This is a genomic window from Kitasatospora sp. NPDC054939 (genome assembly GCF_053610105.1).
Window position 1 is genome coordinate 1 of sequence record NZ_JBSGXP010000009.1, and the last position, 57,671, is coordinate 57,671.

General features: G+C 69.8%; 37 protein-coding genes and 3 pseudogenes (1 of these 40 running past the window's edge). 26 read left to right on the forward strand and 14 right to left on the reverse strand.

Annotated elements, in window-relative coordinates:
- From ACWGB8_RS04500 to ACWGB8_RS04530, 7 genes are all read right to left on the reverse strand, one after another.
- Positions 1 to 1,016, reverse strand: a 1,016-nt coding sequence (locus tag ACWGB8_RS04500) for a beta-ketoacyl synthase N-terminal-like domain-containing protein (protein WP_452210174.1), incomplete at its 3' end; no start/stop codon positions are given.
- 32 nt (positions 1,017 to 1,048) lie between these two features.
- On the reverse strand, positions 1,049 to 5,680 hold the full coding sequence (locus ACWGB8_RS04505) for an SDR family NAD(P)-dependent oxidoreductase (protein WP_452210176.1): 4,632 nt from the start codon (positions 5,678 to 5,680) through the stop codon (positions 1,049 to 1,051).
- A complete protein-coding gene (locus tag ACWGB8_RS04510; RefSeq protein ID WP_452210178.1) occupies positions 5,673 to 8,072 on the reverse strand; it encodes a non-ribosomal peptide synthetase in 2,400 nt (799 codons plus the stop codon). Before ACWGB8_RS04510 ends, ACWGB8_RS04505 begins: the two co-directional genes overlap by 8 nt.
- Positions 8,073 to 8,279: 207 nt before the next feature.
- On the reverse strand, positions 8,280 to 8,888 hold the full coding sequence (locus ACWGB8_RS04515; protein WP_452210181.1) for a class I SAM-dependent methyltransferase: 609 nt from the start codon (positions 8,886 to 8,888) through the stop codon (positions 8,280 to 8,282).
- Positions 8,889 to 8,994: 106 nt separating this feature from the next.
- A complete protein-coding gene (locus ACWGB8_RS04520; RefSeq protein WP_452210183.1) occupies positions 8,995 to 9,558 on the reverse strand; it encodes a class I SAM-dependent methyltransferase in 564 nt (187 codons plus the stop codon).
- A 205-nt stretch (positions 9,559 to 9,763) separates the two neighbouring features.
- Entirely contained in the window at positions 9,764 to 11,755 is a 1,992-nt protein-coding gene (locus ACWGB8_RS04525) for a carbamoyltransferase C-terminal domain-containing protein (RefSeq protein ID WP_452210185.1), read from the reverse strand.
- Between the two features lie 330 nt (positions 11,756 to 12,085).
- Positions 12,086 to 12,289, reverse strand: a complete 204-nt coding sequence (locus ACWGB8_RS04530; RefSeq protein WP_452210187.1) for an acyl carrier protein — start codon at positions 12,287 to 12,289, stop codon at positions 12,086 to 12,088.
- 205 nt (positions 12,290 to 12,494) lie between these two features.
- Here ACWGB8_RS04530 and ACWGB8_RS04535 point away from each other — a divergent pair, with 205 nt between their 5' ends.
- The 18 genes and pseudogenes from ACWGB8_RS04535 to ACWGB8_RS04620 form a co-directional block, all read left to right on the forward strand.
- A complete protein-coding gene (locus ACWGB8_RS04535) occupies positions 12,495 to 13,544 on the forward strand; it encodes a TauD/TfdA dioxygenase family protein (RefSeq protein ID WP_452210189.1) in 1,050 nt (349 codons plus the stop codon).
- 356 nt (positions 13,545 to 13,900) lie between these two features.
- On the forward strand, positions 13,901 to 14,974 hold the full coding sequence (locus ACWGB8_RS04540) for a threonine synthase (RefSeq protein ID WP_452210190.1): 1,074 nt from the start codon (positions 13,901 to 13,903) through the stop codon (positions 14,972 to 14,974).
- A gap of 76 nt (positions 14,975 to 15,050) precedes the next feature.
- The gene (locus ACWGB8_RS04545; RefSeq protein ID WP_452210192.1) at positions 15,051 to 16,193 is read left to right on the forward strand and encodes an acyl-CoA dehydrogenase family protein; all 1,143 of its coding nucleotides are present in this window, start codon (positions 15,051 to 15,053) and stop codon (positions 16,191 to 16,193) included.
- Positions 16,190 to 17,479, forward strand: coding sequence for a condensation domain-containing protein (locus ACWGB8_RS04550; RefSeq protein WP_452210194.1), 1,290 nt, complete (start codon positions 16,190 to 16,192; stop codon positions 17,477 to 17,479). The genes ACWGB8_RS04545 and ACWGB8_RS04550 overlap by 4 nt, the downstream gene beginning before the upstream one ends.
- A gap of 201 nt (positions 17,480 to 17,680) precedes the next feature.
- Entirely contained in the window at positions 17,681 to 19,417 is a 1,737-nt protein-coding gene (locus ACWGB8_RS04555) for an ABC transporter transmembrane domain-containing protein (RefSeq protein WP_452210196.1), read from the forward strand.
- Positions 19,414 to 21,171 carry an ABC transporter ATP-binding protein gene (locus ACWGB8_RS04560; protein ID WP_452210197.1) on the forward strand — a complete coding sequence of 586 codons (1,758 nt, stop codon included), beginning with the start codon at positions 19,414 to 19,416 and terminating at the stop codon, positions 21,169 to 21,171. Before ACWGB8_RS04555 ends, ACWGB8_RS04560 begins: the two co-directional genes overlap by 4 nt.
- Before the next feature lie 47 nt (positions 21,172 to 21,218).
- Entirely contained in the window at positions 21,219 to 21,992 is a 774-nt protein-coding gene (locus ACWGB8_RS04565) for a thioesterase II family protein (protein ID WP_452210199.1), read from the forward strand.
- A gap of 32 nt (positions 21,993 to 22,024) precedes the next feature.
- Positions 22,025 to 23,692, forward strand: a complete 1,668-nt coding sequence (locus tag ACWGB8_RS04570) for a non-ribosomal peptide synthetase (protein ID WP_452210201.1) — start codon at positions 22,025 to 22,027, stop codon at positions 23,690 to 23,692.
- The gene (locus ACWGB8_RS04575; RefSeq protein ID WP_452210203.1) at positions 23,689 to 24,384 is read left to right on the forward strand and encodes a thioesterase II family protein; all 696 of its coding nucleotides are present in this window, start codon (positions 23,689 to 23,691) and stop codon (positions 24,382 to 24,384) included. The genes ACWGB8_RS04570 and ACWGB8_RS04575 overlap by 4 nt, the downstream gene beginning before the upstream one ends.
- A complete protein-coding gene (locus ACWGB8_RS04580; RefSeq protein WP_452210205.1) occupies positions 24,378 to 24,641 on the forward strand; it encodes a hypothetical protein in 264 nt (87 codons plus the stop codon). Before ACWGB8_RS04575 ends, ACWGB8_RS04580 begins: the two co-directional genes overlap by 7 nt.
- Positions 24,642 to 24,643: 2 nt before the next feature.
- Entirely contained in the window at positions 24,644 to 25,834 is a 1,191-nt protein-coding gene (locus tag ACWGB8_RS04585; RefSeq protein ID WP_452210207.1) for a cytochrome P450, read from the forward strand.
- Positions 25,835 to 26,050: 216 nt separating this feature from the next.
- The gene (locus tag ACWGB8_RS04590; protein ID WP_452210209.1) at positions 26,051 to 27,757 is read left to right on the forward strand and encodes a non-ribosomal peptide synthetase; all 1,707 of its coding nucleotides are present in this window, start codon (positions 26,051 to 26,053) and stop codon (positions 27,755 to 27,757) included.
- Positions 27,758 to 27,783: 26 nt separating this feature from the next.
- Entirely contained in the window at positions 27,784 to 28,485 is a 702-nt protein-coding gene (locus tag ACWGB8_RS04595) for a hypothetical protein (RefSeq protein ID WP_452210211.1), read from the forward strand.
- Positions 28,486 to 29,117: 632 nt separating this feature from the next.
- Positions 29,118 to 30,506 carry a condensation domain-containing protein gene (locus ACWGB8_RS04600; protein WP_452210213.1) on the forward strand — a complete coding sequence of 463 codons (1,389 nt, stop codon included), beginning with the start codon at positions 29,118 to 29,120 and terminating at the stop codon, positions 30,504 to 30,506.
- Positions 30,507 to 30,542: 36 nt separating this feature from the next.
- Positions 30,543 to 30,758, forward strand: a complete 216-nt coding sequence (locus ACWGB8_RS04605) for an MbtH family protein (protein WP_452210215.1) — start codon at positions 30,543 to 30,545, stop codon at positions 30,756 to 30,758.
- A complete protein-coding gene (locus tag ACWGB8_RS04610) occupies positions 30,755 to 31,507 on the forward strand; it encodes a thioesterase II family protein (protein WP_452210217.1) in 753 nt (250 codons plus the stop codon). The genes ACWGB8_RS04605 and ACWGB8_RS04610 overlap by 4 nt, the downstream gene beginning before the upstream one ends.
- A gap of 55 nt (positions 31,508 to 31,562) precedes the next feature.
- A complete protein-coding gene (locus ACWGB8_RS04615; protein ID WP_452210219.1) occupies positions 31,563 to 35,003 on the forward strand; it encodes a non-ribosomal peptide synthetase in 3,441 nt (1,146 codons plus the stop codon).
- A gap of 633 nt (positions 35,004 to 35,636) precedes the next feature.
- A pseudogene (locus ACWGB8_RS04620) lies at positions 35,637 to 38,297 on the forward strand (amino acid adenylation domain-containing protein); the annotation flags it as partial.
- 696 nt (positions 38,298 to 38,993) lie between these two features.
- Here ACWGB8_RS04620 and ACWGB8_RS04625 read toward each other — a convergent pair.
- The 3 genes from ACWGB8_RS04625 to ACWGB8_RS04635 all read right to left on the reverse strand — a co-directional run bounded on the left by ACWGB8_RS04625 (position 38,994) and on the right by ACWGB8_RS04635 (position 41,959).
- The gene (locus ACWGB8_RS04625; protein WP_452210220.1) at positions 38,994 to 40,298 is read right to left on the reverse strand and encodes a condensation domain-containing protein; all 1,305 of its coding nucleotides are present in this window, start codon (positions 40,296 to 40,298) and stop codon (positions 38,994 to 38,996) included.
- Entirely contained in the window at positions 40,291 to 40,557 is a 267-nt protein-coding gene (locus tag ACWGB8_RS04630) for a hypothetical protein (protein WP_452210222.1), read from the reverse strand. The genes ACWGB8_RS04625 and ACWGB8_RS04630 overlap by 8 nt, the downstream gene beginning before the upstream one ends.
- A 205-nt stretch (positions 40,558 to 40,762) precedes the next feature.
- Complete coding sequence (locus tag ACWGB8_RS04635; RefSeq protein WP_452210224.1) at positions 40,763 to 41,959, reverse strand: MalY/PatB family protein; 1,197 nt, start codon at positions 41,957 to 41,959, stop codon at positions 40,763 to 40,765.
- 570 nt (positions 41,960 to 42,529) lie between these two features.
- On the opposite strand from ACWGB8_RS04635, the gene ACWGB8_RS04640 reads away from it, so the two are divergent.
- From ACWGB8_RS04640 to panD, 4 genes are all read left to right on the forward strand, one after another.
- Entirely contained in the window at positions 42,530 to 44,893 is a 2,364-nt protein-coding gene (locus ACWGB8_RS04640) for a non-ribosomal peptide synthetase (protein ID WP_452210226.1), read from the forward strand.
- 634 nt (positions 44,894 to 45,527) lie between these two features.
- Positions 45,528 to 47,504, forward strand: a complete 1,977-nt coding sequence (locus ACWGB8_RS04645) for a B12-binding domain-containing radical SAM protein (RefSeq protein WP_452210228.1) — start codon at positions 45,528 to 45,530, stop codon at positions 47,502 to 47,504.
- Positions 47,505 to 47,549: 45 nt separating this feature from the next.
- Complete coding sequence (locus tag ACWGB8_RS04650; protein ID WP_452210230.1) at positions 47,550 to 47,747, forward strand: hypothetical protein; 198 nt, start codon at positions 47,550 to 47,552, stop codon at positions 47,745 to 47,747.
- Complete coding sequence (panD, locus tag ACWGB8_RS04655) at positions 47,732 to 48,184, forward strand: aspartate 1-decarboxylase (protein WP_452210232.1); 453 nt, start codon at positions 47,732 to 47,734, stop codon at positions 48,182 to 48,184. Before ACWGB8_RS04650 ends, panD begins: the two co-directional genes overlap by 16 nt.
- A 6-nt stretch (positions 48,185 to 48,190) precedes the next feature.
- Here the strand turns inward: panD and ACWGB8_RS04660 are convergent.
- Positions 48,191 to 48,606: pseudogene (locus tag ACWGB8_RS04660) on the reverse strand (transposase).
- Positions 48,607 to 48,971: 365 nt separating this feature from the next.
- On the opposite strand from ACWGB8_RS04660, the pseudogene ACWGB8_RS04665 reads away from it, so the two are divergent.
- Positions 48,972 to 49,412: pseudogene (locus ACWGB8_RS04665) on the forward strand (flavodoxin family protein); the annotation flags it as partial.
- A 652-nt stretch (positions 49,413 to 50,064) separates the two neighbouring features.
- On the opposite strand, the gene ACWGB8_RS04670 reads toward ACWGB8_RS04665, so the two are convergent.
- Genes ACWGB8_RS04670 through ACWGB8_RS04680 form a run of 3 tightly spaced genes read right to left on the reverse strand, consistent with a single transcriptional unit; the run spans position 50,065 to position 54,345 of the window.
- On the reverse strand, positions 50,065 to 51,129 hold the full coding sequence (locus ACWGB8_RS04670) for an alcohol dehydrogenase catalytic domain-containing protein (RefSeq protein WP_452210234.1): 1,065 nt from the start codon (positions 51,127 to 51,129) through the stop codon (positions 50,065 to 50,067).
- Positions 51,122 to 52,198 (reverse strand): dehydrogenase, encoded by a 1,077-nt coding sequence (locus tag ACWGB8_RS04675; protein ID WP_452210236.1) that lies wholly within the window; start codon positions 52,196 to 52,198, stop codon positions 51,122 to 51,124. The genes ACWGB8_RS04670 and ACWGB8_RS04675 overlap by 8 nt, the downstream gene beginning before the upstream one ends.
- Entirely contained in the window at positions 52,195 to 54,345 is a 2,151-nt protein-coding gene (locus ACWGB8_RS04680; protein WP_452210237.1) for an ROK family protein, read from the reverse strand. The genes ACWGB8_RS04675 and ACWGB8_RS04680 overlap by 4 nt, the downstream gene beginning before the upstream one ends.
- Before the next feature lie 497 nt (positions 54,346 to 54,842).
- On the opposite strand from ACWGB8_RS04680, the gene ACWGB8_RS04685 reads away from it, so the two are divergent.
- The 3 genes from ACWGB8_RS04685 to ACWGB8_RS04695 form a co-directional block, all read left to right on the forward strand.
- Positions 54,843 to 56,423, forward strand: a complete 1,581-nt coding sequence (locus tag ACWGB8_RS04685; protein ID WP_452210239.1) for a class I adenylate-forming enzyme family protein — start codon at positions 54,843 to 54,845, stop codon at positions 56,421 to 56,423.
- Positions 56,407 to 56,919, forward strand: a complete 513-nt coding sequence (locus tag ACWGB8_RS04690; protein WP_452210240.1) for an acyl carrier protein — start codon at positions 56,407 to 56,409, stop codon at positions 56,917 to 56,919. The genes ACWGB8_RS04685 and ACWGB8_RS04690 overlap by 17 nt, the downstream gene beginning before the upstream one ends.
- A gap of 277 nt (positions 56,920 to 57,196) precedes the next feature.
- A protein-coding gene (locus ACWGB8_RS04695; protein WP_452210242.1) for a condensation domain-containing protein crosses the window boundary here: on the forward strand, positions 57,197 to 57,671 show its 5' portion. Its footprint extends 833 nt past the window's final position; the window shows 475 of its 1,308 coding nt (coding positions 1–475); its start codon is at positions 57,197 to 57,199; the stop codon falls past the right edge of the window.

Sequence of the window (57,671 nt, forward strand, 5' to 3'; positions counted from 1 at the left end):
TCGAGGTGGCCGATGTTGCCCTTGAGCGAGCCGATGGTGCAGGAACCGGTGCCGCCGAACGCCCGGGACAGCGCCTGCACCTCGATCGAGTCGCCCAGCGAGGTGCCCGTGCCGTGGGTCTCGACGTAGTCGATGTCCGCGGGGGAGACGCCCGCGTCGGTGTGCGCGGCGGCGATCACGGCGGCCTGGCCGGTCACACTGGGTGCGGTGAAGCCGACCTTCACCGCACCGTCGTTGTTGACGGCCGATCCCCTGATCACGGCGTGGACGGTGTCGCCGTCGGCGAGCGCGTCCTCCAGCCGCTTCAGCACGACCACGCCGACCCCGGTGCCGAAGACGGTTCCCCGGGCGTCCGCGTCGAACGGGCGGACGTGCCCGTCCGGGGAGACGAAGGATCCGTCCTGGTAGAGGTAGCCGGTGCCCGGGTTCGGGTCGACGTGGACGCCGCCCGACAGGGCGAGGTCGCACTCCCCGGCGAGCAGGCTCCGGCAGGCCGTGTGTGCCGCGACCAGCGCGGTCGAGCACGCGGTGCGCATCGAGACGGCGGGGCCGCGCAGGTCGAGCTTGTACGACACCCGGGAGGCCAGGAAGCCGAGTTCGTTGCCGACCAGGATCTGGGTCTGGCCCAGGGTCTCCACGATCTGCTGGTGCGAGTAGACGTGCTGGACGTAGCGGTTGGCGCCCGCGCCGCCGAAGACGCCGATGCCGCCGTCGTACCGGGCGGCGTCGTAGCCGGAGTTCTCCAGCGCGGACCAGGCCGTCTCCAGGAAGAGGCGGTGCTGCGGGTCCATGATCTCGGCCTCGCGGGCGGTGTACCCGAAGAACTCCGCGTCGAACAGGTCGCTCCCGGCGAACCGGGGGGCGGCCTTGACGTAGTTCGGCTGCCCGTGGACCTCGGGGGGCACCCCGGCCTCGGCCAGCTCCTCGTCCGTCAGGGCGACGATCGACTCGACGCCGTCGCGCAGGTTCGACCAGAACTCGGTCAGGTCTCCGGCGCCGGGGAAGCGCCCCGCCATCCCGATGATCGCGACACCACCGCCGGCCGCCTTCACCGGGAGGCCCGCAGGTTGTCGATGAGGACGGCGAGCGTGCGCACGGTGGGGCCCTCGTAGACGATGGTGAGCGGTACGGTCACGGCCAGCTCCTGACGCAGTCGGTGGACGACCCGGAGGCCGAGCAGTGAACTGCCGCCCAGTTCGAAGAAGTTGTCCTGCACGCCGACGCTCTCCACGCCGAGCAGCTCCTGCCAGATCTCCGCGACCCGGTGTTCGGTCTCGCCGTTCGGTGCGACGAAGGGGTTGCGCAGGTTGGGGCGCTCGTGCCGTCGGGCCGGGGCCGGAGTGTCGGCGACCGGGTCGGACCAGAGTTCGTGACGTAGCATCAGATCGCCGGTGGAGATGACGATCTGCGGCTGCGGAGCCGCGTTGAGCAGGCTGTCGACCACCTGTCGCCCTTCGGCCGGCGTGAGGGCCAACTCCCGCACCGCCGCACCGAGTTCCGAATCGGCCCGGTCCTGGTTCGAGAAGTACCAGGCCTCCCAGTTGACGCTGGTCCAGGGCAGGGCGGCGCTGTGGTGCCGCTGGGCGAAGGCGTCGAGCGCGGCGTTCGCGGCGGCGTACGCGCCGAAGCCGAGGCCGCCGAGCAGCGAGGCGATCGAGGAGCAGATGACCGCGAAGTCCAGGCGCTGGTCGGCCAGCGCCTCGTGCAGCACCTGGGTGCCGTAGAGCTTGGGACCGAAGTGCCAGGAGGCCTCCTCCCGCTTCAGCACCGCGACCTCCCGGTGGGCGGCGGTGCCGGTCGTGCCGGCGCAGTGCAGCAGGCCGTCGATCGGGCCGAACTCCCGCAGGACGCGGTCCTTCAGGGCCAGCACGGCCGCCGGGTCGGAGACGTCGGCGGCGGCCACCAGGACCTCGGAGCCGAGCGCCTCGATCTCCCGGACGGCACCGATCACGGCCCGCACCGACTCCGGGTGCTGCGGGTCGGCCCAGCTCTCCCGGGGCGGCAGGCCCGTCCGCCCGATCAGCACCAGGCGCACCTTCGCCCGGTCGACGAGGGCGCGGGCCATCAGCAGGCCGATCTTCCCCAGGCCGCCGGTGACGAGGTACACCCCGCCGTCCCGGACCGGCGCGTCCTCGCGCGCGGGCGGCGTGCAGGTCACGTACGAGGGCGCCCAGCGGTGGCGTCCGCGCAGCGCGATCGTGCGCTCGCCGGGCGGGGCGGCGAGGTCGGCCAGCAGGTCGTCGACCAGCCCGGGCGCGGCCTGCCCGCCGTCGAGGCGCAGGTCGAACTGGACGCAGCTGAGCGAGGGGTACTCCTGCGGCAGCACCTTGCACAGGCCCTGGACGGTGGCCTTGGGCGGGCAGAGCGGCTCGTCCCCGAGGACGGCGTAGACCTCGCTGGACAGCACGTCCCAGCGCTGTTCCCGGGTCGTCAGCTCGTCCTCGGTGGCCTGGACCCAGTGGACCAGGCTGTCGAAGGAACGGTTCAGCAGGGCCCGGACGTCCTCGGGGGCCGCCGCCCGGTCGGCGTCGTCGCCGACGCTCCAGCAGTGCACCACGCGCTCGGGCAACGCTCCCTCGGCGCGCAGTGCCTCGGCGAGCCGGTGGAAGTGGTCCGCTCGGGCGGGGTCGAGGACGTACTCGCGCTCGCCCCCGTGCTGCCATTCGGCGCCCTGGACGACCGTGCGCACGGTGGCGCCGAGGGCTTCGAGCCGGTCGGCGAGGCCGTGGCCGACACCGGCCGCGTCCGCGAAGACGAGCCAGCTCCGGCTGGCCAGCTCCGCCTCGGCGGGCCGGGGTGCGGCGGCGAGCCGCTGCCAGGACGGCGCGTAGAACCACTGCGGCAGGGTGCCGCGCCGCTGCTGGGCCGAGCCCCCGCCGCCGGGCCGGGCGGCGCCGGGTTCGAGCCAGTAGGTGCGCCGCTGGAAGGGGTAGCCGGGCAGTGGCACCCGGCGGGCGCCGACCGGGGCCGGGAAGGGGCGGGCGCGGCCGGCCAGCCAGAGGCGTCCGGCGGCCCGCAGGAGTGCGGTGCGGTCGCTCTGCCCGAGGAAGGCGCCGGGCAGGGAGGGGACGACGACCCGGTCGGTGCCGGCCGCGGCGGGGTGCTGGAGGGCCCCGGGGGTCAGGGTCGGCGCGGGGCCGATCTCGACGATCGCGATGTCCGGGACGGACCACACCGTGGCCAGGCCGTCCGCGAATCGCACGCTCTCCCGGACGTGCCGGGCCCAGTACTCGGGGCTGGTGGCCTCGTCGTCGGTGATCCAGGTGCCGGTCAGGTTGGAGACGAACGGCAGGGCCGGAGCGTTCAGCCGCACCGAGCGGACCAGTTCGGCGTAGCGCTCGACGACGGGGTCCATCATCGGGGAGTGGAAGGCGAAGCGGGTGGTCAGCCGACGGGTGGCGATGTCGGCGGCCAGCAGTTCGCCGGCCACCCGCTCGATGCCCTCGACGGTGCCGGAGAGCACGCAGGTCTGCGGGCCGTTGATCGCGGCGAGGCAGACCTCCGCGTCCGTGTACCGTGCGACGGCCCCCTCGGAGAGCGGTACGGCGAGCATCGCGCCCTCGCCCTGCTCCTCGATCAGCCGCGCGCGCTCCGCGACCAGACGCAGCGCGTCGGGCAGCGAGAAGACCCCGGCCACGCACGCCGCGACGTACTCGCCCAGGCTGTGGCCGATCATCACCTCGGGCTCGACCCCCCAGGCGGCCCAGAGCTTGACCAGGGCGTACTCAAGGGCGAACACCGTGGGGTATCCGAGGCGCGGCTGGTCCAGCGGGTGCTCGCTGCGCTCCGGCTGGAGCAGCAGCTTGCGGAAGTCGAAGGGCTGCCCGGGAGCGGCGGCCGCGAACTCGTCGACGGTGAGGACGAATGCGCGGATGTCCGTGCCGAGCAGGGGCTCCAGCAGCCCGGCGCACTCGTCCAGCGCGTCCCTGAACTCGGCCTCCTGGGCGTAGAGTTCGCGCGCCATGCCGGGGAACTGGGCGCCGAAGCCGGTGAACATGAAGGCTACCGGCCGGTGCGTCGCCTCGGGTGCGGTCGCGGTGAGCAGTCGGCCGTCGTCGCGGGCGTCGAGCGCCTCCAGCGCCTCCTCGGTGCTGCCGGCGACCAGTGTCCGCCGGTACGGGAACGCCCGGCGGCCCCGCTGGAGGGTGAACGCGACATCGTCCAGGGGGAGTTCGCGGTGCGCCCGGAGGTGGTCGTGCAGCTGGTCGGTGGCCGCTTCCAGGGCCTCCGGGCTCTTGGCGGAGAGCACCAGCAACTGCTCGGCGCCGTCCGCCGGCCGGGGCTCGCGCGCCAGCTCCGGGGCCTGCTCGAGGATGACGTGGGCGTTGGTGCCGCCGAGCCCGAAGGAACTGACCCCGGCGCGGCGCGGGCCGTCGCCCTCGGGCCACGGCAGCAGCTCGGTGTTGACGTAGAACGGGCTGGCGGCCAGGTCGATCCGGGGGTTGGGCCGCTCGAAGTGCAGGGTGGGTGGCAGCTGCCCGTGCTCCACGGCCAGTACGGTCTTGATCAGTCCGGCGACCCCGGCGGCCGAGTCGAGGTGGCCGATGTTGGTCTTGGCGGATCCGAGGGCGCAGCTGTGCTCCGGCACGCCGGAGTAGGCCGAGGCGAGCGCGGAGAACTCGATCGGATCACCCAGGATGGTGGCCGTCCCGTGCAACTCGACGTAGCCGATGCTCGCGGCCGGCACGTCCGCGTTCGCCAGCGCGGTGGAGATAGCGGCGGACTGGGTGGCGGCGCTGGGCGCGCTGAAGCCGGCCCGGCGGGAGCCGTCGTTGTTCAGGGCGGAGCCCTTGATGACCGCGTGGATGTGGTCGTTGTCGGTGATCGCGTCCTTGAGGCGCTTGAGCACCACCATCCCGACACCGTCGCCGCCCACGGTCCCCTGGGCGCAGGCGTCGAAGGTGCGGCAGTAGCCGTCCGGCGAGAAGATGCCGTCCGGGCGGTAGACGTACCCCTTGCTCCTGGTCCCGTCGACGGCGACGCCGCCGGCCAGCGCGGTGTCGCACTGGTAGGCCAGCAGCGCCTGGCACGCCTCGACCACGGCGACCAGCGAAGTGGAGCAGGCGGACTGGATGCTGAGGGCGGGGCCCTCCAGCCCGAGCTTGTAGGAGACCCGGCTGGCGAGGAAGTCGGGCCGGTTGCCGATCACCGTCTGCTTGTCGCCGAGGATCTGCGCGGCGCCGGGCTGGGAGGCGATGTTGACGAGCAGGTAGGTGTTGTTGCCCGCACCCGCGTAGACGCCGACCAGGCCGTCCTGGCGATCGCCGTCGTGTCCGGAGCTCTCCAGAGCGGCCCAGGCGCACTCGAGCAGGACCCGGTGCTGGGGGTCCATGAGTTCGGCCTCGCGCGGGGAGTAGCCGAAGAAGGCGGCGTCGAACTTCTCGCTGTCCTCCAGCACGTACCCCGCGCCGACGAAGTTCGGGTCGGCCATGGTGGCGGCGTCCACGCCCCGGGCGGCGAGCTCCTCGTCCTCGAAGCGGGTGACGGAGCAGACGCCGGCTTTGAGGTTGCTCCAGTACTCCTCGACCGTCCGGGCGCCGGGGAAGCGGCCGGCCATGCCGATGACGGCGATGTCCAGACTGTCGTCGAACTCGGAGAACCCGTCGGCCTGTTCGGAGTCACGCTCAGAGTCCGGCTCGGTGTCCACGGTGGGGGCGAGCTCGGGGGAGTACTCACTCATGGTGACCTCGCTTCGCTTGCAACTGCTGCTGGCGGCGCTTCAGTAGGGCGTTCTGCTGGGCCCCCCGGCTGCGGGTGGTGACGGGTGCCGCCCCCTGCTTGTGCTGCGAGAGCAACTCGGCCTGGGCCCGGACGGTGGTGTGCTGGAACAGGTCCAGCAGTTCGATCTCCCGGCCGGTCGCCGCCCGGAGCCGGTGGTGCAGCTCGACCATGAGCAGGGAGTGCCCGCCGAGGTCGAAGAAGTTCTGGTCGGCGCCGACCGCCTCGATGCGGAAGACCTCCTGCCACACCCGCGCCACCAGCCGCTCCAGCTCGTTCCGCGGTGGCAGCGGCGCGGCGGCGGGCTCGGTGGGCCGGGGCAGCTTGCTGCGGTCGACCTTGCCGTGCCCGGAGAGCGGCAGCCGGTCGAGTGTCACCATCGCCTGCGGGACCATGTGCGGGGAGAGTCGCGCCCGCAGGTGGCGCTCCAGCCCGGCGGTGCTGAACCCGGGGCCGTACGGCTCGATGTAGGCGACCACCTGCCGGTTGCCGGGGAGGTCCTCGCGGACGATGGCGATGGCGTGGCGCACCTCGGGGTGGCTCTTCAGGGCGGCCTCGATCTCGCCCAGGGCGACCCGGAAGCCGCGGACCTTGATCTGGTCGTCGCGCCGGCCGAGGAAGGCGATCGTCCCGTCGGCCAGGCGGCGGACGATGTCGCCGGTGCGGTAGAGGCGGGAGCCCGGCCCGCCGCCGAGGGTGTCCGGGACGAAGGCCGCAGCGGTGAGGTCGTCCCGGCGGTGGTAGCCACGGGCGAGGTTGTCGCCGCCGATCAGCAGCTCGCCGGCGACGCCGACGGGCGTGGGCCGGCCTGCGGGGTCCACGACGTGGGCCTGGGTGCCCGGCAGGGGAACACCGATCGGCGCGGTCTCCCATTCGGCGTCCGGGTGGTCGGCCACGGCGAGGGTCAGCACGCCAACGGTGGTCTCGGTCGGGCCGTAGTGGTTGAAGACCCGGCAGTGCGGCACCAGGCGCTGGAGGGCGCGCAGCCAGCGCCAGTCGGAGGCCTCGCCGCCGATGACCAGCAGACGGCGCGGCAGGAGCTCAGCGAAGCGCGGGGAGGACTGGAGGGCCCGGAGGTGGGAGGGCGCGATCTTCAGGCAGTCGACCCCCCAGATCTGCACCCAGTCGGCCAGCCGGTCGGCGTCCAGGGCGCTTTTGCGGGAGATCAGGTGCACCTCGCCGCCCGTGCACAGCGGCGGGGCGAAGGCCGTGACGCTGGAGTCCACCGTCAGCGGCTGCACCATCGCGAAGCTGAGCGGCCCGTCGATGCCGAGCCGCCGGATGACGGCGCGGGTGTAGCCGACGAGCTGGCGGTGTTCGATCACCACGCCCTTGGGCTTGCCGGTGGAGCCGGAGGTGTAGAGCAGGTACGCGGCATCGCCGCAGGCCGAGCGCTCAGGGGGCGGGTTCTCCGTCGGGCGGCCGGCCAGCACGGCCAGCTCGGCGTCGAGTTCGATCACCTGGTGTGCGGTGCCGAGCGGAGCCGTCGCGACCACGGCCCGCACGGCCGCGTCGCGGAGGATGCCGTCCCGCCGCTCGACCGGGTCGTTCGGATCCACCGGTACGTACGCGCCGCCGGCCTTGAGGACGCCGAGCACGGCCACCAGCAGCCGCACGTCGCGGTCGGCGCAGATGCCCACCGTCACCTCGGGGCCGACCCCGATCTCGCGCAGCAGGTCGGCTAACTGGTTGGCCCGGCAGTTGAGTTCGCGGTAGCTGAGGGAGGCGCCCTCCGCCCGGACCGCGATCGCCTCCGGGGTGCGGGCGGCCTGCGCCTCGAAGAGCCGGTGGAAGCTCAGGTCCGTCGGCTCGCCCGCGACGCCGTTCAGCGTGGCGACGGTGTGCTCCTCCTCGGCGGTGAGCAGGGGCAGCTCGGCCACCGGCCGGTCCGGATCGGCCGTCGCGCCTTCGAGGAGCCGGAGCAGGTGCTCCACCGCGCGGCGGGCGGTGGCGGGATCGAGGACATCGGTCGCGAAGACCAGCTGACCGGTCAGTTCGCCCTCGGCGTATGAGAGGTGCAGATCCAGGTCGCAGGATGCGGTCTCCGGGGCGACGCGCGGCGCCGGCCGGCAGGAGAAGCCCGGCCACAGATGTACGGGCGTCGCGGTACGGGCCTGCTCGGCCTCCGCCAGCCGGGCGCCCGCCAGCCGGACCAGCTCCCGGAAGCTCCCGCCGACCTCGGCGCGGACCGGGGTGGTCAGCCCGGCGCCGTTGGACACCCCGACCACGAGCTCGGACTGCCCGCTGTACCGGTGCAGCAGTGCCAGGTAGAGGGCGAAGGCCGCCGCCGGGAGCCCGGCTCCACAGGCTTCACCCAGCTGCCGCAGCGCGGCCGTCGCCGAAGGGGACACCATGAAGGGCACTGAGTCGCCGCGGAGGTCCCGCTGCGCCGGATGGGCCCGGTCCAACGGGAGCTCCGGCGCGACGGGAAGATCGGCGAGGTGCCCGCCGATTTCGGTGCCGGGCACGGGCGTTGCGGAGTGCGGGAGTTTCATGAAGGTTGCCTTGAGGAGTTCGGGGCGAGGACGTACGTCACCCGTCCTGCCGGAGCGGGGCCACGGCTACGCGGGTCGCTTGGTGCAGAGGTAGACCTGGTTCCGACGGTGGTCGGCGGGCACGTCGATGATCTCGACCGATTCCGAGAGCGAGTGCAGCAGTGCCTCGAACGGGCCGGGGGCGTAGCGGTTGAGCCAGATGTAGCCGTTCGCCGTCTCCCGCCGCAGCAGTACCTCGGGCTCCTGCGGTACCTGGAACATGCAGATCGCCACGGTGCGGCGGGCGACCCGGAACAGCTCGCGGACGGCGGTCTCGTAGTACGGCAGGTGCTCCAGCAGGTGGCGGCAGTTGACCACGTCGAACGAGCCGTCGGGGAAGGCGAGGTCGGTGACGCTCATCTGCCGCCACCGCGCCTCGGGGTGGAGCTCGCGGCAGTGGGCGAGGGCGGCCTCGCCGATGTCGATGCCGGTGTAGTCGACCTCCAGGCCGGCCGCCAGCAGGTGGCGGTAGGTGACCCCGGAGAGGATGCCGCAGTCGAGCAGTTCGAACGGCGCCCCGGCCTGGAGGGCCGCGATCCGCTCGGTCACGGCCGAGTGCGACGGATGCGCGGCTCGGACGTCCTCGCCCATGTGGGCCACGTCGGAAGTCCGGGCCCAGAGCGATCCCGTGTCCACTGCGGATTCCGTGACCGGCGTTGCGGAGTGATGGAGTGTCATGAGATTGCCTCGCGACGGTCGGGGGCAGGGGCGCGCGTCGTCCGTCCTGCCGGATGGGCAGCGGCTACGCGGATCGCTTGGTGCAGAAGAAGATCCGGTTTCGACCGTTGTCCGCGGTGACGTCGACGGTCTCGACCGATTCCGAGAGCGAGTGAAGCAGTGCCTCGAACGGGCCGGGGGCGTAGCGGTTGAGCCAGATGTAGCCGTTCGCCGTCTCCCGCCGCAGCAGTACCTCGGGCTCCTGCGGTACCTGGAACATGCAGATCGCCACGGTGCGGCGGGCGACCCGGAACGCCTCGCGGACGGCGGTCTCGTAGTACGGCAGGGTTTCCAGCAGGTGGCGGCAGTTGACCACGTCGAACGAGCCGTCGGGGAAGGCGAGGTCGGTGACGCTCATCTGCCGCCACCGCGCCTCGGGGTGGAGCTCGCGGCAGTGGGCGAGGGCGGCCTCGCTGATGTCGATGCCGGTGTAGTCGACCTCCAGGCCGGCCGCCAGCAGGTGGCGGTAGGTGACCCCGGAGAGGATGCCGCAGTCGAGCAGTTCGAACGGCGCCCCGGCCTGGAGGGCCGCGATCCGCTCGGTCACGGCCGAGTGCGAGGGATGCGCGGCCCGTCCGTCCTCGCCCATGTAAGCGACTTCGGAGGTCTGCGCCCAAAGTGATTCCGTGTTCACTGCTCTGACTCTCCAGACTGCTGAGCGAAGCCGGACATGGCGGCACGATCACCGATCGGACCGTTGCGCGATCGAGACCGGGCGATGGCCTGCTTCGGAACACACCGTCGCGGCGGCCCCAGGGGCTATCCGGTCTGCCGTCAGCGCACCCGCCGATCGGTCAGAAAGCTGCTCCTTCCGCGGATTCGGGATCGTAGACGGCGGCCGGCCCGAACATCCGCGCGTGCTTCGCCGCGGCGAGGGCCAGCGTGCCGCTCGCATCCCGGGCGGCCGCGACCTCGGCCAGTTGGTTGACCATGGCGGGCGTCGCCAGCCCCTGATCGCGCAGCTCGGGGGAGCGGGACATCAGGACCATGGCCGCGGTGGTGTAGCCCGAGTCGACCCAGGACTGCCAGATCGCGTCGCGGTCCTGCTCCTGGCCCGCGAAGAGCTCCTCGCGGCGATCGTGCCGACGCGTGGGGACCGGGCTGTGGCCGCGGGCCTCCGCGCGCAACCGGACCCGCCGGCCCGCGATGTAGGCAACGGCGGCGCCCTTGCGGATGGCGAAGTTCAGGGCCTGTGCCGCCGTGTGCACCACCGGCTCACCCTTGTCGTTCAGGGAGGTGTTGCACACCATCGGCACCCCGGTGGCCCGCCGGAACGCCTCGATCGCCCGGTAGAGCAGGGGGTTGGTCCCGGCGGACAGGGTCTGGCGCCGGGCCGAGTCGTCGAGGTGGAGGATGGCCGGGACGAGCCGGCGCTTGGACTCGGTGACGTACGCCGTCTCGAGCATGTAGGGCGAGGGCCAGGGGTCCTCGAACCACTCGCCGCTGTACTCCTCCAGGACGATCGGGGCGACGGGGCGCCACCACTGCCGGCCCTTCCAGTCGTTCAGCAGGTCCTTCGACCGGGGCGAGCGGGGGTCGGCGAGGATGCTCCGGTGGCCCAGCGCTCGCGGACCGATCTCGGCCGCCCCGTCCGCCCACACCAGCGGTCCGGTGGAGAGGTCCTCGACGAACTGGGCCTCGGTGAAGTCCTGGACGTCATCGATGAAGTCGTCGAACTGCCGCAACGCGCTCTCGACGTCGGTCAGTTCGGAGCCGTAGTAGGCGGACTTGAGCTGGAAGCCGCCGCCCGGGAGCAGGCCCTCGCCGAGGAGGCCGAGGAGGCCGAGCCCTAGGGACTGGCCGGAGTCGTTGGCGCTCGGCGGAGTGAGCAGGCCCTTGAAACCGTAGCGGCGAAGGAGGAAGGAGTTGGTCGGGCAGTTGAGGGCGAAGCCCCCGCTCAGGGAGAGGTACGCCTGGCTCGGTTCCACTCCCGCCGACTCCAGCAGCCGGTCGACGTTGCGCACCATGACGAGTTCGCAGGCCGTCTGGACGATCTTCATGACCGCGGACTGCAGGTGCTCCCGGTCGCTGAAGCGGCTGTCCAACTCCATGGACGGCAGCTGGGATTCGGCTGCACGGATCACGTCCTGGACGAACGGGAGGGTGTCGACCAGCGGTACCCGCCGACCGCCGAACAGCTCCAGCTCCCGCACCGCCGCCTCGGTGTCGAAGGCGATTTCGGTGGGGCAGGCCGACGCCAGGGCCATCAGGGTGCCGGGCTCCTTGTCGAACTCGGCTGACGCGGCGTCATAGATGGGAGCCGGGGACTCGACCGGAGCGAAGTCGACGTCGCCCTTGGTGGACACGCAGCCGGTGTACCAGTACTTCTTGCTCGCCGGGTCGAGGCCGAAGTCGGGCCGGCCGTCCAGGGCGAGTCCGATGATGGTCTCGCTGCGGAACGCCTCGGAGTCGAGCAGCAGCCCGCTGTAGAGGTGGGCGAGGCTGTGGATCGGGAAGTCCTCGGCGCCGGCCGGCAGCTTGATGTCCGCATGATGCGGCAGGCCGGGCGTGCCCCAGGACAGGCTCACGTCCTCCGGGGAGAGCCCCTCGTCCGCGAGCAGCTCGGCCAGTACCTTGTGGTAGCGGTCGATGGTGAACAGGGGCCAGAAGTGGTGCTTCTGCCCGCTGAAGCGCTCAAGCTCCCAGACCCTGACCAGTTCGACCCGCGAGTCGTGACTGCGCCAGAGCGCGATGTTCTGGTCATGGCGCGGCGCTATGACGGACAGGCTGCCGGGTGGAGAGATGTAGCTCGACAGGAAGTACTTCGCAGCTGGGTACGCGGTCACGATGTCCCCTTCGGCGGTTGGGCAGTGGCTACTTCTTCTTCGGGCCCGACGGTCCTGGAAGCGGTCGGCTATAGGCGGTCGTGAGACTGCCGGGGCGTGCTCGACCGGGCCCCGGTGTGTACCGGCGGCGTCAGGTGCGTCAGACTGCCCGGGTGGGTGCGATCGGGCCTCGGGCCGGAATCCCGGCGGCCGCCTGCTCAGAGGCTTCGGCCGGCTACGGGGCTGCGGGGTGGGATCGGCGGGGACGGACTCCGGTCCCCTCATCCGGATGCGTCGGCTCCAGGGCAAGCGACGGGATCGCCTGAGCCCGGTCGTGCCGTCGTGCCGGGACTACTTCGAAGCGATCCGGCCCTCGACGAGCTGGACCAGCTCGCCGACGTTGGCCACGGTGAACATGTCGACGACGTCCAGGTCGACGTCGAACGTGCTCTGGATCGAGACCATCAGGCGGAGCAGCGACACGGAGGTGGCGCCGAGGTCATCGAAAGTCCTGTCCAGCGAGACCTCAAGGGGAGCGAATACTTCGGAAATCACCGACATCAAGTTGTCGGACTGCTCGTTCGACATTTCGTATTCCCAGATCTCTTCTATTCAAAGCTTATCTAGGTAATTGACCCTATGGCGTTGATGAGGCAGCGTCAAGGCCCATCTTTGGGTTGGGATGATACGTGGCACGATGTCCAAATTGCGCCATGTAAGGTCGAGTGGACGGGACCAAGGCTTCGGGTGCGAAGCTGGCATGGCCAACGAACTGCCCTGTTGCTATATTCGGCCTGACCGGGGCTCGACAAGCCGCGCCTGCCCTAGGGTAGGCTGCCCGAGGTTTCACCGCACAGCCACAGTACTGGGGGTACTGGTGTTAGAAATCAGCTTTCGGCCTCTCACACCAATCACTGGCGCGGAGGTGGAAGGCGTCGATCTCGCTGCGAACCTGTCGCCGGCCGTCGTGGCCCGCCTCCGTGAGGCCCTGCTGCGCCACAAGGTCCTCGTTTTCCGCGATCAGCCGATGAGCGACGCGCAACACGTCGAACTCACCAATGCTTTCGGCGGTGCCACTGCGGCCCATCCCATCGTGAACGGCCTGCCCGAAGAGCCCGCCGTGCTGCGGACCGCGCTGTCCGAGGAGCGGCGGGCGCTGGTCGAGGCCGAGGCCGGCCTCAGCCACCCTTTGAAGGGATCGACGCCGCGGCGCCTGCGGACCGAGTGGCATGTCGACAGCACCTTCGTGGTCAACCCGAACGCCATCACCATTCTGCGTGGTGTCGAGATTCCGCCGGCCGGCGGCGACACCCTCTTCGCCAATCTGGAAGCGCTCTACGAGGGGCTTTCGCCTTCCCTCCGGGGATACCTCGACACTCTGCAGGCGATTCACGCCCGGCACGCCCCTGAGGCGGCGCCCCGCCTCGACGGCAAGCCGGCAGGCCCCTTCGCGGCCGTGCACCCGCTGGTGCGGGTGCACCCCGAGACCGGTGTGCGCAGCCTGCTCGTCAGCGCGGTGTTCCTCCAGGCCATCCGCGGCCTCAAGCCCCGCGAGAGCACGGCCCTGCTGGACTTCCTGCTCGACGAGCTCGCCGGGCGGGATGAGATCCACTCCCGGGTCCGCTGGGAGCAGGACACCCTCGTCATGTGGGACAACCGCGCCGTGGCCCATGCCGGGCCGGTGGACGGCCTGATGTTCCAGGAGGAGCGGATCGTGCACCGCACCACCGTCGTCGGCGATGTGCCCTGCGGGCCCGACGGCTTCGTCTCGCGCGCCCTCATGGGAGGCCGGAGCGAAGCGCTGGCCTGAGAGGCCGCGCCGTGACACCACGGCGATCAGGCGGGCCCTGGACCCGGTGTCGAGAACGGGTCGGATCTCCGTGAAGGAGGTTCAGAGGAGCGTTGTCTATGGATCGCCAGGTGGTCCATGTAAGTCAACTCGGTCATATGTAGATGTACTGGCATCGTGGCTCCGGCATAGATTCGGGTCGGTCGGTCCATGCTCCGGTAACTTCTGTGGGGAAAAGCAAAATGCCGGTCGTCGACCACTGTGTAGAATCCGAAGCGCCACCTAAGTACCGACTGTTATGCGTCGACTGCGGCTGGGAATCCGATCCGGAGTTCCGGCTTCGATGTCCCCGGTGTTCGGGTGCGCTCGATCCCAGGATGAACCTGGAGAGCGTCACCGAGCGTGACGGTGACCGGCCTGAGCTGACCTACCTGGACTTCCTTCCGGTCGAATCCGAGCGCCTATTCGACGCCGGCATCAGTGTGCGTACCCCCTGCCGTCCGGCCTCGCGCCTCGGAACGGTCATCGGTCTGCCCCGCCTCTGGGTGAAGGATGAGTCCCAGCAGCCGACCGGCACCACCAAGGACCGGCTGGCCTCCGTGGTCCTGGCCGTGTTCCGGCAGTTCGGGATCAAAGAGTTCGTCGCCTCCAGCACCGGAAACAGCTCCACCGCCCTGGCCCGCGCTGTGCGGAGGGACCACTCGATGCGGGCACACTTCTTCTGCGGCCGTGACTTCACCGGCGACCACGACATCGAGACCGGCGACCGGGTGTCCCTCACCGTGGTGGACGGCAACTACGCACAAGCCACCCAGGTGGCCCAGGAGTTCGCAGCTCGGAAGGGGCTGGTCTGGGAGGGCGGGTTCTTCAACTGGGCCCGCCGCGAGGGCTTGAAGCTTACCTACCTGGAAGCCTTCGACGCCATGGACGACAAGCCCGACGTCGTCGTCCAGGCCATCAGCAGCGGCATGGGGATGATGGCCGTTCGCAAGGGCGTGGCAGAGTACCTCGCCTGCGGCCGGCTCACCTCCTCGCCCCGCTTCGTCATGGTCCAGCAGGATACCTGCGCGCCGATGGCCGTGGCCTGGCGGGAGGGACGGGCCGAGCTCACCGAGGACGACGTCATCGAGCACCCGACAGGTCTGGCCCGGGCCATTCTGCTCGGCGACGGCCGGGCCACCTATCCCTACATGCGGGACATCGCCACCGAGAGCGGTGGCTCCATCGTCTCGGTAAGCCAGGACGAACTGGTCCAAGCCCGTACGATGCTCCGCGAGCTGGAGGGGCTGGACGTCTGCTACTCCTCGGCCGCGACCATTGCCGCGCTGCGCAACGAGGCCGCGGCCCAGCGGATCACCCCGGACCAGGTCGTACTGGTCAACCTGACCGGCCGTGAGCGGTACACCGCCGCCGACGCCGGACCGGCCCTGGCCGCCGCCACCGCCGGCTGAGCCTCCCCCTCTCCGAGCCGGACGCCACCGCTCCCACCGGAGTGACGTGCCCGCCCCCACGTTCGCAAGGAATTCGTTGATACTCAGTCACCTCACCCCGCAGCAGGCCGAGCGCCACGCCGAGTTCCGCGCCTTCGCCGACCGTGTCCTGGTCCCGCAGGCGGACCGTTGCGACCGCGAGCAAGTGGTCTCCCGAGAGATCGTCGCCGACCTGGCCGGGCAGGGCTACCTTGGCGCGCCTGTCCCGAAGGAGTTCGGCGGCTGCGGCATGGACTGGGTCGAATACGGACTGCTCACCGAGGAACTGGGCCGAGGCTGCCAGTCGGTCCGTAACCTCGTGGCCGTGGAGGACATGGTCGCGCACTCGATCCACAAGTGGGGAACGGAGGAGCAGAAGCAGCGGTGGCTCCCCAGGATCACCTCGGGCCGAACGCTGGCGGCCTTCGCCCTGACCGAGCCGGACATCGGCAGTGACGCCGCCGCCGTCGAGACCACGGCGACGGCCGACGGCGCCGATGTCGTCCTGCGCGGCACCAAGAAGTGGATCAGCTTCGCGCAGATCGCGGACCTCTTTCTGGTCTTCGCCACGTTCGACGGGCAGCACACCGCCTTCCTGGTGGAGCGAGACACTCCCGGCTTGTCGGTAGAGCCGATCGAGGGCCTGCTCGGCCTGCGGGGCTCGATGCTCGGCCGGATCACCCTCGACGACTGCCGGATCCCGGCCGCCAACCTGGTCGGGCGTCCCGGCATCGGCCTCACCTTCGTCGCCTCCAGCGCCCTCGACCTAGGCCGCTACAGCACCGCCTGGGGCTCGGTCGGTCTGGCCCAGACGTGCCTGGAGGCCGCGACGGAGTACGCCGGCCGCCGCACCCAGTACGGCACCGAGATCCGCAACCACCAGCTGGTCCAGCAACTGCTGGCCGACATGCTCACCGACACCATCACGGCCCGGCTGCTCTGTTACCACGCCGGGGTGAGCAAGGAGCGGGGGGAGACGGAGTCCGTCAACCACACCCTGCTGGCGAAGTACCGGACCTCGACGATCGCCGTCAAGGCGGCCGCCGACGCGGTGCAGATCCACGGTGCCCAGGGCATCGGGGCGGAGGCGTCCGTTCAGCGCCACTACCGGGACGCCAAGGTGATGGAGATCATCGAGGGCACCACACAGATCCAGCAGAGCATGCTCGGTCAGTTCGCCGTCCGGGCGGCCCGGCTGTGAGCGAGATCCGGACGGGGGTGGTGACCTACGGTCAGCTGTCGGTCCTGCGTTCGCTGGAGACACACGGACCCGACCATCGGGCGGTCGCCAATCTGGTCAGTGTCTGGGAGGTGCCGTTCGGTCTCGGTGCGGCCCAAGTGATGGACGCCTGGCTCCAGTTAGTGGAGAGACACGAGTCGCTGCGGACCACCTTCGACCTGAGCGGCCCGACGCCGGCCCAGACGGTCCACCCGTACCGCCCGTCCCGGGTGGCTGCGCTGGAGCTGGCCGAGGACAGCTTCGCGGAAGCCCTCCGGCTGGGTGCCGAGGCGGCTGTCGATCCGATTGACATCGAGACCGAATTGCCGTGGCGCGCATTCGTCACCACTCACCAGGGGGATGCACTCCACCTGGTCACCGTGATCCACCATGTGGCGGCCGACAACGGTGCGCTGCGGCTGCTGGAGGAGCAACTCGGTGTCCTCCTGGAGGGCGGGGCGCTCGGGCCGGTGGTGCAGCCGCTGGAGATGGCGCAGGAGCAGCAGAAGGAACCGGGCACCCGGAGCGTCCGGCACTGGACCGAGGACTGGGGCCGGCTCGTCCCGGCGGACCGGGATCCGGAGGACGCCAGTGAGCGACGCCGGGCGTCGCTCTACAGCCTGGAGGGACTGACCGCCGCGCAGGAGCTCTCCGACCGGCTGAAGATCTCGGTCCAGTCGGTGGTGCTCGGCGTCGGCGCGCTCGCGCTGTCCCGGCTCAAGCGCACCGAGCGGATGACCTTCGCGCTGATGGCCGCCAACCGGCTCACCACACGGTGGGTGCCGCTGGTCGGCTCGCTCAACCAGTTCGCCCCGGTGACCGTCACGGTCGACGAGGAGGCCCACCCGCTGGACTATCTGCGGGCCTGCTACGTCCAATCCATGACGGCGTACATGAACGGCTGCTACGACGTCGATGCGCTGAGGGAGAGTCTCCGGGAGGCCGGCCTGCCGGAGACGGACCCCACCGCCTTCGCCAAGCACTACAACTTCCTCGGCGATGTAGACGCCGAGCCGGCCGCCGGATCCCCCCTGCGCACCGGGATCGAGTGGCGTCCGTCCACCCAGCGGTCAGGGCCGAACTTCCACCTGGCAGTGGCCACAGGGAAGGGAATCCTCATCGGAGTGGGCGCGAGCCGCGACTATCTCGACGGAAATCTCCCAGCCGTTCTCGCGGCGTCGATCGAGGCTGGTCTGATCAATATGTCCAAGGGGTTCGAGAACTCCCTGGCGGATGTCTCGCTGGATAATCCTTGGCGAACTTCCTGAAGGGCAGCAGAATGCGGGGGGAACGCTTCTCCCCCCGCACTTCGGCATCCCGGGGCAGCCGGTTCTAGAAGCCTGCACAGATTCCGCGAAGCTGCTTCTTCATGATGAACACCTCCTGTCCGTGGTGACTATAGCCACAGGCGGTCGGGAGGTGGAAGGAATTCTGGATAAGGACCAGGAAGGACGGTTAGGGTTTCACTCATGACGGATTCGTATGCCGACCCGGGAACCCCGGATCACCGAAGTGCTGCGCGTTACCTGTGGTGGCTGACCATGAGTCAGCGCCGACGGGTGACAGGTGGTGCGGTGATCGGCACCCTCTGGATGGTCTGCCTCCTGCTGCCGCCGTACCTCATGCAGCGTGCGATCGACGACGGGCTCCAGCGGGGGAAGACCGGCGTCCTGGTCGGCTGGGTGGCCGCACTGGTCGGCGCCGCGCTGCTCAACGCATGGCTCGGCATCATGCGCCACCGCATCATGACGCGGGTCCGGATGGACGCCACCTTCCGGACCATCAAGGTCGTGGTCGTGCACTCCACTCGGCTGGGAGCCGAACTGCCCCGAAAGGTGACGGCCGGCGAGGTGGCCAGCATCGGTGTGGGCGACGTCGCGCAGATGAGCCAGACACTGACGATTACCGGCCCGGGCGTCGGTGCCGTCGTCGCGTACCTGGTCGCGGCCGCGCTGCTGCTGTCGGTCTCCGTTCCGCTCGCCCTCGTGGTCCTGCTGGGGGTGCCGTTGCTAGCGGTCGTGGTCGGGCCGCTGCTGGAACGCCTCCAGGGCGCGGAGTCCAAGTACCGCGAGCAGCAGGGGGCGCTGACCGCCCGGCTCGGGGACATCGTCGGCGGCATGCGCGTACTCAACGGCATCGGCGGTAAGGAGATGATGGCCGGCCGCTACCTTCGCGGATCACAGAACCTGCAGGCCGAGGGATACCGGGTCGGCGCCGTGACCAGCTGGATCCAAGCGCTCTCGGTCGGCCTGCCCGCCCTCTTCCTCGCGTTGGTGACCTGGCTGGCCGCTCGGATGGCCGCCGAGGGCACCATCACGATCGGCACGCTGGTCGCCGTCTACGGCTACGTCGCCGTCCTGGTGGTACCGGTCTCCAACTTCATCGAGGGCGGATACGACCTCACCAGGGGTCTGGTGGCCGCTCGACGGGTGGTCCGGATGCTCGACCTGAAGCCCGCCTTCGACGACGCCGCAACACTCCGGCCGGCCCCTGACGAGCCATCAGTCCTGTACGACGCCGACACCGGTGTGGAACTGGTCCCGGGCCGGCTGACCGCGATCGTGAGCGCTCGCCCGGCCGATTCCGCGGCCGTGGCCGACCGACTCGGACGGTACAGCGCATCCGCTGCGACCTGGGGCGGCGTGCCGCTCGCCGAGATCGCCCTGGCCGAGATCCGCAGCCGGATCGTGGTGGCGGACAACGACGCCGACTTCTTCTCCGGCACGCTGCGCAGCGTGGTCGGCGGCCGGTCCGAGCACACCGGCCCGTTCATCGCCCAAGCCGTCAGAGACGCTGCGGCGGAGGACATCGTGCAGGCACTGCCCGACGGCCTGGACACCGTGATCCAGGCCCAGGGCAGCAACCTCTCCGGCGGTCAGCGCCAGCGGCTGCGGCTGGTCCGTGCCCTGCTGGCGGACCCGGAGGTGCTCCTGCTGGTCGAGCCCACCTCCGCCGTGGACGCCCACACCGAGGCCGCCATGGCCGCTGGGCTGCGCCGGGCGCGGACCGGACGCACCACCGCCCTCACCTCGACCTCCCCCGTCCTCCTGGAGCAGGCCGACACCGTCTGCTATCTCGTCGACGGCCGTCTGGCGGCGGCCGGCCCACACCAGGAACTGCTCGCATCAGAGCCCGGCTACCGCGCGCTGGTGGCCCGCGGCGAAACCGCCACCGGGTCCACGCCCGCCGAGGAGGCCGTCCGATGACTGCTCAGACCGAGACCGCCCCCGGGCGGCTCCCGATCGCCGGTCCCGCCGAGGTCCGCCGGGCCGCCGTGCGTCTGATGGGGCAGGACGGCCGTGCGGTCGCCGCGATGCTGACCCTCAACGGACTGGCCGCGGCGGCCGGTCTGGGCGGCCCCTGGCTGCTGGGCCGGATCATCGACGACGTCCGGGGCGGCGCCGGGGTCGGACACGTCGACCGACTCGCCCTCGGCATCCTCTGCTTCGCCCTCGCGCAGCTGCTCCTCGGCCGCTTCGCCCGCTACGCCGCTCACCGCTTCGGCGAGCGGACCCTGGCGCGGATCCGAGAGCGGTTCGTCGACCGCTCCCTCGCCCTGCCCGCCTCGGTGGCCGAACGCGCCGGCGCCGGCGACCTGCTGACGCGCGGCACCGCCGACATCGCCGCCGTCGGCACCACCATGCGCGATGCCGGGCCGGAGGTCTCGGTGGCGCTCGTCCAGATCCTCCTGATCCTGGTCGCCATGCTCGCGGTCAACCCGCTGCTCGGCATCTGCGGGTTGCTCTGCCTCTCCGGGATCTGGTTCGCCACCCGCTGGTACCTGCACCGTGCACACGCGGGATACCTCGCCGAAGGCGCCGCCAACTCCGCGCTGATCGAGATCCTCACCTCCACCGCGGCAGGGGCCCGCACCGTCGAGGCCCTGGGCCTCCAGGACCGCCGGATCGCCGCCACGGCCGAGGCGGTGGAGCACTGCCGGGCCACCCGTACCTACACCCTCAAGCTGCGCACCGTCCTCTTTCCCGTGGTCGAGTTCTCGTACATCGCCCCGGTCGCCGGCATCCTGCTGCTCGGCGCCGCCCTGCGCAACACCGGCGCGGTCACCACCGGCGCGGTGGTCGCCTGCACTCTCTACTTCTGGAAGCTCTCCGAGCCGCTGGACAAGGTCCTGCTCTGGCTCGACCAACTCCAGCGCAGCAACGCCTCCTTCGCCCGAGTCGAGGGCATCGGCCAGGTGGACGCCCCGGCCGTGACCGGCGGCGGCCGGCCCGCGGACGACCGGATCGACGTGGTCGACGTCCGGTACGCCTATCAGGGCGAGCGGGACGTCCTGCACGGCGTCGACCTCACCGTCCGTCCGGGCGAGCGGCTGGCGGTCGTCGGCCCGTCCGGAGCCGGCAAGTCCACTCTGGGCCGACTGCTGGCCGGGGCGGAGACGCCCCGCACCGGACGGGTGACGGTGGGGCAGGTGCCGGTAGCCGAACTCGATCCGGCCCAGTTGCGCCGACACGTCGTCATGGTCTCCCAGGAGCATCACGTCTTCCTCGGCACCGTCCGGGACAACCTCCTGATCGCCGCGCCCGCCGCGACCGACCAGGACCTGCACGCGGTGCTGGCCGCCGTTGACATCGACTGGGTGGGCGAGCTGCCGGACGGGCTGGACACCGAACTCGGTGCCGGTGGCCTCCGTCTGGACGCTCAGCAGGCCCAGCAACTCGCCCTGGCCCGGGTGGTCCTGGCCGATCCGCACACGCTGATCCTGGACGAGGCCACCTCCCTGCTCGACCCGACCACGGCCCGGCACACCGAGCGCGCGCTGGCGGCTGTGCTCAAGGAACGCACCGTGATCGCCATCGCCCACCGCCTGCACACCGCCCACGATGCGGACCGGGTCGCGGTCATGGAAGGCGGCCGGGTGACCGAACTGGGCAGTCACGAAGAGCTGTTGGCGGCCGGCGGCGGGTACGCCGCGCTGTGGAAGTCCTGGCACGGCGCCTGAGCGCCCCACCCCTCTCGACCTCTCTCGACCAGTAGGAGCGGAACCCCATGCACTCGGCACCACCGCAGACGGCCCAGAGCTGGGTCCGGCCGATTCCCGGCCGGACCGAGCCTGGCGCCCTCCGGCTCTTCTGTTTCCCGTACGCCGGGTCAGGCGCCTCGGTCTTCCGGGAGTGGGGCGCCGGACTCCCGGAAGGATTGGAGGCATTCGCCGTGCAGCTGCCGGGCCGGGAGGACCGGTTCGTCGACCGGCCGATCGCGGACCTGGACGAGCTGCTGGACGTCCTTTTCCCCGCCCTGCTTCCCTACCTGGATAGGCCGTTCGCCTTCTTCGGGCACAGCATGGGCGCCATCGTCGCCTGGGAGCTCGCCCGCAGGCTGCAGCGTGAGCAGGGTCTGGAGCCGGTCCGGATCATGGTGTCCGGCTGCCGGGCGCTACCGGCCCACGAGTCCAGGAAGCTGAGTGAACTCGACCTCTCCGACGAGGAGCTGATCAACGAGCTCCGCCGTCTCAACGGCACGCCGGAGGAGTTGCTGCAGAACGCGGACTTCACCAGCTTCATCCTGCCGACCTTCCGGGCCGACCTCTCGCTGTTCGCCGGCTACGTCTACCGGCCGGGCGAGTTGCTCACCTGCCCGGTTTCGGCCTTCGGTGGTGACGCGGACCCCAGGGTCGCCGAGGAGCACCTTGAGGGCTGGGCCGAGCTGACCACCGGCCGGACCGAGGTGGAGGTCTTCCCCGGTGGCCACCTCTTCCTCAACGACCAGCGGGAAGCCGTGCTCCGGAGCGTGTCCCGGGCGCTCCCTGCCGTCGGCCACTGACCAGTACTTCTTTTCGAACCCAGGGGGCTCGCGTGGAGACAGTGTGGAATGTCGTCCAGGCTCAGGTGGAGCGGACGCCGGAGGCCGTGGCCGCGCGGACGGAACGCACCTATACCTACCGTGAAGTCGCCGCGCTGGCCGCAGACCTCGGCGAGCGGATAGCGGCCAGGGTCCGGCCGGGCTCCGTCGTGGCGCTCGACGCGTCCAGCCGGTTCAGTGGGGCCGTCGGGTTCCTCGCCGCGAATGCCGCGGGCTGCGTCGTGCTGCCGCTCGACCGGCAGAGCCCGCCGGCCAGGCGGGCCCGGGTCCTTGACGACGCCCGCCCTGTCCTGCTGCTGCGCGAGCTGGCCGAGGGCGAGTTCGCCCTGGAGGGGAACGGACTTCCGTCGCCGCCGAGGGAACCTGACCTGGGTGAGATCGCCTACATCCTGTACACCTCCGGCTCGACCGGGCAGCCCAAGGGCGTGATGGTGGGCCACGAGGCCCTGATCGACCGCCTCGCCGGCCTGGCGGAGCGGCCGGGGCTGACGGCCGGCGAGAGCGTGCTGGCGATGGCCGCGCTGTCCTTTGACATCTCGCTGGTGGAGCTGCTCCTTCCGCTGACCGTGGGAGCCTCCTTCACGGTAGTCCCGGAGGAGATCAGGGCGGATCCGCTCGCCTTCGCGGAGCTGGTGGCGGGGGCCGCGCCGGACGTCGTCCAGGCCACCCCCAGCTTCTGGCGGATGCTGACGGCCGCCGCCTGGAAGGGTGCGCCCGGTAGCCGACTGTGGACCGGCGGAGAGGCGCTCACCCCGAGCCTCGCCCGGGAGCTGCTGCCGCGGTGCGGTGAACTCTGGAACGTGTACGGCCCGACCGAGGGAGTCCTCTGGGCCACGGCGGCGCGGGTGGACTCCGCCGAGCGGATCTCGCTCGGCGAGCCGGTGGCCGGGGTGGGCCTCCTCACCGACGAGAGCGGTGAACTCCTGCTCTACGGGGAGGGGCTGGCGCACGGCTACCTCAACCGTGAGGAGCTGACGGCTGAGCGCTTTCTGCATGGCGACACCCCCGACGGCCGCCGCCGCATCTACCGCACCGGGGACCGCGTCGGACGGGGGCCGGACGGCGCACTGGAGTTCCTCGGCCGCCTGGACAGCCAGGTCAAGCTGCGCGGACACCGGATCGAGCTCGGCGAGGTGGAGGCCGTCCTGGAGGAGCACCCGGACGTCTCACAGGCCGTTGTGCTGGTCCAGGACGCCGACCGGCCCGACACCGCGGCGCTGGTGGCCTTCGTAGTACAGCGCGCCGAGGCGGACCTCCAGGGCTGGTTGAGGGACCGGCTGCCGTCGAGCCACCACCCCGCCCGGATCACTGCCCTGTCCGTGCTGCCCCGCACCACCACAGGAAAGGTGGACCGGATCGGGTTGGCGGCCGGCCTGGCCGCCGGCGACCGGGTGGTGCAGGCTGCCAGATCGCCCGCCGCAGCGCCCTCGGGGGACGTCCGGGCACTCGTGGCCGAGGCGTGGCGGCAGACGCTCGCCGCGGACTCCGCCGACGAGGACACCAACTTCTTCGACGCCGGTGGCAATTCGGTCCTCCTGACGGTGCTCCAGAAGCGGCTCAGCGACGGCCTCGGCATCCGGGTGCCGATCAAGGAGATCTTCCGGTACCCGACCGTTGCCTCGCTGACCGACTACATCCTCCGTACGGAGATGCCCAATTGAACCTCTACTGCATTCCTTACGCCGGGTGCTCGGCACGCGTCTACGACCCGTGGCAGCGGCACCTGCCGGACTGCGTCACCGTCGTGCCGCTGGAGCTCCCCGGCCGGGGCTCACGCTGCGTGGAGGAGCCGATCGACGAGCTGGCAGCCCTGCTCGCGGACCTGTACCAGCAGCTCGACCCGGCGTCGCCATACGCGCTGTTCGGCCACAGCTACGGTGCTGTGATCGCCTTCGAGCTGGCCAAGTCGCTCCGCTCCAAGGGTGCTCCGGAGCCGTCGGCGCTGCTGGTCTCGGCTAGCCGCGCACCCCGGCTGCCAGCCGTCGACGCGGACAGCCACCGACTCTCCGACGCCGAACTCATCGAGCGACTGGCCGCGTTGGGCGGGACTCCGAAGGAGCTGCTGGAGAACGAGGAGCTGATGGAGATCTACCTCCCCGTCATCCGCGCCGACTACCGGATCCTCGGCGAGTACGGCACCGGCACCCCAGGTACGGTCGGATGCCCGGTGGTGGCGTTCTACGGGGACACGGACGACGAGGCGGACCGGTCTTCGGTCGAGGCGTGGGCGGACTACACGGACGGCCCCTTCCGAGTGGAGGAAATCCGCGGCGACCACTTCTTCCTGCACTCCGCCGAGCGTGAGCTCGTGGCCGCCGTCGAGGCGGTCTGTACGAAGGGGGAGCCGTGGTGAGTCCGGCCGCCGTACCGGTGACCCTTGGCCAGCTGTCGGTCATCCGCGACCCGGAGCCGTCCGCGCCGGACGAGCAGAGCGACGGGATCCTGACGCAGCCCACGCGCTGCCGGCCACGGACCACCTCCGCCGAGGTCACGGTCGCCTGGTCAGCATTGCCGCTCCTGGACGGCATCGATTGGGCGCCGAACACCCTGGACGAGATCGAGTACGCCCCGTTGCGCCGGGTCGACCGGAACCCGGAGAGTACCAAGTGACCGTGACACAGGCCCCACGCTGCCCCTACCGCGACGACGATCGTCCGGCGGCCGACCCCTGCGCGGACTACCTCCCGCTGCGGGAGGAGGAGCCGGTCCGCTGGGACGAGGACCTGGAGGTGTGGATCGTCTCCGGGTTCCGCGAGACGACGGCCCTGCTGCGGCACCCCGCTCTGTCAGCTGCTTGGCCGCAGCGGGGCACCACCACCCTGCACCGGGAGGGAAACGGCGGGGGGCGGGCCGCAGAGGTCGTGCGCAGGTGGTTCATGTTCAACGACGACCCCGAGCACGCGGCGGCCCGCCGGGTCGTCGCGCCGCTCTTCGCGGCCGACCGGATCGCCGCGATGCGTCCCGTCGTTGAAGAGCTGGTCGACGAGCTCCTGGCGGGGCGGACGGACGGGCTGGAGGTGATGGCGGAACTCGCCGTTCCGCTCTCCAGTCGGGTCATCTGCCGGGTCTTGGGTCTGCCCGGGGAGGTCGCGCCCCGGCTGCACGACTGGGCGCCCGACATCGCGGCGCTGCTGATGGCGGACTACCTGCCGGAGGTCAGGACCAGGGGTCATCGCGCCTTGGGGGAAATCGCGGCCGTGGTGGACGAGGCCCTGCGCTCTGAGGTCCGCGAGGGCACCGGGCTCTGGCTGCTGCGCAACGCTTGCCATCAAGGCGTCATCGAGGCCGCCGACATCTGGGCCACCGCGAGCCTGCTGATCTTTGCCGGGTTCGAGACCACCTCGACCTTCATCGGCAAGGCCGTTCGGGCCGTGCTGCACGCCGATGCCTGGGCTGACCTGCGGAGCGGTGAACCGGGCTCGGCCGTCGACGAGCTGCTCCGTTTCGACACCTCGGTCCAGCAGGTGGCCCGGGTGGCCACCGCGCCGGTGGAGGCGGCGGGTCACCTGATCGCGGAGGGGGATCTCGTCCTGCTGATGCTCGGCGTGGCCAACCGAGACCCGGCCGTCTTCGCCGACCCGGACCTTCTGGACTACGACCGCGAGATCAGGCGGCACCTCACCTTCGGCTTCGGCGCGCACTACTGCCTCGGGGCGGGGCTGGCGCGGTTGGAGTCCGAGGTCGTACTGGAGCGCCTCGCCAGCAGGTGGGCAAATCTCGCCCTCGACGGGCCGCCGGTGACGAGGCAGCACTTCGGCATCACCGTCCTGGAACGCCTGGCCGTGCGCGGCACGGTCTCGTGACGGCCGACCGTACATCCCTGAAAGGAGAGTTGGGATGCCACGAGTGACGAGCGGCTCCCCGGAGTCGGCGGACAGCCTCATCGGTGGGGAGCGGGTGTCGCAGCACCACGTCCGCCAGTTCCTCACCCACCAGGATCACCGGGGCGACAGGGACGTGGTGGAGCGCGTCGCCCGGGCGGACCAGGAACTGCTTGCCGGGGATAGGAGTGGTCTCTGATGCAGGGAATCGTGAACGAACGGACGGTGGTCCGGATGCTCGGCGCGATCGTCGACAGGCATCCGGACGTGGTTGCGGTCGAGTGCGGCGAGCAGAAGCTCACCTACGGTCAGTTCTGGGACGCGGCTGCCGCGGTGGCCGGACGCATACGGCAGGCCGAGGGCCACCGGAGCGGTTGTGTCGTCGGTCTGCTCTTCGAGCGCGGCATCGAGGGCATCGTGGCGCAGCTCGGAAGCTGGCTCGCGGGTGCCGCGTACCTGCCGCTCGACCCGGCACTGCCGGACGGCCGGGTGGAGTCGATCCTGCACGACGCCCGGCCGGTGGCCGTGCTCGCGCAGGAGGGGCTCGCCGGACGGGTGCCCGCGGGTGTTCCGGTACTCGACGACACCGGGGCGGCCCCGGCGTCGGTGTCGCCGGCCCCGCTGGCCTACGTCATCTACACCTCCGGTTCGACCGGTACGCCCAAGGGCGTCGAGGTCGGCCACGCGGGCCTGGCGAACCTGGTGTCCTGGCACCGGGAGACCTACGGCACCCGGCCCGGGGTGCGGGTCGGAGCCTTCGCCGGGCTGGGGTTCGACGCCACGGTCTGGGAGGTCTGGGCGGCTCTCGCGAGCGGGGCGACGCTGGTGCTGCCGACCGAGCGGCTGATCGCCGACAGCGCGGTGATCGCCGAGTTCATCGAGCGGAGCGCCATCACGCACTGCTTCCTGAGCACCCCGCTCGCCGAGCAACTGTTCGCCCTCCCGGCCCCGCCCGCCGGCCTGGCCGTTCTGCTGACCGGCGGGGACCGTCTTCGGGTGAGCCCGCCGGCCGGCTTCCCCGCCGCGGTCTTCAACCACTACGGGCCGACCGAGGCCACCGTGGTGACCACCGCCAGCGCGGACCTGCGCTGCCGCCCCACCGATGGCGCGCCGGTGATCGGACGCCCCATCGCCGGCGCGAAGGTCCGGCTGGTGGATGCCGACGGGGTCGAGGTCGCCGAGCCCGGTGTGCCCGGGGAACTGCTGATCGGAGGCGATGTCCTGGCCTTCGGCTACCGGGGCGACCCGGAGCTCACCGGCCGCAAGTTCGTCGCCGACCAGGACGAGAACCGCTGGTACTCCTCCGGCGACCTCTGCCGCTGGACGACCGACGGCGAACTGGAGTTCGTCGAGCGGCGGGACGCCCAGGTCAGCATCCGCGGTCACCGGGTGGAGCCGGCCGAGGTCGAGCAGGAGATCCTGGCTGTTCCCGGAGTGGACCAGACGGCCGTCGTCCACGTGCCGGACCAGGACGGCGGATCGCTGCGCGCCTTCTTCTGCGGCGAGGCCGAGCCGGACGACATCCGGGCCGCACTGACCGGTCGGCTGCCCGCGTACATGCTCCCCACTGGGCTGCACCGGCTCGTCGCGATGCCGCTGACACCAAACGGCAAGATCGACCGGAAGGCCCTGCCGGACACTCCGGTTGCAGCCGCGGCCGAGCCCTCCCCCCTCGGCGTTACCGAGGCGCGGATCGCCGAGATCTGGTCTGAGCTGACCGGAAACCTCCCCCGCTCAGGGGACAGCTTCTTCGAGATCGGTGGGCACTCGCTGATCGCCGCCCGGGCGGTGTCCCGGACGCGTGAGCAGTTCGGCATCAAGATCGGGCTGCAGGCCATCTTCGACCATCCGGTCCTCGCCGACTTCTCCGCCGAGGTCGACGAAGCCGTCAGGAGTGCAGAGTGATACATGACCAACGGCCCCTTGTGATAATGGAGTTCGGGAACGAGGTGCCCCGGAGGACCTTCGGCGGCATCCTGCCCGACGGTTGGCAGGGGCGGACCCTCAGGATCGACCCATTGCACTACCCCGGCCTCGCCGACGGAGTCGTCGGGACGGCTGAGCAGGCCGCCCACTGGGCCGAGCGGATCACCGCTGCCGGGCCGCTCCCGGTCGCGGTGCTGGCCTACTGTTCGGCCGTCGGCCTGGCCTCGGCGCTGGTGGAGGCGCTGCCCGGGCCGGACGTCCCGCTCATCGTGCTCGACCCGGCACCGGCCGATCCCAAGGCTCCTCAGGAACTGCTGGACGACCTCGCCCTGGCCATGGACGAGTCCGCCGAGGTGCCCACGATCACCGGCCTGCCCTCCGGTGACGCGCTCACCCTGGCCGGCTCCTTCCTGCTCTCGGTGATCGTCGGCTCCTCGCCAGGGCTCGACGAGGAGATCCTGGTCGAACTGACCGAGGGGCAGCGGGCCTGGCTCAGCTTCACTCTGACCGCGGCGGTGCCCCCGGAGGCCCCACTGGCTCCCACCCACGTCCTGCTGAGCGAGGCGCTCGACTGGTCGGGCTCCGGGGCGGTGCACCGGGTCGATGTGACGGCGGAGGAGCTGTTCCACGCGCCTGCTGTGAAGGTCCTGCTCACCAACCTGCTGGCCACCGGGGAGAAGGACGAGCCGTGCGGCCTGCCCTCGTAGGGCGTGACGCCGTCGACCCCCTGGTGGCGGCCCAGCTGGCCGGCGCCGAATTCCGCTCCCTCGGTATCGACGCGGAGGTCCACCGGCCGCTGCCCGACGGGGGCCTGCGCCTGATCACGTCGCAAGCCGAACGGCGCCACCTCGGGGAGCTCCTCCGCCGGGACGTGGAGGTGCACTGGGACACGCTGCTCTTCGCCGTCGAGGAGTCGTTTACGAGGCGTGGTGCCCCTTGGGCGGCATCGTGCCCGACCTCGTCGACGCCGAAGTCGTCCTCGACCCGGGGAACGGGACCTTCACCGCCCGTCCCGTTGGCTTCGGAGCCGACGGCTGACGGGGCCGGCCCGGTCTTCTTCCAGGGGCGGTGGCGGGTGTCGGACGGGCTGGTCCCGGCCGAGAGCGCCGTTCCGGGTCGGCCGCGCACTTCCGGCCCGTCCAATGAAATCCGGGAAATGGAAATCTTGACAGGGTGAAGGGAATCGAAATAATATGCGAGTCGCGGGGTGTGAACTCATTCGTATGCCGGGTGCCGTCCATGCCTATTGAAATCCTCGGAAACAGTGGAAAGTCTTTCTGAATTGGCCGCGTCGGTCCGGGCATTTTGTAGACCACTGATTTGAAGATTGGCTGGACAAGTGGAAGACCCCTACGATTTCGAGGGTGATGGGGCCTGGTTCGAACTATGGAACGGCCAAAGGGGGTTATGGCTCCAGCATCAGCTGGACGAGGGCCGGGCGGAATCCAACCTTCCGTACTGGCAGCACTTGTACGAGGCGGTGGACATCGTCGCCGTGCGCCGTGCCGCGGCCTTCCTGATGGACCGACACCAAGCGCTGCGGCTGTCCTTCCGGGACACTCCGCAGGGCCCGCGCCAGCGTGTCCTGCCTGCATTCGACCCGGACGTGCCGCTCGTCGACCTGACCGGCGAGGCTGATCCGACGGCCGAACTGAATCGGCGCGTCCGGGCCGAGAGCGTGACCCCCTTCGACGAACTCGCCACCCCGCCGGTGCGGCTCAAGGTGTTCAAGCTGGCTGCCGACCACCACTGCCTCTACGTGAATGTGCACCACATCATCGCGGACGGCACCAGCATGGGCATCTTCATACGCGAACTGCTGCTCTGCTACCGAGCTTTCGCCGCGGATGGAGAGCCGGAGCTGCCCCCACTCCCGACGACCTACGACGCCTTCGTGCGGGGTCGGCGAGAGTGGCTGGCGAGCGACCGGAGCAAGGCCATGGAGGTGTACTGGCTCGACCAGCTGGCCGCCCCGCTGCCGCGGCTGCGCATCGGTGACTACGATGCGCCCGCCGATGAGGTGGTGAACGAGACGCTGGAGTTCGGCGTCGAGGCCGACACGGCCGCAGGGCTGGCGGCACTGGTCAAGAAGCTGCGCGTCACGCCGCACATCCTGTTGCTCAGCGTTTACGCGGTCGCGTTGCGAGACATCAGCGCCGACGACGACATCGTGGTCTGCGTCCCGTTCTCCGGCCGGGACGCCAAGGAGTTGGACGGCATGTTCGGGAGCTTCGTCAACCCGCTCCCCGTCCGGGTGCTCATGTCGGGTGCGGACCCCTTCAAAGAGGTCGTGCGCCGGACCAGGGCCGTGAGCATCGGCGCCTATGCGCACAGCCGTTATCCGTTCACCCTGCTGCTCGAGAAGCTCGATGTGGAATCCCGCCCCGGCCGGAACCCGGTCTTCTCGACCTCCTTCCAGTTCGCGGACTTCCTGCCCCCGGCCCGGCAGACCTCGCAGCTCGACCTCTGCCTGTTCGGTAGGCCGGACGGCGACCGGCTCAGTCTGCGGCTCAACTACAACTCCCGACGGCTGGCGAAGTCCGAGGCCGAGGAGGTCCGGTCGGCCTTTCTGGCTGTCCTGCGGACGGTCGTCGAGGATGTGACGGTCCCGCTGGCCGCCCTGGCGGAGCCGCTGGCGCGGGCCCGGCGGGCGGCGCGGACCGTACCCGCCGGCCGTCGTCGGCTGGGGGCCCTGCGAGCCTCCCGGCCCGGGACGCCGAACGCCTGAGCCGGTACTCCGCCATCTCACCGAAAGGAAGGGCCCATGGACGGACAGCGTGACGACGACGGCTATGTCGTGGTGATCAACTCCGAGGAGCAGTACTCCGTCTGGCCGCAGGGCCGCGAGCTGCCCGCCGGCTGGCGGGAGACGGGCGAGCGGGGCTCGAAGGAGGCCTGTCTCGCGCACGTCGATGAGGTGTGGACGGACATGCGTCCGCTGACCCTGCGCCGGGAGATGGCGGGCGGGACCGGCCGATGAGGGTGACGGTGAGGCCGCTCGCCGAGCGGCCACAGGCGGCCACGCGGCTGTTCTGCTTCCCGTACGCCGGCGGCGGTGCCTCGGTGTTCCGCGACTGGGCGGGCGGCCTGCCCGCCGACATCGAGCCGTGGTCGGTACAACTTCCGGGCAGAGAAGATCAGTTGGGCGCTCCGCTGGTAGACCGGATGGGCGCGGTGCTCAACGGCCTGGTGCCCTCGGTCATCCCGCACCTGGACCGTCCGTTCGCGTTCTTCGGGCATAGCATGGGCGCCTTGGTGGCCTGGAGTCTCACCCGCACCCTGCAGCGGATGGAGATCGGCTCACCCACCCGGCTGTTCGTCTCGGGGTGCGTACCGCCCCAAGCCCGGGAGGAGACCGCGTACCACGCCGGTTCGGAGAAGGAGCTGATCGGGAAACTGCGCTCCTGGTCCGCGACACCGGAAGCGGTTCTGGCGGACCCGGAACTGATGCGCCTGATGCTCCCGGTGATCCGGGCCGACCTCGCGGTGGTCGAGACCTACCGGTTCACCGGCGGGCCGCTGCTGACCTGCCCGGTCACGGCGTTCGGTGGGACCGAGGACGATCCCGAGGGCATTGCGGCGATGCCGCGCTGGGGCGAGCTCACAGCCGGCGGCTTCGACCTGCGGATGTTTCCCGGCGGCCACTTCTTCCTGCACTCTGCCCGTCCGGCCGTGCTCGCCGAGATCGCCGGGCGGCTCGCTGCCGTGCCCTGGCAGAACGGTCACTGACCCGAAGCCCTTCGAAACGACCATCCTCTCGATTGAAGGATTTAGGTGGAACGACATGTCGCAGCGGTCCGTGATGGACGTCGTCTCGGATGTATGGACGGCTGTCCTGCACACCGAGATATCCGGTCCTGACGCCAATTTCTTCGCGCTGGGCGGAAATTCACTGCAAGGCGCCAGAGCGATCAGCCAGCTGCGCGAGGAGCTGGGCATCCGGATTCCGCTCAGCATGCTCTTCGATGCACAGACCCTCGTCGAGCTGACCGCGGCCATCGAGGCGATGGGGGAGACGGGGCCCGGGGCGGAACAGACCATCGAGCCGTTCGAGGGGCGCTCGGGCGAGGTCTTCCACGCGCCCACCTCGTTCACCCAGCAGCGGCTGTGGGTCGACGAGCACATCCAGGGTCCGAGCTCCCGCTACAACATCCCGGTGGCGAACGAGCTCGTGGGCCCGCTCGACATCACGGCCCTGGGGCAGGCCGTCCAGGCGCTGGTCGACCGGCACGAGGTCTTCCGCACTACCATCAAGGCGGTCGACGGCATCCCCGAGCAGGTGATTCAGGCCAAGGCCGAACTGCCGCTGACCGTGGTCGACCTCCGGGACGAGCCGGAGGAGAAGCAGGAGCAGGTTCTGGCCGGTCTGCTCCTCGACTCCGCCCAGCGGCCGTTCGACGTGGAGCGGGGGCCGCTGCTCCGGGTCGAGCTGTACCGGCTGGACGAGGACTGGCACGTCCTGCTCATCAACCTGCACCACATCATCACCGACGTGTACTCCTTTGAACTCGCCATGGCCGAGCTGCTGGAGCTTTACGCCGCCGCCGACGACGGCGGGATCCCGGCGGCCGTGAAGCCGCCGGTGCAGTACGCCGACTACGCCGCCTGGCAGCGGCGCACGGTCACCGGGACCACGCTTGAACGCCAACTGGACTACTGGAAGGACCGACTGCGCGGCCCGCTCCCCGTGCTGGACCTTCCGACCGACCTGCCGCCCCGGGAGACCGGCACGAACCAGGGGGCGTCGGTGGACATCGAGCTGCCCCGAGCGGTGTCGCGTAGGATCCGCGAGCTGTCCAGGGAGCACAACGCCACTCCGTTCATGACCATGTTCACGCTGCTCAACGTGCTGCTCAGCCGGTACAGCGGCCAGACGGACATCGTGGTCGGCGTCCCCAGCGCCAACCGTGATCTGCCGGAGCTCGAGTCCATGCTCGGGTGCTTCCTCAACACCCTCGCCGTACGCAGCGACCTGTCCGGCGACCCGACGCTGGCCGAACTGCTCGGCCGGGTCCGGGGCAGGATCCTGGAGGCCTTCGCCCACCAGGACGTCCCCTATGAGCGGGTGGCCAACGCGGTCTCGACCGACCGTTCCTCCCGGCAAGGGCCGTTCCGGGTCATGCTGGCGTACCAGCACGCGGTCCCGGCGCCGGAGCTGGCCGGGATCACCGTCAACGACGTCGAGTTGGGCCTGAACCTGAAGGCGGTCAAATTCGACCTGGTGTTCCGGGTCGTCGAGACCGAATTCACGTACCGCCTCGCGGTCGACTACAACACCGACCTGTTCCTTGAGGACAAGGCCTGGCGCATCCTCGACCACTTGGCCGTGCTCGCGGCCGACGCGGTGGCCGCTCCCGCCAAGCGCCTCTCCGAGCTCACCATCCTTCCCGAGGAGGAGCGTCGTCAGCTTGAGAAGTGGTCCACCGCCAGCTGCGGTCCTTACCCCACGGACCTCTTCCTGCACCGGCTGTTCGAGGCGCAGGCGCTCAGGACCCCGGGCGCGGACGCGGTGGAGAGTGGCGACGAGCGGGTCAGCTACCACGAACTCGACCGCAGAGCATCCCGGTTGGCCGACGAGTTGACAGCGCGCGGCATCGGCACCGACGATCTGGTCGGCCTGTGCGCGGACCCGTCGGTGGACCTCATCGTCGGCATCCTCGGCATCCTGAAGTCCGGTGCCGCCTACGTGCCGATCGATCCGCTCGCCCCCGTCGACCGGATGTCGTACGTCGTCGCGGACAGCGGGATGGAGATCCTGGTCACCACCCCGGAGCTGCGGGACCAGCTGCCGACGGCCGTCTCGGAGAGCGTGGACGTGGTGAGCACCGCGCAGGACGGCGCGCGGGGCGGCGCCCCGGGGTCCGCGCTGCATCCCTCGCAGCTGGTGTACCTGATGTACACGTCCGGGACCACCGGCCGGCCCAAGGGCGTCGGCCTGCCGCACACCGCGATCACCCCGTGGATCCAGTGGGCCCAGGACATCCGTCCGATCGGGCCCGGCACCCGGGTGGTGCACAACCTCTCTTACCACTTCGACTGGTCTGTCGAGCAGATGTTCCACGCACTGACCGCAGGCGCCTGCCTGGTCATGCTGCCCCGTGAGGTCAAGGCCGACGGCCGGGCCACCGCCCGGTTCATCAACGAGCAGTCGATCCACATGCTGTACCTGACGCCAACTCAGATGCGCGGCATCACCGACGCCGGCCTCGACATGCCGACGCTGCGGCACGTGTCCATGGGCGGCGAGAACCTGGACGCCGACCTGGTCGCGCGGAGCCGTGCGGTCGTCTCCGCCGGGTGCGAGATCTGGAACGAGTACGGGCCGACGGAGACCGCGGGCGCGGCCCTGGTCGGCCGGATGGGCGACGAGCCGTTGGAGCGCAGCTCCATGCCGCTGGGTGAGTTGATCGCCAACGCCTCCTGCGCGGTGGTCGACCGCTGGGGGAACCTGCAGCCCATCGGCGTGCCCGGCGAGCTCTGGATCGGTGGTGACGGCGTCGCTCGCGGCTACCGCAACCAGCCCGCCCTGACCGCCGACCGGTTCGCCCCGGACCCGGCCCGGCCCGACCGGCGCCTCTATCGCACGGGTGACCTGGTGCGCCGCCTGCCCAATGGGGAGATGGAGTTCCTGGGCCGGGTCGACAATCAGGTCAAGATCCGCGGCGTCCGGGTCGAGCTGGAGGAGATCGAATCGGTGCTGCGCGGTCACCCGGAGGTGGCGAACGCCGTCGTGGTCCTGGAGCCCGACCAGCGGCTGGTCGCCCACGTGGTCAGGACACCGGGCAGCAGGCTCGACGAGGCCGCGCTCCGAGCCCACCTCGCCCCGAAGCTGCCCATCGTCATGCAGCCGGCCGTGTTCATGTGGCTCGAGGCCATGCCGCTCTCCCCGACCGGCAAGGTGGACCGCCAGCGGCTGCCCCAACCCGAGCCGATTCCTGTGCTTCCGACGGCCGTGACGCCGCCGGGCACGGAGACGGAGCGCACCGTCGCGGCGGCCTGGGCAGACGTGCTCGGGTTCGCCGAGGTGGACGTGCGGGCCAACTTCTTCGAGGCCGGCGGGGACTCGTTCTCCCTGTTGGCGGTCGTCAGCCGACTGCGGGCCGAGCTCGAGCTGGACATCCCGGTGCGCGCCCTGGTCGACGCGCCGACCGTCGAGACGCTGGCCGCGCACATCGACGCACTGCGCCGGGCGGCCTTCCATCCGCCCGCAACGTCCTTTCCGTAGCCGACCTCAAGAGAGGACGATCCGCGTGCGTGGACACCCCGAGAACAGGACCGCCCCGTCGCCACTGGCCCAGCTCCTCACCGACGTCCGCTGAGGCGGGGAGAAGGCGGAAGGCCCCGCCGCCATCGCCGGAAGCGGGCTGGGGGCGGTCTCCGGAGCAAGGGGACACCCCGCCGCGCTCGGAGGTACCGAACCCTAGGGCCCAGGCCCGGCAGCTCACCCGGCCAGAGGTCAGCTGGTGGACCCCCAGACACTGATCCGGGGGGACGCTACGTCGCTGCTCGACCAGGGAACGGTCCGGCAGGTGGAGCCGGCAACGTCCTCCGTCCGGTTGGATGGCATGGGCGTCTCCATCGCCCACCCGCTGCAGACCGTGTACCTCGCGGACCGCGACGCCGTCCTGGAGGCCGGCTGTGTCGTCGAGCCGGGCACCCGCGATGAGTTGGTCGGCGCGGGCGGACCGTACTTCCGAGCTGTGATGGTTGCGGAACGGCGAGCGCCGAGTCCCCGGCAAGCCATACGCCCTGCGGGTCCGCCGCGGGGCGACGAAACCTTCTCGGCCTCGTCGGTGCCTGTCTCGGTCCGGCGGTCAGTTCGACAACGATGGGAAGTGACGTCATGAGCGACACGGCGGCTCACGACATGGCGGCAGAGACTCTGCCCGATCTGTTTGCGGCCCAGGTGGCCCGTACCCCTGACGCCGTCGCGCTCGTCGGCGTCGATGTATCCCTCACGTACGCCGAGCTGGATGCCAGGGCCGGCCGACTGGCGCGGATGCTCATGGCCAAGGGGGTGGGGCCCGAAGCGATCGTGGCGGTCGCGGTGCCGCGATCCGTGGAACTGCTGGTGGCCCTCTACGCGGTCCACAGGGCAGGGGCCGCATACCTTCCGGTCGATCCGCTGCTGCCCGCCGAGCGTGTACGGGAGATGACCGAGGATGCACGGCCCGTGCTGATGCTCGACAGCGAGGACGTCCGGCGGATGTCGGAGGAGGGCGCGCCCGAGGCGGACGAGACCGGGTGGCCCTCGCTGCACCCGTCGAGCGCCGCCTACGTCATCTTCACCTCGGGATCCACCGGCCGACCCAAGGGGGTGGCCGTGTCCCACGAGGCCATCGTCAACCACCTGCGCTGGATGCAGGCGGAGTATCCGCTGGGCCACGACGACCACGTCCTGCAGAAGACCCCCGCCGGATTCGACGTGTCCGTGTGGGAGTTCTTCTGGCCGCTGTGCGTCGGTGCGCGCCTCGTCCTGGCCGGCCCGGACGAGCACCGAGATCCCACCCGGATCGCCGAGCTGATCCGGGCGGAGCGGATCACGACTGTGCATTTCGTCCCGTCCATGCTGCGTCACTTCCTCGAAGAGCCGACGACGGCCCAGTGTGATTCGCTGCGCCGGGTGTTCGCGAGCGGAGAGGCGCTCTCGGCCGATCTGCGATCACGGTTCTTCCGCCTCCTGGACGCCGAGCTGCACAACCTCTACGGGCCCACCGAGGCCGCGGTGGATGTGTCCTACTGGCGCTGCGGCCCCGGCGACCCACCCGGCCCGGTGCCGATCGGCGCCCCGGTGTGGAACACCCGGCTGTACGTTCTGGACGAGCAGCTGAACCAGGCCGCGCCCGGTGCGGCTGGCGAGCTCTACATCTCGGGTGTCCAGCTGGCCCGGGGGTACGTCAACCGGCCGGGGCTGACGGCAGAGCGATTCGTCCCCGATCCCTACGGCCCTGAAGGCAGCCGGATGTACCGAACCGGGGATCTCGCCCGGCGGGACCCTGACGGGGTCCTGCACTACCTGGGCCGCAACGACCACCAGGTCAAGGTGGGAGGCGTGCGCATCGAACTCGGCGAGATCGAAGCGACGTTGGCCCGGCACACCGCGGTCGCCGACGCGGTGGTGGCCGCGAGGACCGACGAGGCCGGCGAGACGCGGCTAACCGCCTACCTCCTACCCGACCCCGTCGAGGCCGCCGCGCTGCGGAACCTGTGCCGCCTTGAAGAAGCCGGGCTCCTCGACCGGAAGGACCTCCAGACCCTACCGAACGGCATGGCCGTCGTCGCGTCCAACCGGTCGGAGGCGGACTTCCTGTACCGCGAGATCTTCGAAGAGGGCGAGTATCTGCGGCACGGGATCACGCTGCCCGACACCGGGGCCTGCGTCTTCGACGTGGGCGCGCACATCGGGTTCTTCTCGCTCGCGGTGGCCCGCTCCCGTCCCGGCAGCGTGGTCCATTCGTTCGAGCCGATTCCGCAGCTGTTCCGCATGCTCGAACTCAACACCCGGCTGCACGGAGTCGACGCCAGGCTGTTCCCGTGTGGCCTCGCCGAAGCGGCGGGTACAGCGTCGTTCACCTACTATCCGCAACTTTCGATAATGTCGGGGCGATTCGGTGACATCGCCGAGGAGCGCAGTGTCCTGGAGGCCTTCGTCCGCAACGAGCAGCCGATGCGGGAAGCCCTTCCGCAGAGCGGTGCGGCGGATCTCGACAGTCTGCTCACAGAGCGGCTGCAACACACCGACGTGACCTGCGAGCTGCGCACGCTGTCGGACGTCATCGACGAGACTGGTGTGGAACGGATCGACCTGCTCAAGATCGATGCGGAGAAGAGCGAACGCGCGGTGCTTCTGGGGCTCCGTGAGGAGCACTGGAACCTGGTCCGCCAGCTGGTGATCGAAGCGCACAACGCCCCGGGCCGGATCGACTGGATCCGGGGCCAACTGGAGGAGCGGGGGTACCGGGTCACCGTCGACGGGCTGGCGATGCTCTCGGAGACCGGTCTGGTCACCCTCTACGCAGTCCGCGCCGGGCAGCCGGCCTCCGGTGGTGGGGAGAGTGCCGCACCGGCGTACCGTGGGTCGGGTTGGTCGTCTCCGGATCTGTATGTCGAGGACGTGCGGCGAGAGGCGGAGCTCCGGCTCCCGCCACAGATGGTTCCGGACCACTTCGTGATCGTCGACGCGCTTCCCCTGACGGCCAACGGCAAGCTCGACCGGGCGGCACTCCCTGCGCCCCGGCACCGACCGACCGGGAGACCGGCCGCTCCGCGCGACACGACCGAGGTGCTGCTCTGCTCCTTGTTCGCCGACGTGCTCGCCGCACCCGACATGGGGATCCATGACGACTTCTTCCGTCTGGGCGGCAACTCGTTCGATGCGATCCGCCTGGTGGCCCGGATCCGTGAGGCGCTGGGTATCGGAGTGACCGTCCCGAGCCTGTTCAAGGCCCCGACAGTGGCCGCCTTCGCCGAACTGCTGGCCCACGGATCCGACGGAGCCCCGTTCTCGCTTGACGCATAACCCTTCCGCGCGTCGATGCTCGCTTCCGCGGTGCCGCACCGCCTTTCCGCCTGATGAGGGGACAACCGTCCGTGTCTGAACTGCTGATCCTGGACCGGTACCCGCGTTACCGCCCACATCCCGGAGGGCGCGGAAACCGCTGGCCCAACGCCAAGCGTTTCCAGCTATCGTCCGAGGTACTGCTCCCCGAGGACGCGTTCCACGACTACGGCCCGATCCACAGCGACTACCACGAACTCGTTCTCATCGACCGTCCAGCAGCGACCCTCACTCTCTCCGTCGCCGCTGACAACCGACGCTGCTGCGATCAGCGCCACCGGCGCTCGAGGTGGGGTATTCAGGCGGTTCCCATACCCGACTGCCCCATCACGAGTCGGCGAGCGCCGCCGCCGCACGGCCGTCGACAAGGTCACCACCCTCCGGTTCGACCGACACGGCAACCGAGGGGCCAGGCCGCCGAGCTGAGGGACTCCGAACACGTCCGCCGGACCGTCGGATCCGTCGCGGTCCCCTTCGGGACCTGCGGCGAGCCCAGCAACGCCCAGGCCGGCGGACAGTCCTGCCCCTGTTGAACTGCCCCTCCCGTCCGGGCACCTGGATGGGAGCGGCTCGCAGCACGGCGGACTCCTGGCAGCTGCCAGGGACGGTGGACCCCGGTTCCCGCACCGGCGTACGGCAGGCACATCAACGTGCTGGTCATGCGGGAGCTTCCGAGGAGGAAGAGTGAGGCGTCGCTGACGTCGTGGCCGACGGGGCGATTTCGACGAGTTGGCTGTCGAAGGCGCGCAGCAGATCGGGGAGCCGTTGCGACCAGGAACCGGTCAGCGGAGCCTGGACGAGGCACTTCAGGGTCCCGTCGGGCAGTTCGCACACCTGGAGCTGAACCTCGGCGACCGCGCCGACCGGCGGGACCGGAACGGCGTGCATCCGTACCGGACCGGCCGAATGCTCGACGCGCTGCCAATTCTCGAAGGCGAATAGCACCTGGTAGACGGGCATCCGACCACCGGCGACAGTATGTACGGCCCGGACGATTTCGTAACGGGGCAGCGCGGAGCCCAGGATACTCTCCCGCACGGCAGCCCAGACCCGCTCGACGACTCCGGGTGCGGACAGCTCGGGCATCCGCACCGGCAGGACGTCCATCAGGCAGCCGAGTTCGTCCTTCTGCCCGGCCGAGCGGGCGGCCACCGGTGTGCCGACGCAGAAGTCGGAGCCGCCGGTGATCTCGGCCAGAGCCCGGCCGTACGCGGCCAGCAGCACCGCGAATGGTGAGCAGGCGCTGCGCCTGGCCTGGTCGCGCACCGCCTGCCAGGTGCTGGGCGGATAGGTGGTTCCGAGCTCGGCCGACCCACCTGCAGCGAGCTCGTGCTGGTTCGGCGCCGGGCTGCCGTCCGGGGTAGGCAGGTCGGTCGCCCCAGCCAGCAAGGCGCGCCAGTGTGTGGTGAGTTCGGCGTGTTGCGCCGGCGTGAGTTCTGCGGCCTCCACTCGTTCCAGCACGGGCAGATCGGTCGCGACGCCGTCGACGGCCCGTGCGTAGGCGCACGCCAGATTGGCGGCAAACACCTCCTGGGAGAGACCGTCGAACGCGATGTGATGGACCGCCAGGAAGACAGTGGCGCCCTGTGCGTCCGGGGCGACTGCGGCCCTGTAGACGCGGCCCGCGGCGAGATCGAAGGTGTCAGCGTTCAGCAGGGTGGCGGCCGCCTCCTCGAAGCCGGTGCCGGACCCGAGGCGCAGAAGCGGCTCTGCGACCGGCTCCGCGAGGACCTTGCGGACCACCTGCTCATGCTCGAAGACGAAGGCGGTGCGAAGCGCCTCCTGGCGGCGCGCCACTGCCGACAGCGCTGCGTCGAGGGCAGGGAGATCGAGCGGGCCGTCGACGCGGACCTGGGCGAGGACCCAGCCGGCGCGGCTCGCCGGGGCGATCTGGTCACCGAGCCAGAACTGCATTTCCAGAGCGGAGGCCAGCTGAACCCGCACCGTCGCGTGGTCAGTCACAGGAAAGCTCCTTGTCCGCGTCTGCGGGGTTGTTGGTGCTGATCGGAACGTCTATGTCGCGCAGCTCGCGAATGCGTATCGGGACGAGGGCCAGGGCGAGGTGACTGGCACCCGAGGCGAGAAGGGTCAAAGGCAGGCCGATGCCGTGGATCGCCCGGACCGCCACCAGGATGCCGACCGGTGCGGCGCTCATCACAACGGCCGAGGTGAGCGCGAAGTCCTGCCCGAACAAGGCCTGCGGTACCTTCTCCAGCATCACGGCGGAGTGAGCTTCGCAGCCTGCTGGCAGCTGCTGGTGAGAGGGGTGTCGGGAAAGGGAGCGGAGTTCCACGAGCTGCAGCAGCAGCCGGGCGAGGCGGTCGAGTGTCCCGCGCTCGAACAGTGAGGTCCGGGCTCCCCGGGGTGTTGGCCTGCCCGTCAGCGAACCGACGAGGACTCATGAACGATCGAGGCTAACGCGGTCTTCAATCACGTCCGCGCCGTCGCAACGCGGCGCTCATACGTTCCAGGGTCTCTTCCAGGACCTGCGGGGACGTACCGAAATTGAGCCGTACGAATCCATCGCCGCCAGCTCCGAAGGCCGGACCGGAGAAGAGAAGCACCTTGGCCTCGTTGCGGAAGAAGGGCATGGGGTCCGGACCGATCCCTAGCTGCCGGCAGTCGAGCCAGGCAAGGAAGGTGGCCTCCGGAGGCTGACATCGGATGCCCTCCGGGAGCCGCTCGGCCAGCAGCCGCCGGTTCCGGTCCAAGATGGCCAGCACTTCGTCCAGCCAGGCATCGCCCGAGGTCCAGGCGGCCTTCAGTGCCTCGACCGCGAGCACTCCTACTTGGCCGAAGAGCAGCCCGCGCCGGGCGTCGACGGCATCCCGTACGGCCTGCGGTCCTATGTGTGCCAGCGCGCAGCGGATCCCGGCGAGGTTGAACGCCTTGCTCCCCGAGGTGAGGGTGACGGTGCGGGCAGCGATCTCCGGGCTAAGCGAGGCGAAGGGAACATGCTGGTGCGGGGCATGGGTCAGATCCGCATGCACCTCGTCGGAGATCACCAACAGGTCGAACCTGAGCACGAGTTCCGCGAGTGACTCCAGCTCGTCACGGCGGAACACCCGGCCGGTGGGGTTGTGGGGGTTGACGAGGAAGAGCACACGGCAGCGCCCCGAGCCCTCGTCCGCCGCGGTCCGCTCCATGAGCGCGGGATCGAACTCCCATCCGCCCTCGCCCTCCTGGATCGGAACGGTCAGCGCCCTGCGGCCGATCCTCTCGATGACATCGACGAACGGCGGGCAGACGGGGGTGTGCAGAAGTACCGCATCGCCGGGGTCGGTGGCGACCTGGAGCGTCGCGAGCATCGCCTGGTTGATGTCCGTGAACAGCCGGACGTGCGTGGGATCAGGCCTATGGCCATACCGGTACCGCGTCCGCTCGGCGAACACCTCGCCGAGCGGGCCGCCGCGGCTCTCATCGAACCATGGGGGGTAGCCAAGATCGCCGTCGGCGCGGCGCAGCAGGGCCTGGCGTATCGCGGGTGCGGTCGGAAAGTCCATGTCCGCGACCCAAGAGGCCAGCATGCCGTCGCCCGCGGTGGCCCACTTCTCCCCGTCCCGCTGTGACAGGCGGCTCAGTTCGAGGGAGTCGAGAGCAGCTAACGAAGTGTCGGCGTTCATAGTCCTGTTCCGTGTCGGTTGGATGGCACAGCGCTGTGCGGACCAATGTCGGTGCAGTGCCGCACGACGGAGAGCAGGCTGGTACTGAAGGCCTGCGGCAGGAAACCGATCGCTCGGCAGAACTCCTGCGGGTCCCCTAGCCCCCAGTCACATCCCCACAGTCCGGTTGGGCGACAGGGGGAGTTCCCTCCCCGAGTACGTCATGGTCGCCCTATGAGGGGAGCACACAAGGTTATGCGACAACCTTCGGCCGCGAAGTGTGACGTCGGCCACATTGCGGTGTTCGCAACCCGCGGATACTGTCGCCAACAGCGCCTTCCTCAGCCCGGATTAGACGCTGAGGCTAGTCGCTCGCAAATCTTGGAGCTTCCTGGCCCGGCAGTCGGTGCGCACACGCGCCCATCCGATATTCACAGTCGAATTACATCTGAGATGTCGAGAATCTGTGACAGGAGACAGGAATTGTCCTCCCATGCCGCCCAAATCCCTGCGGACCGGCCGCGTGGCGTCGACGCACCCCGTTGCACGGGGGTAGTGCGCCGAGACATTCCCGGTCTTTACGCCAGCGCCGTGAGGGATGTGGCGGTGTCCTGTGCGACCGCCCCGGAGGGTGTGCTGCTCGCTGGCTTCGCCGCGCTGCTGTACCGGTATTCCGGCCAGAACCTGGTTGAGTTCCACGTGCGCCGCGAAGGAGGCGAGGACTCGCTGCTCCGATTCTCCGTCACCGGGGAGAGCACGCTCCGCGGACTGACCAGAGCGGCCAGTACCGTGGCGGCCCCCGGGAAGGAGCCCGCGCGCATCGGCGTACGTTTCGGTGCGGATCGGGCCGGCGAGGGCGACGAGCCGTACGAGGTCGAGCTCGTGCTGCCTGTGGCCGAGGCGGCGTCCTGGTCGGCCGCTCTCCACTTCGACGAGCGACTCTTCGAAACGGCGACCGGCGACCAACTGCTTGCCCACTTCCAGAACCTGCTTGAGGACGGCGCGAACCGGCCGGACCAGGCGTTGGCGGATCTCGTGCTTCTCACTGGGCCCGAGGTGCACCGGATCCTCATGGAATGGAACGACACCTCTGTCCAGCTTCCCCGCGGGGAAAGCTGTCTGCATGAGGCGTTCGAGGAGCGGGCCGCGCGGTCCCCCGAGGCCGTCGCCGTCATCCAAGGAGCGACCCGGCTGACGTTCCAGGAGATCAACGTGGCGGCGAACCGGCTGGCACACCATCTGAGGGACCTGGGCGTCGGCCCCGACGACCGCGTCGGCCTCTACCTTGAGCACTCGCCCGATCTGCTGATTTCGATGCTCGGGGTACTCAAAGCCGGCGGGGCCTATGTGCCACTCGACCCCGGCTATCCGCAGGCCAGGGTGTCCACCATGATCACCGGTGCTTCCTGCGTGGCTCTGATCAGCCATGGCAAGCTCGCTGCCGCTCTAACCGGTGAGGACTCCGTACGGCAGGCACTCCTGGTGTTACTGGACCGCGAGACCGCCGCCCTGTCCGCTCAGCCCGATCACGATCCGAAGGCCCAGGCCGGGCCGGACAACCTCTGCTACGTCATCCATACTTCCGGTTCCACCGGAAAGCCAAAGCCGATCGCGCTGCGCCACCGGGGCGTGGTGAACAACATCGAGGATCTCAACTCCCGCTTCGCTGTGGGCATCGGCGACAGTGTCCTCGGCCTGTCATCCCCGAGTTTCGACATGTCGGTCTACGAATTCCTCGGGATGACGGCGGCAGGCGGCACTCTCATCCTTCCTGCGCCCGGCCGGGCCAAGGATCCGGCGCACTGGGCCGAACTGGCGGCCGACCACGGCGTCACGGTGTGGAACACCGCACCGGCGCTGCTGGAACTGGTACTCGATCATGTCGAGCGCGGTGGGGGTGGCGGGCTCTCACCGGTGAACGCACTGCGGCTGATCATGATCGCCGGAGACTGGATCCCGCTGAAGCTGCCCGGACGCGCCCGCGGAGCCGCGCCCGACGCCAGGTTCGTCTCCCTCGGCGGGGCCACCGAGGCCTCGATCTACTCGACGATATTCGAGGTCGAGGCCACCGAACCCACCTGGAGGAGCATTCCGTACGGGCGCCCGATGGCCAATCAGCGCACATACATCCTGGACGAGTCACTTCAACCCGTTCCGCCGGGTGTAACAGGTGAGTTGTACCTCGCCGGCGTCGGCCTCGCGCTCGGCTACTTGGACCAGCCCGCCTTGACCGCCGAGCGATTCATCGAGTGGACGTATGGCACAGTGGCCGACGAACGGCTCTATCGCACTGGCGACTTGGCGAGGTTCGGTGCCGACGGACTGATCGAACTGATCGGCCGGACCGACCTGCAGGTGAAGATTCACGGGCTGCGGGTGGAGCTGACCGAGATCGAGTCCGTACTCCGCGACCATCCTCAGGTCAAAGAAGCGGCGGTGACCGCGCAGACCGATGCCGTCGGCGTCCCGGTCCTGGTCGGATATGCCGTGCCGCGCGACGGCGAAGTCCTGGACCCGGAGGACATCCGCAGGACCCTCGCGGCCAGCCTCCCGGCTCACATGGTTCCCGGCACTGTGCTCGTGCTGCGGGCCATGCCGCTGAGCCCCAACGGGAAGCTGGACCGCAAGTCGCTTCCCGCGGCCCCCTCACCGCACGAGGAGCGCCGTGGCGGCACCGTGGCCGTGGGTGCCGAGCCCAGCAGTCCGTGGGAGAAGCGGATCGCCGCTGCATGGCAGGACGTTCTGGGTATCGATGCGATCCGGCGTGACGACGACTTCTTCGCCCTGGGCGGCGACTCGATGAAGGCCATGCGCAGTATGGCGCAGGTGCCCGAGCTGACGTTGGTGGCTCTGCACCGCCATCCGACGCTGCAGAGCCTGGCCGCGTATCTTCAGGCCACGGCCGCTCGGCCCGGGGCGGGGGACTCTGACCCCGGGCAGAGCGGCGCAGCGTAACGGGACGGGCCTGGTGGACAGGGCGTGGATGCAACGCCGTCCGCCAGGCCCGACTGTGAGGGTGCGGAACGTGAGCTCTTGTCCTTTCGTGGTTGAGGTTGGGGAAGGACCGGGTTCGGCAGGTCGAGGGCCTGGCGAGGTCGCGGGCGTGCATCGGGCCGCCTGTGCCGGCCAGGGCGGTGAGGATCTGCTGGTAGGCGGGGTGGTCGGGGTGCGTCGAGTTCGCCGAACTGCCGGGTGAGTTCTTGAATGCGGGCCCGGAACTGCCCGACTTGGTCGGCCAGTTCGCGTTCGCGGAAACCCCGGTCGAATCCCTCAGGTCGGCGCGTGCACGTGAATGATTGAGGATTGACGCGGACGTGACATTTGAGGACGCGACCTAGTAAGGTCGAGTGAGACCACGGGGTGAGTTTGAGGTCGTGCCGGGTGGGCCCTCGATTGAAGAGCTGCTGGACCGCCACAAGATGAATGCGGCCAGGCTTTTGGGAATGTCCCAATCCGTGGCGGATTGAGATGTGTGTTTTCGGGAATGCAGAAGGACGGGAATGTCCATCGATGGCCCGCGGGAGTAATCGCGTCATCGATGTCCGTGTTCGGGGATAAGATCCCGGAAGAACCAGAATCCGGAGGACTGATGGCCACGCACGCTATTCAGAAGATACATTCGGGGGGCGGCGACGTCCAGATGCATCGCCCGGGGGAGGTGTCCGATCTGGACGCGTTTCGGGAACGGCGTCTGGCACGCAGGCGCCGGCTGTTAGACGACCTGGCGAGTGCGAGAACGGACACCCGCTATTTCCCTGTGCTGTCGGTACTGGCGCCGGTCATGACCCAATCCGAGGGTGAAATCACCTATCCGGGCGACCCGATGTGTCTCTATACAGCGCTGAGCGCTGCCGTGCACCGTGCCGTGGCGGACGCCGGCCCGCTAGAGGACGCCGTGCACTACAGCGACCTCGCGCCCGAGTGGACCCGGTTCCCGTCCAAGGAGTACCGGCTCTCCGCCAGTGACGACGGGTACCGGGCCTACGGCACGTCACCCAACACCGACCAGACGGTGTTCGACCCCCGGGTCTGGGACGACACGGCACGCACGAGATGGCTGCGGCTACTGCGCGAGGTCCAGCCCAGGGTCGTGCTCATCAGCGCTGTGTCACCCGCGCACCGCTACGCGCTCGAAATCGCGAGGTTGGTCAAGTGCGAGGTCCCTGATGCCTTCGTCATCCTCGGAGGCCGCCATGTGGACGAGACCATCACCTGCACTCCCGACGGCCAGGCCCTCGTGTCCGAACCCAGCAGCACGGTGGCAGTCATTCAGGAGGGCAAGGCTCCCAGAGTGGTCGACGCCGTCGTCGGCGGCGAGGCCTACTTCGCTGTGGACCTGCTCATGCGGGCCCTCGCCCTTGCCACCGATCTCGACCGGCGTTGGGTGGACCGTGACCAGGTTCTGCCGTGCCTGCAGGGGCTGCTCGCTGACGAGGGTCCCGTGCCCGGCGCGTCGGTCGTCGTCCTGGCGGCGGGGGAGACCTTCGATGCCGTTCCGCTCCGTGGCCGAACGCTCGACCTCGCGTCTTTACCCTCGCCGTACGAGGCATTCGCGATCCGATCCCGATTCCCCATCTTCACTCGCCCCGGGACGGGGGAGGTGATGCGCACCGCGCACTTCATGGTATCCAACGCCTGTCCGTACCGATGTAATTTCTGCTCCGAGTCGTCGCAACTTGGCGCTGGGCTCAAGCGGTTCAAGGACGATGCGATAGGTGCGGCGGCGGAGCGGGTCTGTGAATACGTCAGCTATGGCGCCGAGTCGCTCTTCTTCGACGACTCCGTCTTCTGGAGCGGGCGGTATCGGGACATTGAGAACTTCTGCGAAGAGCTCAGCCGGATCCGCCGGGACGAGAGCGGTTCACTCGAACCGCGTTACCGCAGATTCGTTCGCGAGGAAGGCGATGTCCAGCGGCTGCGCGACCTCCAGTGGGGTGCTCAGCTGACTGTGGACACCCTCGTCGCGCTACATTCGGCTGAAGAGTCGTCAAAAATCCTGCGAAAGATGAAGGATGCCGGATGCAGCTACATCTACATCGGCATCGAGAGCATGTCGACGCAAGTTATGAACAACATTCACAAGAATATCCGCCGGGACGAACGGAAGCCCTGGAGGGAAAAGGTCAGGGAAGCTGCGGCCCTCGTCAAGGAGCAGGACCTGCAGCTGGGAACTTCCGTTCTTTTCGGCCTCGACGGTGAGACGCGGGACAGTATCGACGAGACCATCCATGAAGTGGGCCGTCTCATCGACGACAAGCTGATCGATCTGGCTAGCCCGAATATACTCACCTATCACCCCGCGACACCGGTCACGCGCCAGCACGGCATGCAGGACCAACTCGACTACCACTCCCCGCGCATCGACAACCGAAAGCCCTATATCTATTTCGAGGAAGCTTTTCCCGGTGTCGTCTCCGTTCTCCTCACCGAGGACGACATCTGGCACATTCACAGGGAGACCGAGAAGCGCTGGGGTGGGGCCCGCAATGATGCTGCCGTAGTTCCTGTCCAGGAAGAGCGACCCGACGGTCCCGGCATGTCCACGCCGGACTGTGGCGACATCTAAGGAGCCCAGCGGCTCCGGATATGGCTGTAAGGGCTGAGCCGCTGGATGGCCTACGAGACTGAACTGCTCGCTCTGATCGACGATGTGCTGGCGATATCCGACGATGTGCTGCTCTCGGGGGTGCGCTCTAGCCATCTGAGCTACCGGCCTGTTGACCAGGATCATACGTACATACCGCAGCTGTTTCCTAGCCGCTGCCTGAACAGGAACGACGAGGATCAACCGCCGTGCATCGCACCATGATGAAGTCCAAGATCCACCGAGCCACGGTCACGCAGGCCGACCTCCACTACGTTGGTTCGCTCACCATCAGCTCCGACCTCATGGAGGCCGCAGATCTACTGCCTGGCGAGAAGGTTGACATCGTTGACATCAACAACGGGTCCCGCCTCTCCACCTACGTCATCGAAGGGCCGAGGAACACCGGAATCATCGGCATCAACGGTGCCGCTGCGAGACTCATCAGCCCAGGAGATCTCGTCATCATCATCTCCTATGCGCAGGTATCTGATGAGGAGGCCCGCGACATGAAACCCCATGTTGTCTTCGTTGACGAGGACAACCGAATCATCACTGCCGGCCATGACCCCGCGGAGGCCCCACAGGGCAGCGGACTCCTGCGTGGCGACAGGATCGTTCCTCCGTCCTCTCAGCTCGACTCTGTCGGGAATCCTGGGTGACCGGGCTCAAGTGCCAAGGCTTCGCCAGGACTTCGGCCGGGGGATGTCGTTGTCGTTCAGGAAGGTCTGGAAGGCGGTCGATGGTCTCGGTGAGGGGGATTCTTCGGAGGCCGACTGGCCGCTGAGTCGTTCGATGTTGACGGCGAGGGCTGTGAGTACGTGTCGCCGATGGGCTTTCGGCCGGCCTCGGTAGCGGCAGCGACGCATGCCGTGTCCGTGAGCGAACTCGTCGATGGTGCCCTCGATACCGGAGCGGACCGCGTAGCGGGCCTCCAGTCGGGTCCCTGCTGCTCGGTGCGGACGCGGATTCGCAGGCCGCGGAGTCCTCGCGGAGGGAAGCCCACGTTCCGGGCGTCGCTGGAGCCTGTGCAACGGGGGCGGTCCGGGCACGGCTGGCACTGGCTCTTGGTGAACCGTGCCACGGTCAGGGGTGCCGCGGTGGGCGAGGATGTCGGGTAGGGGTTCGTGGTGCTGCCGAGCCGCTGGGTCGTGGTGCGCGGTTTCTCCCACCTGATCCGGGCCCGGCGCCTCGTCCGGGACTACGAGACCCGCATCGACAGCGTCGAGGCGATGGCCTGGTGGGCAGCGAGCATCCCGGCCACCCGCCGCCTGGCCCGCTCCGGCCGACCGACACCCCGCCGGCCAGGGCATCCGCCGGTCCTCACGGCGCCACCGTCCAGGTGGTTCCGCCGTTGTGCGCGAACCTTCGGACCTCGCGTCCTCTGGGAAGGGCCACGAAGGCCTGGATGGCGTCGCCGCAGGTCAGCTAAGGTGCCAGAGTGTTCCGCCGGTCTGGCTGGGCGACAACTCCTCGGTGATGAAGCAGGTCGTGGAGCGCCTCTACGCCTGCTCGTCCATCCTCAACGAGCAGGGCCAGTACGCCTACTACGGCCGGGTCGGCGGCTGCCTGATCACCGGCAACGAGGACGGCGCCAAGCACTGCGCGATGAACGTCCTCTACAGCCTCCAGCACCTGGGCTACGTCATCCCCCCGCAGGCCGACGCCGCCTGGGTCGGCGAGGCCGGCCCGGGACCGTCCTACCTGGATCCCGGTTCCGGCGGCCCGGAGAACGACTTCACCAACCGCAACACCACCTTCATGACCTGGAACCTCCTCCACCTGGCCCGGATGCTGAAGGACGCCGGCGGCATCCCCGCCCACGGCAACCAGCGCTCCGGCTGGGACGCCGGCTGCCGCTTCGACTTCGAGAACCCCGAACACCGTTGAGCGATAGGCGCGGACCTGGGGAATCGGCTGAGGACGACCCGGCTGGGGAGCGGTGACGCGGTCCGAGCTGCGGTGCGGCAGCCGTGTGTAGCTGGACCGGTGGCGGGCGATACCCCGGCGGCGATTGCCGCGGACAGCGAGCAGCGCCCACAGAAGCACCGTGTCCCCGCCCTCCACGACGGTGAGGCGGGCCGTGTCATCGGCGGCCAACGTCTGGCAGGTCGCCGCCCCGGCCCTCGTCAACGACGGGAGTGTGAGGGAAGCTCTTCCCACCGGTCAGATCACCGGCCCGCTGCGGAGGTCGGCGGCCCCGTTCGCCGCGACAACTGTTCTGACCCTCGTGCGATCGCGTCCTGGTGCCTCTTCCGTCGCGAGCAGCGCTATTGGGGCAAAAGCTCGGCGCCCTGTACCCGGAGCCGGGCGCGCTGTTGCCCGGAGGTCTGGGGGTGCCGGCCGCGTCGATCTCCTGGGCCGCGGCTTGGTGGGGGCACTCGCACACCGGTGCCGTCACCGCCCGGGTGCCGGCCATCCTGACGGTCCTGATCCGCGTCGGGATGGTGATCCTCGGAAGCCCGACCTGCAGCTGAACCGGTCGAGCACGGGTTCAGGCGGAGACACCACCCCCGGGATCACCCGCCGATCGACGCCACCGTCACGCTCCCGTAGGGGGACTGGACCACCGGCCGCTGCGCGACGGATACCGGCCGATGTCCACCAGGTGCTTTCCGATCGGATCCGCGCCGGTCCTGACCGCGTCGTTGAGCAGCGCGGCCAGGCCGGGCAGGGTCACCCGGCCGACGACGAGCTCTTCGACGTGGCCGCCCGTCCAGGGCAGCGGGGCGGCCAGCACCGCGCCGGCCGCGGCGAAGTCGGCGCCGGTGGCGCCGTGCGTGCCCACCAGCAGTGCGCGGCGCCCGGCGAGTTCGAGCTGGTGCGCCTCCTCGCCGCGGCGGATGCCGTCCAACCGGGTGTCCGTTCCCGGTACCCGCCAGTCCGGCCTGATGCCGCCGAACAGGACGAGACGTCCGCCGTCCCGGGGCAGCAGGTTCCAGGCGCTGTCGAAGGTGGTGTCGTCGAGCGACGCCGTGGTCACGACCACGGTGCTGAACGTACGCGTTCCCGTCCCGCCGGTGAGGACCTTCGGCACGTCCCGCAGCAACGCGGTGGCGGAGAGGGCGGTCAGCCGTGCGGCGCTCCTGTTGACCAGGGTGACCTGACACCCCTTCAGTCTCAGCAGCACCGCGAGCAGTACCCCGGCGGTCCCCGCACCGACGATGGCCACGTCGGAACCGCTGGGGACCTTGCCGGCGCAGTGGACGGCGCACGCGAGGGGTTCGGTGAAGGCCGCGCGATCGTCCGGAGTGCCGTCGGGGACGGTGGGCAGGGCGGCGCGCAGCTGGTCGGGCGATCCTTCCAGCAGAGCCGTCTCGCCGAACGCGGTGGTCCGTCTCACCGGGATGTGCGGGTCGAGGCACACCCGCAGACCGGGCGGGAAGTCGTCCATGCTGCTGCTGTGGACGATGCCGACCATTTCGTGACCGAAGTCGGAGCGGACGTCCCGGCTCCGGCGGACCTCCTTGAGGTCCGAGCTGCACAGGCCCACGGTCCGCGGGAGCACCAGCACCCATGACGGGGAGGCCGGGCGCGGCCACGGGCCGGTGGTGAGCCGCACCCCGCCGGGCACCAACTCCAGGCGGCTGCTGACGGGTTCATCCATGGTGACCGCCGTCGGAGAAGCGGACGACGACCTTGACGATCTCGGAACCGTCGTCGGTCCGGAACTGCCCGTCGAGTCGACGGTTGATCACGTCCACCGCCTCCTCGGGACTCAGTTCATGGGTGATGAGGGCGCCGTACCCGCGGGGATCGGCCCGGAGGAGCCGTTCCGCTCGGTGCAGCTGGCCCAGCGAGGTCCCCCGGTGGCCGGTGACCACCAGTGGTTTGCCCTCGTGGGTGACCGCCGCGACTGCTCCCAGCTCGGGGCCGACGGCGCCGCAGACGTTGTGCCGGCGGATCCGGCCGACGGTGGGGTCGACGAAGGTGGGGGCTGCGGCTGCCGCGTCGAGCGCGGTGACGAGCACCATCGTCCCGCCGGGGCGCAGGGCGTCCGCCGCCTGCCGGACGGCGGACGCCATCGCCGGCCGCGGGGCGCAGACGACCGCCACGTCGACCGGCCGCGGCGTCCGGTGCCCGGCCACGGAGAGGTGGGTGGGTGTGAGGCGGGAACGGTTCTCCACCCAGGCCAGACGTTCCGGCCGGGCCTCGACCAGTTCGACCTCGTGCCCCAGGTCGATCGCCCTGCGGACGTGGAGCAACCCGATGGGACCCGCACCCCAGACCCCGACGGCCAGCGGACCGGCCGGGGCCGAGAGCTCGATCAGCTCCCACGAGTAGAGGACGGTGCCGAGCGGCTCGCACAGTGCGAGCACCGCCACCGGGTCCAGCGGTTCTACGTCCTGCAGCGCGCCGAGCGGCAGCTCCGGCGTCAGGGGGACCCAGCTGCGGAACAGACCGTCGAAGCTGTGGCCGAGGATGGAGTCCTGGTCCCGCACGTCCACGGGGTTGAACGCGACCACCCGGTCACCACCAGGCGCGCCGTGCAGGATCCCGATGCCTTCGTGACCGAGTACCGCGGCCACGTCCCCCCGGTGTCCGGCGCCGATCTGGACATCGGTGCCGCACAGCCCTACGGCGAGCATCGACACGTACTGCTGGTCGCCCGGCGGCCGTTCCATCGGCACCATCCGGACCTGGCGCCCGGAGCGGAGCAGCTGCCAGCCCGTCATGACATCACCTGCAACTGCCGGTCCCGGAGCGCCGCCAGCGCCTCGCGCAGTTCTTCCCCGGTCACGTCGTTGACGAACACGGCGTCGCCGACGTCCTTGAGCAGGGGCAGGCGCTGCCGGCCGTCGCGGTGCAGGCTGGTGTGGGCCAGGGCCTCGACCAGCAGCTCCGGGGTCATGTCCCGGTGGACCGTCGGCAGGCCCAGGTCGGTGAGGACGCGGATGACGCGGTCGGCGACGGCCGACGGCAGGAGGCCTCGGTTCCGCGAGAGCATGACGGTCACGGCGAGGTCGACGGCGACGGCCTCACCGTGCAGCAGCGCGGGTTCGAGGGACATCTCCAGAGCACCGGAGAACGCGTGGCCGATGTCGGCGAGCCGGTCCAGCCGGTCCTCGCCGAGGTTCCCGATGAGTTCGCCGAGCATGGCCGAGATGCTGCGCTCGATGACCTCGGACTCCACGCGCGGGTCCGGTGTGCCCACGGCCAGCGTTCGGCCGTGCGCGTCGAGGAGGTCGAACAGCGCCGCGTCGGCCACCAGCGCGATCTTGATCGCCTCGCCGAGGCCGCAGCGGTACTCGCGGGGATCCAGCGTGGCCAGGAATCCCGGGTCGATGACGACCTGACTCGGACGGCTGTAGGTGCCCAGCCGGCTCTTGTGCCCGCCGTAGTTGATCGCCGTCTTGACGCCGATACCGGCATCGATCATCCCGAGCAGGGTGGTCGGCACCTTGATGAGCGGAACCCCGCGCCGGTAGATGCCGGCGGTGAAGCCCACGAGGTCGAGCAGCACGCCGCCGCCCACCGCGATGACCGGTTCCGATCGGCGCAGCAGACCGAACCGGTCGAAGGCGTCGGCCAGTTCGGACACCGCGGCCAGGTTCTTGCCCGACTCGTCCGGTGCGAGGAGCAGCGTTTCGAGGGTGACGCCGCCTGATCCACCGGTCAGCGCGTTCGTCAGTGCGTCGCCGTGGAGCTCCCACACCCGCCTGTCGGCCACGACGAGTCGCCGTGCGGCACCGTGTCGGCCCGGACTGGCCGTGACCTGCGGAGTGCCGCGGCCGGAGGCGAGCGTGTTCGGGGCCATGACCACGCTGTATGACTTCGGAGCGTCACCCGGCACGGTCCAGCTCCGTGTCCCGGCAGGGCCGGAGCGGGCCAACAACCCGGCTCCGTGCAGCGCGAGTTCGGCATCGGGTGAGGCCACCCGCACCGTGTCGGCCAATGAACCCGGTCGTCCGTAGAGCCCCACCGCGTCCATCTGGGCCGTCAGGCACTCCAGGTACTCCCGGCCGAGCCCCGCCGGCACTCCACCGGTGAGGACCACCCGGTCGATCTCGGCGTCGGTGGTGAGCACCGAGAGCAGCGCGTGCGCGAGCGGCCGCGTCACGGCTTCGAGCACGGCGAGCGCGGCTCGGTCACCACCGGACACGGCCCGGGTGAACTGACCGGTCAGAGGCGCGTCGGCGGCCAGCCACGGCGCGCCCTCGGCGGCGAGCCGGGTGAGGATCCGCTCGATGCCACGACCCGACGCGTAGGCGCTGAGGTGCCCGGTCGCACCGCAGTCACAGGGCAGCACGAGTTCCCGTGAGCCGATGCGGCACCAGGCCGGCAGATGTCCGATCTCACCCTGCAGTCCGGAGTCCGCGGACACCGGAACCCTGCCGGTGCCGACCTCGACGGTCCGCAGCCCGATGCCACTGCCGACCACGACGGCGGCCAGCCGCCGCAGGTGCTGGGTGTCGGGCTGGGCCGCCAGCGCCACCGCGCTGGCGGTGACGTCGTTGACGACCGTCCACCGGAACTCGGGCGCCGCATCCCGGAGGGCCCCGGCGGTGTCGAACCGGTGTCCGGCCTGGTCGCCCCAGAGCGGACCGGATCCCACCGTCAGGCCGGTGCGTGCGTCGATCGCCGCGCCCAGCGACACCCCGACCGCGGTCACAGGGTGACGGCGGGCCAGCCGGCGCGCATCGCCGACGATCAGGTCCACGAGACGCCGGTGCAGCGCGTCCGCACCCTCACCCGGGCAGCTCACCCAGGACGGGGCCGTCCGCACGGCGAGGTCGTGCAGGCGGCCCTCGCCGTCCAGCACCGCCGAGCGCGCGTGGGTCCCGCCGACGTCGAAGACGACGACGGCCTCGGGGGTCGTCATGAGCCCGCCTGTGCCGGTGCCTCGGCGCAGCGTGCGACCGCACATTGTGCGCCCTCTGCCAGGAAGTAGTCCGTGCGTATCGGGGGCGCGTCGAGAACAGTCGCCGATAGGTGGCGCCGACGCGCTACGGCACGTGTAACGGATTTAGCGCGGGATCGGTTCAGATGTATGGAGAACATTTAATGCGGGCTCCCTGTGGCGAACGGGATGTATGCTGTCGACGCTTCGATCGTCAGGATAGCAAGCCGTCAAGTCGGGTGGTACGTTGAGCCTCCGCCGGGGTGAGCTGGCCTAAATATGGGACCCTACATCCGGCGCGAATGAGGTACTTGACGCCGACGGGAACCTCGTGATTGGATCACGAATAGGTTGATGATCATGCGTCAAGACCGAAGGGTCGAGACGGCCGATGATGATTCGGCGGCATTCTCTTCGGACTCGCCCACCTGATTGGTGGGGAATGCGCTGTCATTAAAGCGGGTGAAAAGGAGGCGTAAATGCGACGCGGCACGGGCGGGTTATCGATATCGGACAGACTGGCCCACCTCGCGGCCGAAGCCCCGGATCACCCCGCGATCGTCGAAGGGGTCACCGGCGGCTCGTACCGCGAGGTCACGTACCGACGCCTCTTCGAGGAGGTCTCGGAGCTCGCAGAGCTCTTCGGCTCCTGGAACCGCGACATGGACGGCGACGCCGTCGTCTGCCACCCCGCGTCGCTCTCCATCGGGACGGCGGAGATCATCCTGGCCGCGCTGTGCGCCGGCGTCACCGTGCTCCCGCACGCGCCGGGGATGGACGCCGACGTGCTCTCCGGCGCGCTGGGCCGGGCCGGACTGAGCGGTGACACCCGACCCGTCCGGCTACCCGGGCCGCCCGGAACCGACCGGGGACCGGGCGACACGGTTCGGATCGCACGCTGGGAACGTCCCGCCGAGGGGCGCCGTCCGCGGTACCTCCTGGCGACGAGCGGATCGACGGGGATCCCGAAGCTCGTTCCGTTCCAGAACTTCGGGAGCTACGACCCGAGGGCCGTCCCCGACATCGTCTTCCGGACCTGCAAGTGGCGGAGCGGGCAGAAGCAGCTGATCATGCTCCCGCTCTACCACATAGGGACGATGGCCGCCCTCGTCCAGGGCGTGCTGGACCGGAACCAGGTCTTCCTGGCGAGTCACCACGACCCGGAGGAACTGCTCGGCGCGATCGCGGAGCACCGGATCGAGTGGCTCATGCTGACCCCGAACTACATGAGGCACCTGCTGGCCGCCGCCGAGCGCCGCCCCGAGTGCCTGGACAGCCTGAACGGAGTCCTCCACACCGCACTGCCGTGTCCCGCGCCGTTGAAACAGGCCTGGTTGGACCTCCTGGGGGGCGAACGCCTCTTCGAGATGTACGGGGGCACCGAAGGCGTCGGCGTCACGGTGATCAGCGGCTCCGAGTGGCTGGAGAAGCCGGGTTCGGTCGGGCGCGGGCTGCTGACGGAGGTGCGGATCGGCGATGCGCGGGGCCTGGAGCGCGATGAGGACGGCATCGGCAGGATCTACCTCCGCCGGTTCGGCGCCTCCGCCCGCACCCGCTCGGCGACTCCGTGGCTCCGGACCACGTCCGACGGCTTCGTGAGCCTCGGCGACCTGGGGTGGGTCGACGAGGACGGGTACCTCTTCGTCTTCGACCGTGCGGCGAACCGGGCCGCCACCGCCGGCGGGGTCACCTGGCTCGGGCGTCTGTCGCTGCTGCTCCGGACCCATCCGGACATCCTGGACGCCGAATGCGTCGCGCTCACGGACGCCGACCGTGTCGAGGTGGGGATGCTGCTCGTCACCCGCGATCCCCGGGCGGTCCCCGATCTGGCGGAGCTGGAACGGTTCTGCGCCGCCCGGGCGGGCGGTCACGAGTTCCCGCGGATCCACCTCCAGGTGGAGGAGATACCCCGGTCGGAGATCGGCAAGCCCGACGCCACGGCGATCAGGGCGGTCTTCGACTCCGCCGGTCCCCGGCACGCCCGCACGCCGGTGACGTCCCCCTCCGAGGAGAAGACGTCCCCCTCCGAGGAGAAGGTGCCTCGTGGCTCGACAGCTTGACGTTTCACTTTTCCGCACTGTCTGCCCCGACGCCCTCGGCGCCTCCTTCCAGGAGGGTCCCGAGCCCGCCGTCCACATATCCACCAGTGGTATCAGCTCCGGCGTCGAGATCCGTACGGCGTTCCGCAGGTGCTACGGCGTGGACGTCCGGCGTGTGCTCTTCGTCGACGGGCTCGAATGGCCGGCGGAAGGCTGGTGCGACCATCCGGACGCCTCGGCCGGCACTCCGCTCCGGGTTCGGTTCGAATACGTCCACACGCAGCCGTCCAACCCGTTGGAACTGGCTCTCTCGGAGTTCTGGAAGGAGCTCCTCGAAGTGCCGGACATCGGTGTTTCCGATGAGTTCTGGGAACACGGGGGAGACTCCCTCGGGACGGTCGAGACCATCGATTTCCTGAGCCAGGAATACGGCGTCCGGATCGATGTATTCGAGGTTGGCGACAAATTCACCGTCGCCCGGCTGGCCGGGCTCGTCCGCGAGCGGTCCCGGCCCTAGAGACTCATCCCCGCCCGTGATTCGTCACCCCGGTGAAGACCCCGGGCGGAGGATGGACCCATAAAAAGCGATTCCTTTTGGAGGTGAACACCATGGAGTACTTCAACACCGAGATCGTGGACATCGAGTCCCTGTCGGACGAGGCCCTCGACGACATCGTCGGCGGCGCCGCCGTTGCCGGGCGCTGTGTCTCGTAGTAGGCGGTAACCGAGTCTTGGCTGGCATCCGGGGGATCCCGGATGCCAGCCGAGGCTTTCAGTGATTCGGAGGCGACGTCATGCACCACCAGGGTCAGGAAGCGGTACCGCTGACGCTCCCGCAGCTCCTGATGCACCGGACTCTGCGAGACCGCACGGGTTCCGGGCCGACCCTGGAACTGTCGTACCGCATCGAAGGACCGCTGGACGTCCCGGCGTTCATCGCGAGCGTGGGCGATGTCGTCAGCAGTCACGACGCGTTGCGGCTGGCGGTCTGCGAGTGCGGGGCCTCCGGGCCGCACCAGTGGGCGAGGGAGACGCCCCCACCGGCCGAGCTGGTCACCTGCCAGAAGATCAAGGCCGGCTCCGAGGAGCGGTTCTCCCGGTACGCCGTCGGCCTGGCCACGAAGGACGTGGCCGAGGGCTGGGACCTGCGGACGGAGTTTCCGTTCCGGCTGAGGTTGCTCCGGCACTCACCCGATGTCCACGCGTTCGTCGCGACGTTCTCGCAGCTCGCCGTCGACGGCAGTGTCCGGGCGATCTTCGGCGGGGACC

Excerpts from the sequence above, each read along its gene's own strand:
- ACWGB8_RS04540 (WP_452210190.1), top strand. The coding sequence starts at position 13,901 with ATGAACCTGGAGAGCGTCACCGAGCGTGACGGTGACCGGCCTGAGCTG.
- ACWGB8_RS04645 (WP_452210228.1), top strand. The coding sequence starts at position 45,528 with ATGGCCACGCACGCTATTCAGAAGATACATTCGGGGGGCGGCGACGTC.
- ACWGB8_RS04610 (WP_452210217.1), top strand. The coding sequence starts at position 30,755 with ATGAGGGTGACGGTGAGGCCGCTCGCCGAGCGGCCACAGGCGGCCACG.
- ACWGB8_RS04590 (WP_452210209.1), top strand. The coding sequence starts at position 26,051 with ATGCAGGGAATCGTGAACGAACGGACGGTGGTCCGGATGCTCGGCGCG.
- ACWGB8_RS04615 (WP_452210219.1), top strand. The coding sequence starts at position 31,563 with ATGTCGCAGCGGTCCGTGATGGACGTCGTCTCGGATGTATGGACGGCT.
- ACWGB8_RS04680 (WP_452210237.1), bottom strand. The coding sequence starts at position 54,345 with ATGACGACCCCCGAGGCCGTCGTCGTCTTCGACGTCGGCGGGACCCAC.
- ACWGB8_RS04605 (WP_452210215.1), top strand. The coding sequence starts at position 30,543 with ATGGACGGACAGCGTGACGACGACGGCTATGTCGTGGTGATCAACTCC.
- ACWGB8_RS04635 (WP_452210224.1), bottom strand. The coding sequence starts at position 41,959 with ATGAACGCCGACACTTCGTTAGCTGCTCTCGACTCCCTCGAACTGAGC.
- ACWGB8_RS04675 (WP_452210236.1), bottom strand. The coding sequence starts at position 52,198 with ATGACGGGCTGGCAGCTGCTCCGCTCCGGGCGCCAGGTCCGGATGGTG.
- ACWGB8_RS04595 (WP_452210211.1), top strand. The coding sequence starts at position 27,784 with ATGGAGTTCGGGAACGAGGTGCCCCGGAGGACCTTCGGCGGCATCCTG.
- ACWGB8_RS04520 (WP_452210183.1), bottom strand. The coding sequence starts at position 9,558 with ATGGGCGAGGACGGACGGGCCGCGCATCCCTCGCACTCGGCCGTGACC.
- ACWGB8_RS04510 (WP_452210178.1), bottom strand. The coding sequence starts at position 8,072 with ATGGTGTCCCCTTCGGCGACGGCCGCGCTGCGGCAGCTGGGTGAAGCC.
- ACWGB8_RS04555 (WP_452210196.1), top strand. The coding sequence starts at position 17,681 with ATGACGGATTCGTATGCCGACCCGGGAACCCCGGATCACCGAAGTGCT.
- ACWGB8_RS04670 (WP_452210234.1), bottom strand. The coding sequence starts at position 51,129 with ATGGATGAACCCGTCAGCAGCCGCCTGGAGTTGGTGCCCGGCGGGGTG.
- ACWGB8_RS04505 (WP_452210176.1), bottom strand. The coding sequence starts at position 5,680 with ATGAGTGAGTACTCCCCCGAGCTCGCCCCCACCGTGGACACCGAGCCG.
- ACWGB8_RS04535 (WP_452210189.1), top strand. The coding sequence starts at position 12,495 with ATGGCCAACGAACTGCCCTGTTGCTATATTCGGCCTGACCGGGGCTCG.
- ACWGB8_RS04565 (WP_452210199.1), top strand. The coding sequence starts at position 21,219 with ATGCACTCGGCACCACCGCAGACGGCCCAGAGCTGGGTCCGGCCGATT.
- ACWGB8_RS04560 (WP_452210197.1), top strand. The coding sequence starts at position 19,414 with ATGACTGCTCAGACCGAGACCGCCCCCGGGCGGCTCCCGATCGCCGGT.
- ACWGB8_RS04650 (WP_452210230.1), top strand. The coding sequence starts at position 47,550 with ATGGCCTACGAGACTGAACTGCTCGCTCTGATCGACGATGTGCTGGCG.
- ACWGB8_RS04685 (WP_452210239.1), top strand. The coding sequence starts at position 54,843 with ATGCGACGCGGCACGGGCGGGTTATCGATATCGGACAGACTGGCCCAC.